Annotated in this window: 45 protein-coding genes, 5 tRNA genes and 8 pseudogenes (1 of these 58 cut by a window edge); 29 read left to right on the top strand and 29 right to left on the bottom strand. The window is 73.0% G+C overall.

Annotated elements, in window-relative coordinates:
- Both lysA and Q3Y56_RS18845 read right to left on the bottom strand, forming a co-directional pair.
- A protein-coding gene (lysA, locus tag Q3Y56_RS18850) for a diaminopimelate decarboxylase (RefSeq protein WP_304463070.1) crosses the window boundary here: on the bottom strand, positions 1–1,177 show its 5' portion. It extends 239 nt beyond the left edge of the window; 1,177 of the gene's 1,416 nt are visible here — the first part of the coding sequence; the start codon lies at positions 1,175–1,177; its stop codon lies beyond the left edge, outside the window.
- Positions 1,174–1,641 carry an SAV_915 family protein gene (locus Q3Y56_RS18845; RefSeq protein WP_304463069.1) on the bottom strand — a complete coding sequence of 156 codons (468 nt, stop codon included), beginning with the start codon at positions 1,639–1,641 and terminating at the stop codon, positions 1,174–1,176. Before Q3Y56_RS18845 ends, lysA begins: the two co-directional genes overlap by 4 nt.
- A gap of 644 nt (positions 1,642–2,285) precedes the next feature.
- Here Q3Y56_RS18845 and Q3Y56_RS18840 point away from each other — a divergent pair.
- Positions 2,286–3,107, top strand: coding sequence for an SDR family NAD(P)-dependent oxidoreductase (locus tag Q3Y56_RS18840; RefSeq protein ID WP_304463068.1), 822 nt, complete (start codon positions 2,286–2,288; stop codon positions 3,105–3,107).
- 226 nt (positions 3,108–3,333) lie between these two features.
- Here the strand turns inward: Q3Y56_RS18840 and Q3Y56_RS18835 are convergent, their stop codons facing one another.
- The 3 genes from Q3Y56_RS18835 to Q3Y56_RS18825 form a co-directional block, all read right to left on the bottom strand.
- Positions 3,334–4,656: a nucleotide disphospho-sugar-binding domain-containing protein gene (locus Q3Y56_RS18835; protein ID WP_304463067.1), complete on the bottom strand. Its 1,323-nt coding sequence runs from the start codon at positions 4,654–4,656 to the stop codon at positions 3,334–3,336.
- A gap of 35 nt (positions 4,657–4,691) precedes the next feature.
- A complete protein-coding gene (locus tag Q3Y56_RS18830) occupies positions 4,692–5,468 on the bottom strand; it encodes a MerR family transcriptional regulator (RefSeq protein WP_304463066.1) in 777 nt (258 codons plus the stop codon).
- Between the two features lie 85 nt (positions 5,469–5,553).
- Positions 5,554–5,961, bottom strand: a complete 408-nt coding sequence (locus Q3Y56_RS18825; protein WP_304463065.1) for a VOC family protein — start codon at positions 5,959–5,961, stop codon at positions 5,554–5,556.
- A gap of 116 nt (positions 5,962–6,077) precedes the next feature.
- Here Q3Y56_RS18825 and Q3Y56_RS18820 point away from each other — a divergent pair, with 116 nt between their 5' ends.
- From Q3Y56_RS18820 to Q3Y56_RS18810, 3 genes are all read left to right on the top strand, one after another.
- Positions 6,078–6,719: a TetR/AcrR family transcriptional regulator gene (locus tag Q3Y56_RS18820; RefSeq protein ID WP_304463064.1), complete on the top strand. Its 642-nt coding sequence runs from the start codon at positions 6,078–6,080 to the stop codon at positions 6,717–6,719.
- A 206-nt stretch (positions 6,720–6,925) separates the two neighbouring features.
- Positions 6,926–7,528: an HhH-GPD-type base excision DNA repair protein gene (locus Q3Y56_RS18815; protein ID WP_304463063.1), complete on the top strand. Its 603-nt coding sequence runs from the start codon at positions 6,926–6,928 to the stop codon at positions 7,526–7,528.
- Between the two features lie 104 nt (positions 7,529–7,632).
- Positions 7,633–9,225 (top strand): M28 family metallopeptidase, encoded by a 1,593-nt coding sequence (locus tag Q3Y56_RS18810; protein WP_304463062.1) that lies wholly within the window; start codon positions 7,633–7,635, stop codon positions 9,223–9,225.
- Positions 9,226–9,499: 274 nt separating this feature from the next.
- On the opposite strand, the pseudogene Q3Y56_RS18805 reads toward Q3Y56_RS18810, so the two are convergent.
- Positions 9,500–11,043 (bottom strand): annotated as a pseudogene (locus Q3Y56_RS18805) (helicase HerA-like domain-containing protein); the annotation flags it as partial.
- Between the two features lie 88 nt (positions 11,044–11,131).
- Between Q3Y56_RS18805 and Q3Y56_RS18800 the strand changes: the two are divergent.
- Together Q3Y56_RS18800 and Q3Y56_RS18795 are read left to right on the top strand one after the other, a co-directional pair.
- A complete protein-coding gene (locus tag Q3Y56_RS18800; RefSeq protein ID WP_003986294.1) occupies positions 11,132–11,428 on the top strand; it encodes a type II toxin-antitoxin system VapB family antitoxin in 297 nt (98 codons plus the stop codon).
- Positions 11,429–11,602: 174 nt separating this feature from the next.
- Complete coding sequence (locus Q3Y56_RS18795; RefSeq protein ID WP_304463061.1) at positions 11,603–12,319, top strand: LytR C-terminal domain-containing protein; 717 nt, start codon at positions 11,603–11,605, stop codon at positions 12,317–12,319.
- A 135-nt stretch (positions 12,320–12,454) separates the two neighbouring features.
- Here the strand turns inward: Q3Y56_RS18795 and upp are convergent, their stop codons facing one another.
- Positions 12,455–13,090: a uracil phosphoribosyltransferase gene (upp, locus tag Q3Y56_RS18790; protein WP_304463060.1), complete on the bottom strand. Its 636-nt coding sequence runs from the start codon at positions 13,088–13,090 to the stop codon at positions 12,455–12,457.
- Positions 13,091–13,305: 215 nt separating this feature from the next.
- Between upp and Q3Y56_RS18785 the strand changes: the two genes are divergently transcribed.
- The 4 genes from Q3Y56_RS18785 to Q3Y56_RS18770 all read left to right on the top strand — a co-directional run bounded on the left by Q3Y56_RS18785 (position 13,306) and on the right by Q3Y56_RS18770 (position 14,974).
- Entirely contained in the window at positions 13,306–13,488 is a 183-nt protein-coding gene (locus Q3Y56_RS18785) for a hypothetical protein (RefSeq protein ID WP_304463059.1), read from the top strand.
- Positions 13,489–13,654: 166 nt separating this feature from the next.
- Positions 13,655–14,194 (top strand): hypothetical protein, encoded by a 540-nt coding sequence (locus Q3Y56_RS18780; protein ID WP_304463058.1) that lies wholly within the window; start codon positions 13,655–13,657, stop codon positions 14,192–14,194.
- 53 nt (positions 14,195–14,247) lie between these two features.
- Positions 14,248–14,814 (top strand): tRNA adenosine(34) deaminase TadA, encoded by a 567-nt coding sequence (gene tadA, locus Q3Y56_RS18775; protein ID WP_304463057.1) that lies wholly within the window; start codon positions 14,248–14,250, stop codon positions 14,812–14,814.
- 70 nt (positions 14,815–14,884) lie between these two features.
- Positions 14,885–14,974, top strand: a tRNA-Ser gene (locus Q3Y56_RS18770).
- A 125-nt stretch (positions 14,975–15,099) separates the two neighbouring features.
- Here the strand turns inward: Q3Y56_RS18770 and Q3Y56_RS18765 are convergent.
- Positions 15,100–15,783 carry an alpha/beta fold hydrolase gene (locus Q3Y56_RS18765; protein ID WP_304465677.1) on the bottom strand — a complete coding sequence of 228 codons (684 nt, stop codon included), beginning with the start codon at positions 15,781–15,783 and terminating at the stop codon, positions 15,100–15,102.
- A gap of 263 nt (positions 15,784–16,046) precedes the next feature.
- Between Q3Y56_RS18765 and Q3Y56_RS18760 the strand changes: the two genes are divergently transcribed.
- The 5 genes and pseudogenes from Q3Y56_RS18760 (at position 16,047) to Q3Y56_RS18740 (ending at position 19,744) form a co-directional block, all read left to right on the top strand.
- Positions 16,047–16,211 carry a hypothetical protein gene (locus Q3Y56_RS18760; protein WP_304463056.1) on the top strand — a complete coding sequence of 55 codons (165 nt, stop codon included), beginning with the start codon at positions 16,047–16,049 and terminating at the stop codon, positions 16,209–16,211.
- Between the two features lie 34 nt (positions 16,212–16,245).
- On the top strand, positions 16,246–16,539 hold the full coding sequence (locus Q3Y56_RS18755; RefSeq protein WP_304463055.1) for a Dabb family protein: 294 nt from the start codon (positions 16,246–16,248) through the stop codon (positions 16,537–16,539).
- A 319-nt stretch (positions 16,540–16,858) separates the two neighbouring features.
- On the top strand, positions 16,859–17,710 hold the full coding sequence (locus Q3Y56_RS18750) for an RNA polymerase sigma factor SigF (protein ID WP_304465676.1): 852 nt from the start codon (positions 16,859–16,861) through the stop codon (positions 17,708–17,710).
- A 185-nt stretch (positions 17,711–17,895) separates the two neighbouring features.
- Positions 17,896–18,725, top strand: a pseudogene (locus Q3Y56_RS18745) (RNA polymerase sigma factor SigF).
- Between the two features lie 182 nt (positions 18,726–18,907).
- Positions 18,908–19,744: a hypothetical protein gene (locus tag Q3Y56_RS18740; protein WP_304463054.1), complete on the top strand. Its 837-nt coding sequence runs from the start codon at positions 18,908–18,910 to the stop codon at positions 19,742–19,744.
- A gap of 181 nt (positions 19,745–19,925) precedes the next feature.
- Here the strand turns inward: Q3Y56_RS18740 and Q3Y56_RS18735 are convergent.
- Positions 19,926–20,122: pseudogene (locus Q3Y56_RS18735) on the bottom strand (hypothetical protein).
- A 137-nt stretch (positions 20,123–20,259) separates the two neighbouring features.
- On the opposite strand from Q3Y56_RS18735, the gene Q3Y56_RS18730 reads away from it, so the two are divergent.
- The 3 genes from Q3Y56_RS18730 to Q3Y56_RS18720 all read left to right on the top strand — a co-directional run bounded on the left by Q3Y56_RS18730 (position 20,260) and on the right by Q3Y56_RS18720 (position 24,508).
- Positions 20,260–20,754, top strand: a complete 495-nt coding sequence (locus Q3Y56_RS18730; RefSeq protein WP_304463053.1) for a MarR family winged helix-turn-helix transcriptional regulator — start codon at positions 20,260–20,262, stop codon at positions 20,752–20,754.
- A 27-nt stretch (positions 20,755–20,781) separates the two neighbouring features.
- Positions 20,782–23,460: an MFS transporter gene (locus Q3Y56_RS18725; RefSeq protein WP_304463052.1), complete on the top strand. Its 2,679-nt coding sequence runs from the start codon at positions 20,782–20,784 to the stop codon at positions 23,458–23,460.
- A gap of 211 nt (positions 23,461–23,671) precedes the next feature.
- The gene (locus Q3Y56_RS18720) at positions 23,672–24,508 is read left to right on the top strand and encodes a YceI family protein (protein ID WP_304463051.1); all 837 of its coding nucleotides are present in this window, start codon (positions 23,672–23,674) and stop codon (positions 24,506–24,508) included.
- A gap of 88 nt (positions 24,509–24,596) precedes the next feature.
- Here Q3Y56_RS18720 and Q3Y56_RS18715 read toward each other — a convergent pair whose 3' ends face one another.
- Together Q3Y56_RS18715 and Q3Y56_RS18710 are read right to left on the bottom strand one after the other, a co-directional pair.
- Positions 24,597–25,382, bottom strand: coding sequence for a TetR/AcrR family transcriptional regulator (locus Q3Y56_RS18715; RefSeq protein ID WP_304463050.1), 786 nt, complete (start codon positions 25,380–25,382; stop codon positions 24,597–24,599).
- 41 nt (positions 25,383–25,423) lie between these two features.
- A complete protein-coding gene (locus Q3Y56_RS18710) occupies positions 25,424–26,959 on the bottom strand; it encodes an MFS transporter (RefSeq protein WP_304463049.1) in 1,536 nt (511 codons plus the stop codon).
- Between the two features lie 233 nt (positions 26,960–27,192).
- Between Q3Y56_RS18710 and Q3Y56_RS18705 the strand changes: the two are divergent.
- Positions 27,193–27,327: pseudogene (locus Q3Y56_RS18705) on the top strand (LLM class F420-dependent oxidoreductase); the annotation flags it as partial.
- A gap of 108 nt (positions 27,328–27,435) precedes the next feature.
- Here Q3Y56_RS18705 and Q3Y56_RS18700 read toward each other — a convergent pair.
- Positions 27,436–27,509: transfer RNA gene (locus tag Q3Y56_RS18700), tRNA-Met, on the bottom strand.
- Between the two features lie 263 nt (positions 27,510–27,772).
- Between Q3Y56_RS18700 and Q3Y56_RS18695 the strand changes: the two genes are divergently transcribed.
- Together Q3Y56_RS18695 and Q3Y56_RS18690 are read left to right on the top strand one after the other, a co-directional pair.
- Positions 27,773–28,372, top strand: coding sequence for a hypothetical protein (locus Q3Y56_RS18695; protein ID WP_304463048.1), 600 nt, complete (start codon positions 27,773–27,775; stop codon positions 28,370–28,372).
- A 104-nt stretch (positions 28,373–28,476) separates the two neighbouring features.
- A complete protein-coding gene (locus Q3Y56_RS18690; protein ID WP_304463047.1) occupies positions 28,477–28,863 on the top strand; it encodes a hypothetical protein in 387 nt (128 codons plus the stop codon).
- Between the two features lie 65 nt (positions 28,864–28,928).
- Here Q3Y56_RS18690 and Q3Y56_RS18685 read toward each other — a convergent pair whose 3' ends face one another.
- From Q3Y56_RS18685 to Q3Y56_RS18675, 3 genes are all read right to left on the bottom strand, one after another.
- Positions 28,929–30,488, bottom strand: a complete 1,560-nt coding sequence (locus Q3Y56_RS18685) for an MFS transporter (protein ID WP_304463046.1) — start codon at positions 30,486–30,488, stop codon at positions 28,929–28,931.
- Positions 30,489–30,629: 141 nt separating this feature from the next.
- Positions 30,630–30,702 (bottom strand) — tRNA-Arg (locus Q3Y56_RS18680).
- Between the two features lie 216 nt (positions 30,703–30,918).
- Positions 30,919–31,011 (bottom strand) — tRNA-Ser (locus Q3Y56_RS18675).
- Positions 31,012–31,223: 212 nt separating this feature from the next.
- On the opposite strand from Q3Y56_RS18675, the gene Q3Y56_RS18670 reads away from it, so the two are divergent.
- The 3 genes and pseudogenes from Q3Y56_RS18670 to Q3Y56_RS18660 all read left to right on the top strand — a co-directional run bounded on the left by Q3Y56_RS18670 (position 31,224) and on the right by Q3Y56_RS18660 (position 38,173).
- On the top strand, positions 31,224–31,871 hold the full coding sequence (locus Q3Y56_RS18670) for an SSI family serine proteinase inhibitor (protein ID WP_304463045.1): 648 nt from the start codon (positions 31,224–31,226) through the stop codon (positions 31,869–31,871).
- Between the two features lie 104 nt (positions 31,872–31,975).
- The gene (locus Q3Y56_RS18665) at positions 31,976–32,113 is read left to right on the top strand and encodes a hypothetical protein (protein WP_304463044.1); all 138 of its coding nucleotides are present in this window, start codon (positions 31,976–31,978) and stop codon (positions 32,111–32,113) included.
- Positions 32,114–32,132: 19 nt separating this feature from the next.
- Positions 32,133–38,173 (top strand): annotated as a pseudogene (locus Q3Y56_RS18660) (PAS domain-containing protein).
- A gap of 85 nt (positions 38,174–38,258) precedes the next feature.
- Here the strand turns inward: Q3Y56_RS18660 and Q3Y56_RS18650 are convergent.
- Positions 38,259–38,849 (bottom strand): TetR family transcriptional regulator, encoded by a 591-nt coding sequence (locus Q3Y56_RS18650; RefSeq protein WP_304463042.1) that lies wholly within the window; start codon positions 38,847–38,849, stop codon positions 38,259–38,261.
- 190 nt (positions 38,850–39,039) lie between these two features.
- Between Q3Y56_RS18650 and Q3Y56_RS18645 the strand changes: the two genes are divergently transcribed.
- Complete coding sequence (locus tag Q3Y56_RS18645; RefSeq protein WP_304463041.1) at positions 39,040–40,218, top strand: MFS transporter; 1,179 nt, start codon at positions 39,040–39,042, stop codon at positions 40,216–40,218.
- A 138-nt stretch (positions 40,219–40,356) separates the two neighbouring features.
- On the opposite strand, the gene Q3Y56_RS18640 is transcribed toward Q3Y56_RS18645, so the two are convergent.
- The 8 genes and pseudogenes from Q3Y56_RS18640 to Q3Y56_RS18605 all read right to left on the bottom strand — a co-directional run bounded on the left by Q3Y56_RS18640 (position 40,357) and on the right by Q3Y56_RS18605 (position 48,623).
- Complete coding sequence (locus tag Q3Y56_RS18640; protein WP_304463040.1) at positions 40,357–42,015, bottom strand: long-chain fatty acid--CoA ligase; 1,659 nt, start codon at positions 42,013–42,015, stop codon at positions 40,357–40,359.
- 118 nt (positions 42,016–42,133) lie between these two features.
- Complete coding sequence (locus Q3Y56_RS18635; RefSeq protein WP_304463039.1) at positions 42,134–42,664, bottom strand: SigE family RNA polymerase sigma factor; 531 nt, start codon at positions 42,662–42,664, stop codon at positions 42,134–42,136.
- A gap of 206 nt (positions 42,665–42,870) precedes the next feature.
- The gene (locus tag Q3Y56_RS18630; RefSeq protein WP_304463038.1) at positions 42,871–43,779 is read right to left on the bottom strand and encodes a glycoside hydrolase domain-containing protein; all 909 of its coding nucleotides are present in this window, start codon (positions 43,777–43,779) and stop codon (positions 42,871–42,873) included.
- A 164-nt stretch (positions 43,780–43,943) separates the two neighbouring features.
- Positions 43,944–45,110 (bottom strand): lipid-transfer protein, encoded by a 1,167-nt coding sequence (locus Q3Y56_RS18625; protein WP_304463037.1) that lies wholly within the window; start codon positions 45,108–45,110, stop codon positions 43,944–43,946.
- Positions 45,107–45,535, bottom strand: coding sequence for a MaoC family dehydratase (locus Q3Y56_RS18620; protein ID WP_304465675.1), 429 nt, complete (start codon positions 45,533–45,535; stop codon positions 45,107–45,109). The genes Q3Y56_RS18625 and Q3Y56_RS18620 overlap by 4 nt, the downstream gene beginning before the upstream one ends.
- 125 nt (positions 45,536–45,660) lie before the next feature.
- Positions 45,661–46,610: pseudogene (locus Q3Y56_RS18615) on the bottom strand (bifunctional MaoC family dehydratase N-terminal/OB-fold nucleic acid binding domain-containing protein).
- A gap of 521 nt (positions 46,611–47,131) precedes the next feature.
- The gene (locus Q3Y56_RS18610) at positions 47,132–47,398 is read right to left on the bottom strand and encodes a dsRBD fold-containing protein (RefSeq protein WP_304463036.1); all 267 of its coding nucleotides are present in this window, start codon (positions 47,396–47,398) and stop codon (positions 47,132–47,134) included.
- A 370-nt stretch (positions 47,399–47,768) separates the two neighbouring features.
- On the bottom strand, positions 47,769–48,623 hold the full coding sequence (locus Q3Y56_RS18605) for a hypothetical protein (RefSeq protein WP_304463035.1): 855 nt from the start codon (positions 48,621–48,623) through the stop codon (positions 47,769–47,771).
- Positions 48,624–48,724: 101 nt separating this feature from the next.
- Between Q3Y56_RS18605 and Q3Y56_RS18600 the strand changes: the two are divergent.
- A pseudogene (locus Q3Y56_RS18600) lies at positions 48,725–48,811 on the top strand (GntR family transcriptional regulator); the annotation flags it as partial.
- A 69-nt stretch (positions 48,812–48,880) separates the two neighbouring features.
- On the opposite strand, the gene Q3Y56_RS18595 reads toward Q3Y56_RS18600, so the two are convergent.
- From Q3Y56_RS18595 to Q3Y56_RS18580, 4 genes are all read right to left on the bottom strand, one after another.
- Positions 48,881–49,639 carry a glycosyltransferase family 2 protein gene (locus tag Q3Y56_RS18595; protein ID WP_304463034.1) on the bottom strand — a complete coding sequence of 253 codons (759 nt, stop codon included), beginning with the start codon at positions 49,637–49,639 and terminating at the stop codon, positions 48,881–48,883.
- Between the two features lie 2 nt (positions 49,640–49,641).
- Positions 49,642–50,430, bottom strand: a complete 789-nt coding sequence (locus Q3Y56_RS18590; protein ID WP_304463033.1) for a GntR family transcriptional regulator — start codon at positions 50,428–50,430, stop codon at positions 49,642–49,644.
- A 108-nt stretch (positions 50,431–50,538) separates the two neighbouring features.
- Positions 50,539–50,625, bottom strand: a tRNA-Ser gene (locus Q3Y56_RS18585).
- A gap of 43 nt (positions 50,626–50,668) precedes the next feature.
- On the bottom strand, positions 50,669–52,165 hold the full coding sequence (locus Q3Y56_RS18580) for a S1C family serine protease (RefSeq protein ID WP_304465674.1): 1,497 nt from the start codon (positions 52,163–52,165) through the stop codon (positions 50,669–50,671).
- Between the two features lie 452 nt (positions 52,166–52,617).
- Here Q3Y56_RS18580 and Q3Y56_RS18575 point away from each other — a divergent pair, with 452 nt between their 5' ends.
- The 3 genes and pseudogenes from Q3Y56_RS18575 (at position 52,618) to Q3Y56_RS18565 (ending at position 55,454) form a co-directional block, all read left to right on the top strand.
- Positions 52,618–53,448, top strand: coding sequence for a glycerophosphodiester phosphodiesterase (locus Q3Y56_RS18575; protein WP_304463032.1), 831 nt, complete (start codon positions 52,618–52,620; stop codon positions 53,446–53,448).
- A 67-nt stretch (positions 53,449–53,515) separates the two neighbouring features.
- Positions 53,516–54,028 (top strand): annotated as a pseudogene (locus Q3Y56_RS18570) (ATP-binding protein); the annotation flags it as partial.
- A gap of 445 nt (positions 54,029–54,473) precedes the next feature.
- Positions 54,474–55,454 (top strand): DUF5926 family protein, encoded by a 981-nt coding sequence (locus Q3Y56_RS18565; protein WP_304465673.1) that lies wholly within the window; start codon positions 54,474–54,476, stop codon positions 55,452–55,454.
- A gap of 252 nt (positions 55,455–55,706) precedes the next feature.
- On the opposite strand, the gene Q3Y56_RS18560 is transcribed toward Q3Y56_RS18565, so the two are convergent.
- Entirely contained in the window at positions 55,707–56,417 is a 711-nt protein-coding gene (locus tag Q3Y56_RS18560) for a hypothetical protein (protein ID WP_304463031.1), read from the bottom strand.
- Between the last annotated feature and the right edge of the window lie 58 nt (positions 56,418–56,475).

Here is a 56,475-nt window from a genome sequence, read left to right as displayed (position 1 = left end):
CGTCCGCCGTGACGGGAGGCGCCGTCGAGTGCCGCCCGACCAGCGCGGGCGCGTACCGGACCCCGTAGAGCGCGGGCCGCGGATTGTCGCTCATTCCGCCGTCCACGGCGACGAACGTGTGCCCGCCGGACGGTTTGACCGCGAGGACCCGGTACAGCACGACCCCGGCCGGGCCCGCGATGGCGCGGCCCGGCTCGATCAGCAGCCGGGGTACGGCCAGCCCCGCCGCCGCGCAGCTCTCGACCAGCGCGGCGCGCAGCCGCCGGGCCAGCGCGGTGATGTCCAGGGACGCCTCGCCCGGCCGGTAGGCGACGCCGTGGCCACCGCCGAGGTCCAGTTCGGGCAGCTCGACACCGTGCTGCTCGTGGATCCTGGCCATGAGGCCGACCATGCGGCGCACGGCCGACAGATAGGGCTTGGCCGAGGTGATCTGCGAGCCCAAGTGGCAGTGCAGGCCGGTCAGTTCCAGCCGCGGCTGGTCCAGGATCCGGGTGACGGCGTGCTGCGCCGAGCCGTCGGTGATCGACAAGCCGAACTTCTGCCCCTCCGTACCGGTCCGGATCTTGGCGTGGCCGCCCGCGGTGATCCCCGGCACCACACGGACCATGACCTTCTGGCGGCTGCCCGCGGGCACCGCGGCCGCCAGCCGGGCGATCTCCGACGGGCTGTCGAGCACGATGCGCCCGACGCCCAGCCGCAGCGCGGTGTCCAGGTCGTGGCGGCTCTTGGCGTTGCCGTGCAGCACGATCCGCTCGGCCGGGAACCCCGTGGTGACGGCGAGCTCCAACTCCCCGGCGGAGCACACGTCGAGGCCCAGGCCCTCCTCGCACACCCAGTGCGCCATGGCGCGGCTCAGGAACGCCTTGGCCGCGTAGAGGACTTCGGCCTCCGCCTCCGGAAAGGCGTGCCGGTAGGTGCGGCACCGGGTCCGCACCTCGTCCTCGTCCAGCAGGTACGTGGGCGTACCGAAGCGGTCGGCCAGTCCGGCGAGGGACACGCCGCCCACGGCCAGGTCGCCGTGCGGCAACCGGGCGGTCGTGGCGGGCCAGACGGCCAGGTCAGCGGTGGTGTGCCCGGGAGGCGCGGGGGGTGCGGGGGGCGCGGGAGTGGCCGCGGCGGGGGTGCCGGGGGCGCCCGGGGCGCCGGACGTGCCCGGCGCCATCGGCAGGGTGGTCATCGCGCCGCCCCCCTCATCCGCATCCCCGCCGGCCCGCTGAGGACCGGCGTCGGCGGCCCGGCAGCGGGCGAATCCCAGCCGTGCCAGGGGCGTTCGGGCTTTGGTGGCGCGGCCGAGCCGGCGGGCGGCGGAGCGGCGGCGCGCACCGGAGCGGGAGCGGGGACGAACGCGCGGGCGGCGGGGGGCGCGGCGAACTGCGGATCCACCGTGACCGCGCTGACCCCCAGCGGCTCGGCCAGCGCCCGAAGCGCGGACTCCGCCAGCCGGATCCAGGCCTGTCCCGGGCCGAGAACGGCGGTCAGCCGCCGCTCGGTCGTGAAGCCGACGGCTGTACGGCCGCCGAGTGGCGTGCGGAACAGGCGGGCCGCGCACCCCGTGGGTCCCGACCGGACAGGCACATACAGCGGTCCGGCCGGGAAACGATCAGAAGGCTCCGGATCGTCTCCGTAGAGCATTTCTGCCATGGGAATCCTCCTTGAGGATCCTTTCCTCGGGATCCTCGGAAAGTGATGGCCCGGCCCGGGGAGGAGGACCGGGGCCTGCCGGTGAGGCTACGCCCGCACCACCTTCGCGTCCGACCCCTCATGACACGACGCTGACGGCGCGCGGTCCACCGTTGACACGACGTTGACGGGCCGTTGACGCGCGGCGCGGGTGACGGCCTACGGCGGGAGCCGTCGCATCAGGGCGTCGTCAAGGACGGCCCGGTGCCCTTGAAGCCCGGATGCCCTCCGCCTTGGATGGACGACATGAACAGCGGTCTGCGCCACGACGACCGGCCACCTCATACGGTGCCGCCGGTGATGCGCACTGTTCGGCCGCCGACGCGCTGACGCGCCGACGACGACCTGACGAGGCCGCGGCGCGCTCCTCGCGCCCGTACGACGTCTGTACTCGCATATGTACGCGTCCCGTGGGCGTGCGCGTAGCCGCTGGTCGTCGCACTCGCCGCCCGTACGCGCACCGCGACGCCCGCCGTCCCCCGTACGGGTACCCGTACTCGGCCGCCGCTCCGCTCACCGCGGGGACGGCCTCCGTACCGTTTCGCACGCTCGGACTCCCCCGTGGCCGGGGGCCGTTCCGCCGTGCCCGTTTCCAGGAATCGACCATGTCTTCAGCTGTGCCCACCGACAGGACCGTGCTCGTCACCGGAGCCACCTCCGGCATCGGGTGGGAGACCGCCCGCCTCCTCAGCGAACAGGGCTGCACCGTCGTCCTGCACGCCCCGGACGCCGCGTCCGGCGGGGCCGCGGTGGAGCGGCTCGTCGCGGCGGGGGCCGACCCGAAGCGGCTGGATCTCGCCGTCGCGGACTTCTCACGGCTGGCGGAGGTACGGGCCATGGCCGCGGCCGTCGCGGCCGCGCACCCCGTACTCGACGTGCTCGTCAACAACGCGGCCGTCGCGGCCCCCGAGCGCCACACGATCACGGAGGACGGCGTCGAACTCTCCCTCCAGGTCAACTTCCTCGCGGCATACGTCCTCACCCGCGGCCTCACGGGGCCGCTCACCGCCCGCCCGGGAAGCCGCGTGGTCAACGTGTCGTCGTCGATGCACCGGACCGCCTCCATCGCCTGGTCCGACCCGAACCGCAGCCGCCGCTACTCGCGGCTCGCCGCCTACGCCCAGTCGCAGCTCGCCCTCACGGTCTTCGCCCGCGCGGCGCTCCCGGCCGACTCCGGCGGCACCGCGGTCAGCGTGCACCCGGGCGTCTGCGACACGGCGCTGCTCTCGCTGTACGGGCACGAGGGCGACTCCGCCGCGGAGGGCGCCGCCCGTGTGGCGCGGCTGTGCGACCCGGCCACCGAGCTCGAACCGGGCGCCTACTACGACCGCACGGCGCTCTCCCCGGCCGCGCCCGTCGCAGGCGAACCGCGCACCGTCCGCCGCCTCGTGAAGCTCGCCGAAGAGCTCGCCGGCCAGGCCGCCTGATCCCCCGTACCCCGACCCCGCCCCGCAGGCCCCGAGGAGTCCGCACCCATGTCGAAGCGTGCCCGTAAGAAGAAGGCCCGCCGTAAGAAGAAGGCCAACCACGGCAGCAAGGCCGGTCAGCGCTGACGGCATGGTCAGCGGCCTTTCCGCTGACCGGCGGGCCCCGGGCACGACCCCTGACCAGGGGCCCACGCCCGGGGCCCGCACCTCGCTCGGGCCGGGGCCGTCACCGCGCGCGCTCCAGCGTACGGATCACCTCGGCGACCCGTCCCGCGCCGTCCTCCGCGGCCATGCGCCGGGCCGCGGACGCCGCCCGTTCGCGGTACGCGCCGTCGTGGACCGCCTGCCGGAGCGCCTCCGCCAGCCGGTCGGCGGTCAGGGCCCGGTACGGGATCGGCTCGGTCCCCGCCCCCAGGGCGGCGACGCGCCGGGCCCAGAACGGCTGGTCCGCCGTCACCGGCACCGGCACGGACGGCACCCCTGCGCGCAGCGCGGCGGCGGTGGTGCCCGCGCCCGCGTGGTGGACGACGGCGGCCGCCCGCGGGAAGAGCAGCGCGTGCGGCACGTCCCCGACCGTCAGCACGTCGTCCCCGCAGGCCGCGAGCCCGGCCCAGCCGGCCTGGAGTATCCCGCGCAGCCCGGCCCGGCGCAGCGCCTCGGTGGCGATGCCGCTCAACCGCTCCCCCTCGCCGCCGCCCATGCTGCCGAAACCGATGAAGACGGGTGGCGGTCCGGCGCCGAGGAAGTCCTCCACCACCTCCGGGAGCCGGGCCTCCGGTCGAAGGTGCGGCCACCAGGTGCCGACCACGTCCAGCCCGGCGCCCCAGTCCGCGGGGCGCGGCACCAGGACCGGGCTGAACCCGTGCAGTATCGCGCCGAGCCCGTACGGCACCGGCGCCCCGGCCCCGGAGCGCGCCCGCCTGCGGCGAGCGGTGGAGGCCCCCGCGCCCCCGCCGGTCGCCGCGGGCAGGCCGAGCCGGGCCCGCAGGTCGCGCACCGCGTCGCGGTGCAGCCGGTCGACCACGCGCAGCGCGAACCGGCCGGCGGCCCGGTTGCCCCAGCGGCCCAGGGAGCGGGTCGGCCCGACCACGGGCGGGAACTCCCCGGTGGGCGCGGTGGGTTGCAGGGCCGCACCGAGGCAGTCGGCGCCGATCGCTTCGGCCACGTGGCGGCCGAGCGTGGCGGTGGTGTTGGAGAGCAGCAGCAGGTCCGTACCGGGGTCGGCGGCGTCGGCGATGCCCTCGCCGAGGAGCCGTATCGCGGTGGACGCCTGCCGGAGCAGCGCCCGGCCACGCGGCGCCCCACCGGCCCTCGTCGGCGCCCCCGTCCCCTCGCCACCCGGGCCGGGCGGCTCGGTCGGCGCGGCCGCGTCCGTCCGCGGGTCCCCGGGCAGCGGCCGGAAGCCCAGCCCGCACTCCGCCACCCGCGCCGCGAAGGACGGGTGCGTGGCGAGCACGACCTCGTGTCCGGCCTCCCGCAGACACACCCCGAGCCCGGTGTACGGAACGACGTCGCCGTGCGATCCGGCGGCCGTGATCAGAATCCTCATCCTGGCCAGAACTCCTTGGTCGATGCCGGGACGCGTCAGTCCGCAGCGCGGCGGTCGGCGTTGGCGTGGATCGCGGCGTGCAGGTACGCGGCCAGCCCCGGGCGCTGCTCGGAGGCGGGGACCACCAGGGCGAACCCCCGTGCGTCCGCCACGTACTCGTCGGCGATCCGGCGGTGCATCTCCGGCGGGCAGGGGGTGAACCAGCGGCTGACGTGCGCGCGATGCTCCTCGGCAAGGCCGGTGGCCAGGTCGCCGTCGGCCGCCTCGTCCGCGTCGAACGCGGCGATGAGCCGCTTCCGCCAGTCGGCGGCCTCCGCCATGATCTGCCGCCAGTCCTCTTTGGTGTGCGCGGCGGCACGGGCCATCGACCGCCGGTGTCCCTCGCTGTCCTGCCACTTCAGATGCGCTTCGGTGGCGTAGCTCAGGTCGAAGGTGATCTCGCCGAAGACCTCGAACCGTTCCTGCGGGGTCAGTTCGACGCCCGTCTGCTGGACCTCCATCGCGTGCTCGGCCACCTCCACGAGCCTGCGCAGCTTGTCGATCTGCTCGACGAGGAGCCGGTGCCGGGCCCGCAGGTGATCCAGCGCGTTCGCCTGCGGGTCCTGGAGGATGGCCCCGATCTCGTCGAGGGAGAAGCCCAGTTCGCGGTAGAAGAGGATCTGCTGGAGCCGCGCGAGGTCGGCGTCGCTGTAGAGCCGATAGCCGGCCGGGCTGCGCTCGCTGGGTGTCAGCAGCCCGGTCCTGTCGTAATGGTGCAGGGCGCGCACCGTGATCCCCGCGAACCCGGAGACCTGCCCCACCGAATAGCTCATGTCCCGCCTTTCGTGACGGGCCCAGGCTGAGGCCTGACGTGGGGTGAGGGTCAAGCGGGGGTGCCGGGCTCGGCGGGCACCGGCCTCAAGCGGGGCTGCCGGCCTCGTCGGACGCCGGCGTCACCCACTCGACGAGTTCGACTATCACGTCGTTCGGGCCGGTCACCATGAACAGCCGCTCGCCCCACGGCTCTTCCCGCAGCGGCATGGTGATGTCGACGCCTTCCGCGCGCAGCCGCGCCTCTTCGCCCGCGAGGTCGTCGACCGTGAACACCACGATGACGCCCTCGGCGCGCTGGTTCCGGATCTTCTCGGGGAGCACGTCGATGCCGCGCCGCATCAGCACGATGCTCGGCGCGGCGTCGTCCCGCCCCAGGGAGGCGAAGCCGTCCGCCTCCATCTCCGTACGGAAGCCGAAGTGCCGGGTGAAGAAGGCGACGGACGCGGCCACGTCGTCGACGGTGAGGCAGATGGCGGAGGAGGTGATGCGCAAGTCGGTCTCCTTCGGAAAATCTCTTAGGTCTGACCTAACATTAGAACCGACCCACCTCGTCGTCAACCTAAAATAAGGTCCGACCCAAAATTCTTGGGACCTTGAGGGAGGAAGGCATGAGCAGCGACATCCCAGGCCTGCGGGAGCAGAAGAAGCGCGAGACCCGGCGGGCCATCTCCGACCACGCCACCCGGCTGTTCCTCCAGCGCGGCTTCGACGCGACGACCATCGCCGACATCGCGGCGGCCTCGCGCGTCGCCAAGATGACCGTCACCAACTACTTCCCGCGCAAGGAGGACCTGGCCCTCGACCACTCCGAGGAGTTCGTCGCGGGCCCGGCGGCCGCGGTCGGCGAGCGGGCTCCCGGGGAGTCCGCTCTCGCCGCGCTGCGCCGGGCGTTCCTCGCCGGCGTGGAGCGCCACGACCCCGTCATCGGGTTCTCCGGGCCGGTCTTCGCCCGCATGGTCGCCGAGAGCCCCACCCTCACCGCCCGCCTGCGCGATCTGCACGAGCAGCGGGAGGGGGCGCTGGCCGAGGTGCTCGCCGCCGAGACGGGCGCGGGCCCGGACGACATCGTGCCGCGCGTGGCGGCCGCCCAGCTCGGCGGCGTCCACCGGCTGCTCTTCGCGGAGCTCCAGCGGCGCACGCTCGCGGGGCAGAGCGACGACGTGATAGCGGCCGCGGTGGCCGAACAGGGCCGTATCGCCTTCGCTCTGCTGGAGCCGTCGCTGGACGACTACGCGGTACGGGAGGCCTGACGGGTTCGGGAGGCGACGGGTACGGAGGCTGAGGGGTACGGGATGCCTGACACCCGCTCAGAGGGGAGGCCCGCCCGTTGCCGTTCCGGCGCCTCTGACTGGCGCGCGTCGCGCACCCTGCCCAGAATGACCGCAGTGGGGGAAGGGCACTGACGCAGGGAAAGGAGGGCGGGCCGCGGCCCTCGCGCACCGCGCCCCGACCGCCCATGAACACCACCGTTCGGCTCGCGCAGCAGCCGGAGGCCGACGCCCTGCTCGGCCGCAGCCCGCTGGCCCTCCTCACCGGGATGCTCCTCGACCAGCAGGTTCCCATGGAATGGGCTTTCTCCGGTCCGTACACCATCGCGCGACGTATGGGCCGGGACGATCTGGACGCCCATGAGATCGCCGTCCACGACCCCGAGCGCTTCGCGGCGCTGCTGTCGGACAAGCCCGCCGTGCACCGCTACCCGGGGGCCATGGCCAAGCGGGTGCAGCTCCTGTGCCAGTACCTGGTCGAGCACTACGACGGCGACGCGAGCGGGGTGTGGCGCGACGCGGGCAGCGGGGCGGAGTTGCTGGCCCGGCTGAACGCGCTTCCCGGCTTCGGCCGCCAGAAGGCGCAGATCTTCGTCGCGCTGCTGGGCAAGCAGTTCGGGGTGCGGCCCAGCGGGTGGCGGGAGGCCGCCGGCCCGTACGGCGAGGCGGGCTCCTACCGCTCGGTCGCCGACATCACCGGGCCCGCCTCGCTGGACAAGGTGCGGGCGTACAAGCAGCAGGCGAAGCGGTCGGCGAAAGAGGCGAAGGGGCGCGGGAGCAGGCCCGGTTGACCCCCGCCTGTGAACCCCGCGCGCGCTTCACCGGGCCGCCACCGGGGCAGGATCTGGCGACTCGGGACCCCGTCCCAGCCCTACGCCTGAGAGGACCGACCCCTGTGGATCCGCGTACCCTGCCGCCCGCGCGCCGGGCGATAGCCGCCCTGGCGGCCGCGGCGCTCGCCGCGCCGCTGCTGCTCTCCGCCGCCTCCCCCGCGACCGCGTCGCCGTCGTCGTCTGCGTCGTCATCGGCACCGGGTGGCAGTGGCCCGGCCAAGGCCGCGGCCCTCGCCCGCCAGTTGGTGAAGAGATCCTCGGCCCACGACGCCCGAGCCCATCTGGAGAGATTCCAGGCCATCGCGGACGCCTCGGGCGGCCATCGCGCCGCCGGCTCGCCCGGCCATGCCGCCTCCGCCGAGTACGTCAAGGGCGTGCTGCAGAAGGCGGGCTACCGGGTCTCGTACGAGCCGTTCCAGTTCACGTACATCGAGACCCTGGCCGAGAAGCTCGCGGTCGTCGCGCCGAGTCCGCGCCAGGTCGCGATCAAGGCCATGTCGTACACCAAGAGCACCCCGGTGGGCGGGATCACGGCCGCCGTCGCCGCCGTGCCGGTCGACGAGACCACCGGCTGCGAGGCGTCCGACTACGCGTCGGGGACCTTCACCGGGAAGATCGCCCTGATCAGGCGGGGTGGCTGCGCGTTCGCCACCAAGCAGGCCGCGGCGGCCGACGCGGGCGCGGTCGGCGCGATCGTCTACAACAACACCGACGGCGCGCTGTCCGGCACCCTCGGCGACGCGGCGGCCGCCCGGATCCCCACCGGGGGCGTCACGCGGGCGGACGGCGAGGCGCTGGCGGCGGAGGCGGCGCGCGGCGAGGTGACGGTCGGCTTCGAGATCCGCGAGCTCCAGCAGGTGCGGACGAGCAACAACGTCATCGCCGAGACTCCCGGCGGCGACGACCGCCGTACGGTGATGCTCGGCGCCCATCTGGACTCCGTCACCGCGGGCCCCGGCATCAACGACAACGGCTCGGGCTCGGCCGGCCTGCTGGAGGTCGCGCTGGAGCTGGCGAAGACCCGGAAGAAGCCCGACCACACGATCCGCTTCGCGTGGTGGTCGGCGGAGGAGCTGGGGCTGCTGGGCTCCAAGGCGTACGTCGCCGGGCTGAGCAAGGAGCAGCGCGAACGGATCGCCCTCTACCTCAACTTCGACATGATCGCGTCGCCGAACCACGGGCAGTTCGTGTACGACGGCGACAACTCCGACGGCGTGGGCGAGGGCCCCGGCCCCGAGGGCTCGGCGCAGATCGAGAAGGGCATCAACGACTTCCTGGACCGCCGGGGCGCGCCGCACGAGGGCACGGACTTCACCGGGCGGTCGGACTACGGGCCGTTCATCGCGGCGGGCATCCCGTCCGGTGGCACCTTCACCGGCGCGGAGGGCGTCAAGACGGCCGGGCAGGCCACGAAGTACGGCGGCACGGCGGGCGCGGCGTACGACGCCTGCTACCACGCCGCCTGCGACAACCTGTCCAATATCGACATGTCGGCCTTCGACACCAACATCGATGTGATCGCCAACGCGGTGGGGACGTACGCGTACGACCTGGGCTCGCTGACCGAGCCGGTGCAGAGCGTGCCGACCGAGGGCGACGCGGGCAGCGGCGGCGGTCTGCACGACGGGCATGACCACGACCGCGTGACCGAGTGAGGGAGAGGCGCGGCGACCGAGTGACGTGGTGACGGAGGAGTGACGCAGTGACGCAGTGACGCGGTGACGGAGTGACGCGGTGACGCGGCCGCGTGTCGCGGCCGTGCCGGATTCCGACGCGGCCGCCTCGGGGCGCCGGGCAGCGGTGCTGTTCGGCGCCCCGACGGCGTACCGCGGCAGGCCGTCCGCGGATCGGCGACCGGCCAGCGGCCGGTCAGCGGCCGCGGGGTGCCGTGCCGAGCGGGGATCGTGCGGCCTTCCGGTCGTGCCGGGCGGCCGTCCCGCGGTCCACAGCCTGTGCATAACGTTCGAACAGCTCCGAGCCGGTGACCGCGCGCTCCAGTTCGGCCGCCGCGACCGGTCCCATCAGCGACTGCGGCGCCCGGAGCCGAACCGCCGCGGCCGGGGTCGCGGCGGGGGCCGGGGCGCGCTGACCGCTCGGTGCCGTCACCACCGCCTCGCCCGTCCCGAGCCCGGCGAGCAGTTCCGCCGGGTCGTACGCCGACCGGGGGAAGGCCCGCGCGGCCGCGTCGAGCGCCGCGGCGTCGTCGGGCAGCGCGTGCTGCACCCGGGTGCCGAGCCGGCCGAGGACCTCGTCCGGGACCTCGTGCGGGCCGCGCGCCACGAAGAACACGCCCACGCCCTTCGATTCGAGCAGCCGCAGCGTGCGGACGACCGACTCCCGGAACGCCTCGGAGGCCCCCTCGAAGAGCGGACGCGCCCCGTCGAGGAAGAAGACGAGCCTGGGCTTGTCGAAGCCGCCGGCCTCCGGCAGCGCGTGGCAGAGATCGGCCAGCAGCCACATCAGGGCGGCGGAGTACAGCCGCGGCGCGTCCCGGACGGCGGGCAGCTCCAGTACGGAGATGACGCCGCGACCGTCCGGCGCGATCCGCAGCAGCGCGTTCGTGTCGAACTCCGGCGCGCCGAAGAACGCCCTCGCGGCGGCCGCCGGCAGCCCGCCGGCGGCCGCGAACCCGGCGGCCTCAGCGAACCCGCTGGCTTCGGCAAACCCGGTGAGCTCGGTGAGCTCGGTGAGTCCGGCGGCCGCGACGGGCCCGGCGGCCGCGGGGCCCTCCGTACGCCCAGCGGCCTCGGCGAGCTCGTCCCGCCCTCCGCGGAGGCGAGGAACGCGGCGAGGGCCCGCAGGTCGCCGAGGCCGACCGGCTCCAGGCCCCTGCTGTCCGCGTGCCGGAAGACCAGTTCCAGCGACCGCTCCTGGCCGCGGTCCAGGCCGAGCGCCCTCGCCAGCAGCACCGGCCCGAACGCGGTGGCCGTGGCGCGCAGCGGGATGCCGGTGCCGAGCCCGCCCAGCGCGTGGAACTCGGCCGGATAGCCGAGCGCGGTCCACTCCTCGCCGACCTCGGCCATGCGCCGTTCGATCTCCTCGCCGCCGGTGCCGGGTACCGACACGCCCGTCAGGCCGCCGTCCACGTCGGCGAGGAAGACCGGGACGCCGTGCGCCGAGATCCGCTCGGCCATGAGCTGGACCGTCCGGGTGACGCCGGTGCCGCCGGCCCCCGCGACGAGCCCGTGCCGGTGCAGAACCGACAGCGGGACCCGGACCGGGACATCGCACAGACAGGCCCCGCCCCACAGCAGCGCACCCAGATCCAGGGCGGGACCGGGGAAGGCGTAGGCCGCGGCGAGGTCGGCGGCGGCCCCACCGGGAGCGTCGGCGGCGGGCTCGCCATCACCATCGGACACACCATCGGCACCGGGAGCTTCGGCGGCCGCGGCGCCGCTCGCGGCACCCTCGGCGGCCGCGCCTTCGGCGGCGGGTCGCGCGGAGTCACGGCGGGCCGAGGGCCTCTCGTTCATGCGTCGCTCCCGATTTGCTGGTGTTTGCCACCTTCGCACTCCCGCGCCGTGGCTGCGCCGGAACCCACTTGACCGGTAGGCTTTCCGTGTGATCTTCAAGCGCATCGGAAACGGGCGGCCGTACCCCGACCACGGCCGGGAAAGCACCCGGCAGTGGGCGGATGTCGCCCCACGCCCGGTACGCCTTGACCAGCTCGTGACGACGAAGCAGCAACTCGACCTGGAGACGCTGCTCGCGGAGGACTCGACGTTCTACGGGGACCTGTTCGCCCACGTCGTGAAGTGGCAGGGCGACCTCTACCTGGAGGACGGGCTGCACCGTGCCGTACGGGCGGCCCTCCAGCAGCGCCAGGTGCTGCACGCGCGCGTGCTCGAACTGGGCTGAGCCCCCGCCGCCCGGGATCCCGCCGGGCACCGCCGGGAGGCCATTCGCGGCGCCGTTCGCGGCACCCTTCGCCACGCCGCTGGCCCATTCGGGGTTGGCCCTTTCGGGTTGGCCCGCGCGTGAACAATTGATCATTTAGTAGGCACGAAGCGCATGCGGCATTACGCTGCGCTCATGAGCATGCTCACGCCTCCTGGAATGGGCGGAAAGTACCGCATCACGGGCAATCGCTATCCGCGCATGCGCCGACCTCGGGGTCACCACAAGATCGCGCTGGCCGGCGTCGGCGCGACTCTCGCGCTCGGCCTGGTCGGCTGGGGGACATGGCAGCTCATCGACGTCTTCTCGGGCGACAGCGGCACGAAGTCGAGCGCGACCGGCCGGAACGCCTCGGGCGACTGCGCCCGCAAGCCCGGCGGTGACGGCGCGGACACCCCCTCGAAGGCGGCGAAGGCGTCGGCGTCCTCCCGGGCCGGGACCGTCCCCGGCAAGCCCGGCAAGCCCGGCGCGGCACTGCCGAAGCCCGGTGAGATCACCGTCAACGTCTACAACGCGACGAAGCGCACCGGGCTGGCGAAGGAGACCGCCGACGCGCTGAAGAAGCGCGGCTTCAAGATCGGGAAAGTGGGCAACGCCCCGGCGGAGTACGACAAGAAGGTCAAGGCGCCAGGGCTGCTGCTGGGCGCCCCCGCGGCGGCCGAGGGCGCCTTCGACGTCCTGGGCACGCAGCTCCCGGGCGCCCGGACCCGGCACGACGCGCGCGAGGGCGAGGACGTCGACCTGATCATCGGCGACGACTTCCGCGAGCTGGCGAGGAAGAAGGAGGCGGACCAGGCGCTGGTCGCGCTGTCCCGGCCCGCCCCGAAGGACTCGGCCGCCGACCACTGCTGAGGATCGGCCGCCGACCACTGCCGAGGACGGCGAGCCGTCGCCGGCCTCCCCAGCGTCGGCGGGGAGACCGACGGCCCTTGGCGTCGGCGGGGAGACCTACAGCCCTCGGCGTCGGCGGGGAGCCCTACGGCCGGGTCAGCCCGCCGCGCCGTACATCCGGTCCCCGGCGTCGCCGAGGCCGGGGACGATGTACCCGTTCTCGTTCAGCCGCTCGTCCACCGCCGCGGTCACCACCGTGACCGGCGCGCCCGCCAGCTCGCGCTCCATCACCTCGACGCCCTCCGGGGCCGCCAGCAGGCAGAGCGCGGTGACGTCGTCCGCGCCGCGCGAGATCAGCTCGTTGATCGCCGCGACGAGCGTGCCGCCGGTGGCCAGCATCGGGTCCAGCACGTACACCTGGCGGCCCGAGAGGTCGTCCGGCATCCGCGTCGCGTACGTCGACGCCTGCAGCGTCTCCTCGTCGCGGATCATGCCGAGGAAGCCGACCTCGGCGGTCGGCAGCAGCCGCACCATGCCGTCGAGCATGCCGAGACCGGCCCGCAGGATCGGCACCACCAGCGGCCGAGGGTGGGAGAGCCGGACGCCGGTCGTCGCCGTCACCGGGGTCTCGATGTCGACCTGATCGGTGCGCACATCGCGGGTCGCCTCGTACGCGAGCAGGGTGACCAGCTCGTCGGCGAGACGCCGGAAGGTGGGAGAGTCGGTGCGCTTGTCGCGCAGCGTGGTGAGTTTGTGCGCCACCAGCGGGTGGTCGACGACGTGGATCCGCATGGCATCGACATTAACCGAGCTTCCGGGCGCGAGTGCCCGCCCGTCACCCGCCGACCATTGGACGCCGCACTGGCATCAAACCACCGGTTCGGGGGAAAGTGGGCACATACGCCCGGACTGTCCGCGGACCATGGCCCGGACCACCGCGGGGAACCGCCGCGGGGCCGGACCGCCGCGGGCGGGCGGAAACCTCGGACCGAGGTGGTGTGTGACAGATGGCGGACCGGGACGAGTTCGGCGAGGAATCGCCCGAGATAGCCGCGGAACGGCGACGGCGGCGCGCCCAGTTCCTGCGCGAGCTGAACGAGGCCAAGGAGCTCCGCGACCGGGTCCAGCCGCGCCGCGCCCGCAGCGCGCGGATGCGCCAGGCCATGCGGATGCGGACCTTCCGGTGGTAGCGAACGGGTTACCGGCGAACGGGTAGGCCGGGCCGCAACCGGCGTCCCGTGAGCCACATCTCCTAGGACTGGTGCACGACGCAGCGCGGAAGACCTCTCGCAATGCCGAGGTTTCTGCCACGATTCCGAATGGACGGGGCATCGCCCTGTCCGCCCCGGCACGCCTATGACCAGTGGGAGAGTCACGGTGTACTTCGCCGCACTGCTCGCGCGCACCGAAGACGGGTGGCAAGCGAGCGACACAGAGCTCGACGATGTGGAGACCCTGGCAGACCTGACCGATCTGGCCCGTGAGGCCGCGGTCGACGACGACACGGTGCTGGCCCTCATCGAGCAGGAAGACGCGTGGTTCGGCATCGTCCGCCTGGAGGGCGAGGACGACCCGCGCATCTACGTCTCGGACGCGGCCGCGGCCGCCCGCAGCTCGTACGGCGCACTGCTCACCGACGAGCTGCTCGGCCGGGACGAGGACGGTACCGACGAGTTGGACAGCCTGGACCTCGACGGCACGGAGGACGGCGAGCCCGAGCCCGACGACGCCGACGCGGCCGCTGAGGAACCGGTTCCGCACGGGCCGCTGGGCGACCTCGCCCTGCTGGCCGACTTCGAGGTCGGCGAGAAGGACCTGCTGTCCCTGGACGGCGACGCGCTGACCGCCCTCGCGGACATGCTGGGCTGCACGGACGTCCTGGAGGCAGTGCGCTGACCGTCCCGGGGGCGGGGGACCGTCCGCCGCCCCCGGAAGGCGACACTGGTGCCATGACCGCTCCCCGGCCGACCCCGGCCCCCGACCCCGTACGCGATCCGGACTCCGTACGCGGCCCGGACCCGGCACGCGGCCCCGTGCCCGCCCCCGACCCCGTGCGCGATCCCTGGCACGGTCCGATGCGACTCGCCCTCGCGGAGGCCGTCCACGCGCCGGAGACGGGCGACGTGCCGGTGGGCGCCGTCGTGCTGGCTCCGGACGGCACGGTGCTCGGGCGGGGCCGCAACGAGCGCGAGGCCACCGGCGACCCCACGGCGCACGCCGAGGTCCTCGCGCTGCGCGCGGCGGCCCGGACCACCGGCGAGTGGCGGCTGACCGGCTGCACGCTGGTGGTGACGCTGGAGCCCTGCACCATGTGCGCGGGCGCCAGCGTGCTGGCCCGCGTGGACCGGGTGGTGTACGGGGCGGTCGACGAGAAGGCGGGGGCCGTGGGCTCGCTGTGGGACGTCGTACGGGACCGGCGGCTCAACCACCGCCCCGAGGTGATCCACGGGGTGCTGGCCGACGAGTGCGCCGGCCTGCTGACCGACTTCTTCCGCACCCTCTCCCGCAAGCCCTGAGGAACCCTGAGGAACCGGCCCCGAGGAACCGATTTCGGAGCACGGCCCCCCGTCCGCTAAGCTCTCTCTCGGTAGCGTGTCCGAGCGGCCGAAGGAGCACGCCTCGAAAGCGTGTGAGGGGGCAACTCCTCCGTGGGTTCAAATCCCACCGCTACCGCCAGCGAAGCGAAGGGCCCCACCCGGTCGGGTGGGGCCCTTCGCCTTTCCCGGCCCCGGTTCCGCACCGGGGTCCGGACCCCGGTGCCGGACCCCGGTGCGGTCCCCGTCGTCCTCCGCGTTCCGGTCTCAGCTCCGGACCTGGTTCCGGTCTCCCCGCGACAGGGCCGCGGCCACCACGCGCGGCAGCGGTCCCAGGCCCAGCAGGCCGGTGACCGTGCCCGTGGTGAGCGCGTGCCAGGCGGCGGCGCGGCGGAGCATCGCGTGGTCGCCGCCCGGCAGCAGCAGCGTGCACGCCGTGGCGCCGCTGCCCCTGGCCCGCAGCGCGAAGTCCACCGAGGCGCGGGGGTCGGTCGTACGGTCCCGGTCGCCGTGCAGGAGCACCAGGCGGCGGCCGCCCAGGTGGGTGACCGGCTCGCCGTCCGGGCACCACGGGGCGAGCGCCACCACGGCGCGTACGAGCGGGTGCGCGGCGGCGCGCAGCGCGGCGCGGCCGCCCATCGAGTGGCCGACCAGGACCACGGGGACCTCGTCGCCGAACCGCCGGCCGAGTTCGGCGAGGGCCTGGGTCGCGTCGCGGGCCGCGTCGTCGCGGGTGCCGTTCCAACCGCGGTGGCGGTAGCGGACCCGGCCTGTCGCCACGTCGTGGCCGGCGGTGGCGCGGACGACGGCCCGTTCGAACGGGCGCATCCGGGCGTCCGGGAGGTTCCACGGCCGGGGCCGCGCCAGGCCGTCCGCGCTGCCGCCGTGCAGGAAGAGGACGGCGGCACGGGGCGGGACGGCGGCACGGGGCGGGGCCGCGGGCGGGCGCATCACCAGGGCCGAGGGGGAGGTGTCGTCACGTACGGCCACGGTCGCCTCGCTGCTCTCGTTCGCGTTCTCGGTCCCGAGTTCGGTCTCAGGCAGAACGACCCGGTCCCGATGTCCGTTCCCGGCCTCGGTGCCGATCGCGAGGGGCCCGCGGGCCCTCGCCGCCACGCCGACCGGCAGAATGATCGCATCATCCGCCCGGATCGACCGTACGTGTGGATAGACTCACGCGATCGGGCAAGGACCGTAGGGGAGGCGGCACGAAGATGGCACAGGCGAAGAAGGTCGTCACTTACATGCTCATCGTCTTCGCGCTGTTCACCATCATCAAGTCCCCTAAGGAGGCCGCCGACCTGGTCCAGGTAGGCTTCGAGGGAATATCCGACGCCGCAGAGAGCTTCGGCGACTTCGTGACCGCGCTGTTCGACTGACCTGCGGCCCGATAGCCCGCCGGAGGTCTTCCCCGTGATTCGCCATCTGGTCCTTTTCAAGCTCAACGACGGCGTGGAGCGCGACGAGCCGCGCGTGGTCGCCGGCGTCGAGGCGTTCCGGAAGCTCGGCGGGATCATCCCGGAGCTCACGGCGTGGGAGTGCGCCTGGAACATCACCGACCGGCCGATCGCCTACGACTTCGCGATCAACTCCGCCGTCGAGGACACCGACGCGCTGAAGCGCTATATCGAACACCCGGCGCACCAGGAAGCCGCGGGGCAGTGGCGGGAATTCGCCACCTGGGTGATCGCCGACTACGAATTCTGAGCCGCGCCGAAAGGGCCGACCCCTCGTCCTGGAACGGGGGGTCGGCCCTTTTTACCCCACCAACACGGCATTATGCGGTGCTTGCACACAGTGCACATGTCTTGTGATGCTATGACCGCTTTTGCCGGGTGTATGGACCGAGAAGGCGAGAAGGGGTGGCGTGACCGTGTCGGCCCGTACTGCTCACAGAACCCCTTTCCCCAGCGAGAGCAGCGAGAACGGGCCAGAAGCCGCGAGCGGTGCGCCCGAGGACGGGAGGGTCGAGAACGGGAGGACCGAGGACGGCAGAGTCGAGAGCGGGAGCATCGAGAACGGGAGCATCGAGAACGGGAGGGCCGAGAACGGCGAGGACAGGCACGGCGAGGAGGGACACGGCGACGGGCCGGCGGAGCCCAGTACGCCCCGGAGCCGGGGCGCCGACGCCCGCGCCCTCACCCAGGTGCTCTTCACCGAGCTGTCCGCCCTCGAACCCGGCACGCCCGAGCACATGCGCGTCCGAGACGCCCTCATCGAGGCCAACCTGCCGCTCGTCCGCTACGCCGCCGCCCGCTTCCGCAGCCGCAACGAGCCGATGGAGGACGTCATCCAGGTCGGCACCATCGGCCTGATCAACGCCATCGACCGGTTCGACCCGGACCGGGGCGTGCAGTTCCCGACCTTCGCGATGCCGACCGTCGTCGGCGAGATCAAGCGCTACTTCCGCGACAACGTGCGCACCGTGCACGTACCGCGCCGACTGCACGAGCTGTGGGTGCAAGTGAACAGCGCCACCGAGGACCTGACGGTGCTGCACGGCCGCTCCCCCACCACCGCCGAGATCGCCGAGCGGCTCAAGCTCACCGAGGACGACGTGCTCGCCTGTATCGAGGCCGGGCGCTCGTACCACGCCACGTCACTGGAGGCGGCCCAGGAGGGCGACGGGCTGCCGGGGCTGCTGGACCGGCTCGGCTACGAGGACCCGGCGCTGGCCGGGGTCGAGCACCGCGACCTCGTACGGCACCTGCTGGTGCAGCTGCCCGAGCGCGAGCAGCGCATCCTGTTGCTCCGTTACTACAGCAATCTGACGCAGTCCCAGATCAGCGCGGAGCTCGGCGTGTCGCAGATGCACGTCTCCCGGCTGCTGTCCCGGAGCTTCGCCCGGCTCCGGTCCGCAAATCGGATCGAGACCTAACCGGATCGGGGGACCCGGAGTCCGCAGCTTCCGGGTAAGAATGTCGATATGGCGCTACAGCGTGTTGCCGACATGTGACATTCTGCAGAAACCGCGTTTGCCGCGGCCCGTCCTCCGGTATTCAGGGGGAGGCTGCGCACGCACAGAGCGCTGCTGGGATCCGTCCGCGACCTCAAGGGGGTGGCATGTCCGCAGAACTGGGCAGCTCGAAGGTGCTCACCAACGACGCACCGCACGTGCTTGACGACTGCGACGCCATCGACACCCGCACCCTCTCCCGCACCCTGTTCCTGCGGCTTGCCGCCCTCGACCGGGACAGCGCGGAGCGTACGTACGTACGCGACACCCTCATCGAACTCAACCTCCCCTCGTGCGGTACGCGGCTGCCCGCTTCCGCAGCCGGAACGAGCCGATGGAGGACATCGTCCAAGTCGGCACCATCGGCCTGATCAAGGCGATCGACCGGTTCGACTGCGAACGGGGCGTGGAGTTCCCGACGTTCGCGATGCCGACCGTCGTCGGCGAGATCAAGCGCTTCTTCCGCGACACCAGTTGGTCGGTGCGGGTGCCCCGCCGGCTCCAGGAGCTGCGGCTGGCGCTCACCAAGGCGAGCGACGAGCTCTCCCAGCGGCTCGACCGCTCCCCGACCGTCACCGAACTCGCGGCAGCCCTGGGGGTGTCGGAGGAGGACGTGGTCGACGGCCTCGCCGTGGGCAACGCCTACACCGCCAGCTCGCTGGACTCGCCCTCCCCCGAGGACGACGGCGGCGAGGGCTCGCTGGCCGACCGTCTGGGGTACGAGGACAGCGCGCTGGAGGGCGTGGAGTACCGCGAGTCGCTCAAGCCGCTGCTCGCCAAACTCCCCCCGCGCGAGCGGCAGATCATCATGCTGCGGTTCTTCGCGAACATGACGCAGTCGCAAATCGGTGAAGAGGTCGGGATCTCCCAGATGCATGTCTCGCGGCTGCTGACGCGGACGCTGGCGCAGCTGCGCGAGGGGCTCATCTCCGACTGACGCGGGCGCTGCCGGCTGCCCGCCCTGCCGTGCGGATCCTCACGTGCCGTACGGGCTCACCGTGTCGATATGCGGCTCCGCCGCGCGGCACGAGCCCGTACGGCACGTGTGATTGAGCCGCGCGGAGAGCCGCTTCGACGCCGACCCTGTACACCTGATGGCCCGTCAGCAACACTGTGCCGATGCGACAGCTGACACGCTGGACGAGAGGTCGCCCCGACGCTCGTCGCTCCTCCCCGGCGGCGGCGTTGTGCGCGGCCTGCCTGGGCGCCGCGCTGCTGGGCGGCTGCGCGGGTGGCGGCGACGGCACGCTGGCGGCGGGAGCCGCCGGACCGGCGGACGGCCGCGCCCCGACGGGACCGGTACCACCGGGCGGCGGGATCGACTTCGTCCCGCTGGACGGCGACCGGGCTCCTTCCGAAGGCCCGTCGCCGAGCCGCACGCCCCGCCCATCGGCCGGCGGCACCGATCCGCGTACGGATGCCGGTGCGGGTACGGACGCTGATGCGCGCGGGGGCCCGGAATCCCCCGCCGGCACCGGATCCGGCGCGCCGACGCCCCGCCCCTCCGGCGCCGGGGACCAGCCCCCGGGAGGCGACGCCCCCGGCGGGGACCACCCCACGCGGCCCGGCCCGACCCCGCCGGGCACGCCACCGTCGGACCCGGAGCACCCGACCACCCCGCCCTCGAGCCCGCCCTCGACTCCCGGCGGCCCGGCCTACCTCACCCTCGGCGAACCCGAGCGCACGGCCGCCGACGAACGCTGGTGCGAGAAGGTGGCGGTCACCGTCCACAACACCGGCGGCAAGCCGGTAAAGGCCGGCACGATCACCTTCGCCACGCACATCATCGGCTGGCTCGGCACGGACTGGGGCACGGTCGAGACGACGCAGGAGCTGCCGGTCCCGATCGCCGCCGGGGAGAAGAAGGAGAAGACCTGGACGGTGTGCGTCGACGCCTGGCGCGTGCCACTGGGGATGCACGTCGAAACGCGCGATGTCTCCGCTCGGTGGGACTGACGCCGGAACCGGGGAGACTCCACAACCGGGGCACGCCGGAACCGGGAATCACGTCGCCGCACCCCCTCCTCACGGCCGAGTGATCACGCGGCGGTCGATCGGGGCAGAGGGCGGGTGTGCACATCGTCGGCACCGTCACGGGGCGGCGCCCCATGACGGTGCACGACCCGCTGGAGGCGGACTAGCCCAGCGCCAGCCAGGCGACCCCGGCCACCGCCGCGATCGCGACGATGACACCGACGATCAAGCCGATGCGGGGCCGCCGCCGGAGGCGGCTGTCGTCTGCTGGGGACCGGCCTCGTCCACGAAGGCGCGGAACATCTGGGTGCTGCCCGCCGGGTCGTAGTTGCCGTCGGAGCCGTGGGGGTTGTTCGCCATGGGCCACGACCCTAGCGAACACCCGGAATCCCGCACACCCCTGGCTTGATCCCACCCCTCACCCTCCTTTCATTTGCCTTCAGCAACCAACTGTTTTACGGTTGCCCGAAGCAACTGATCGCCGTTCGGAGGTGTCCGTGGCCGCACAGAGCAAGTACGAGGAGCTGGCCCGGCAACTGAGCGCGATCGGCGCCGTCAAGCGCGAACTCAGCCGCGCCCTGCCGCAGGACTGTCCGCCCGCCTCGGCCGTGGTCCTCATGTTGCTCGACCGCTACGGCCAGATGCGCATGAGCAAACTGGCCGAGTTGATGACCATCGACGTGTCCGTCACCAGCCGCCATGTCGCGCACGTCGAGGCGCGGGGCTGGATCGACCGGCGGCCGGACCCGCTGGACGGGCGGTCGCGGCTGCTGCGCCTGAGCGCCGGCGGCGAAGAGCTCCTGTCCCAGGTCACGGCGCGCTATACGGAAGCGCTCGCCAGCCACCTGAGCGACTGGTCCGACGACGACGTCGGCCGGCTCAACGAGCTGCTGGCCAGACTCCGGGCGGGCTTCGGCGAGCCGCGGCCCCGCACCCCCACCCCGACGCACGCACACGCGCACGCGCACGCGCACGCGCACACGAACGCGTAAGACACGTAGCACTCGCAAAGGAACTTCATGGCAACGACCACACCGGACGGCGGTGTGCGGGGACCCGCGGGACACCCCGCACACGCCAGGCGACACAGCCACGCCCCGAGTCCTGGCGAGCCGATGACCCACCGGCAGATCATGGAGGCGCTCTCCGGGCTGCTGCTGGGCATGTTCGTGGCGATCCTGTCCTCCACGATCGTGTCGAACGCCCTCCCGGAGATCATCGCCGACCTGCACGGCAGCCAGTCCTCGTACACCTGGGTGGTCACCGCCGCTCTGCTGTCGATGACGGCCGCCACCCCCCTGTGGGGCAAGCTCTCCGACCTGTTCAGCAAGAAGCTGCTGGTCCAGGCCGCGCTCGTGATCTACGTCGCGGGCTCGGTGGTCGCCGGTCTGTCGCAGAGCACCGGCATGCTCATCGCCTGCCGCGTCGTCCAGGGCATAGGCGTGGGCGGCCTGTCCGCCCTGGCCCAGATCGTGATGGCCGCGATGATCTCCCCGCGGGAGCGCGGGCGCTACAGCGGCTACCTCGGCGCGACCTTCGCCGTGGCGACCGTCGGCGGTCCGCTGCTGGGCGGCGTCATCACCGACACCGACTGGCTCGGCTGGCGTTGGTGCTTCTACGTCGGCGTGCCGTTCGCCGTCATCGCTCTGTTCGTACTGCAGAAGACTCTCAAGCTCCCGGTGGTGAAGAGGGAGGTCAAGGTCGACTGGGCGGGCGCGTTCTTCATCAGCGCCGCCGTCTCGCTGCTGCTGATCTGGGTCACGCTCGCGGGCGACGACTACGACTGGATCTCCTGGCAGACCTACGCCATGGTCGGCGGGGCGCTGCTGCTCGGCGCGGTCTTCGTCCTCGTCGAGTCCAGGGCGAGCGACCCGATCATCCCGCTGCGGCTGTTCCGCAACAAGACGATCACCCTGGCGTCGCTGGCGTCGCTGTTCGTCGGTGTCGCGATGTTCGCGGGCACGGTCTTCTTCAGCCAGTACTTCCAGTTGGCGCGCGGCGAGTCTCCGACCATGTCCGGCGTCATGACCATCCCGATGATCGGCGGGCTGTTCGTCTCCTCGACCGTCTCCGGCCAGGTCATCACCAAGACCGGCCGCTGGAAGGCGTGGCTGGTCGCCGGCGGCGCGCTGCTGACCGCGGGCCTCGGGCTGCTCGGCACGATGCGGTACGACACCCCGTACTGGCGCCTGTCGATCTTCATGGCGCTGCTGGGACTCGGCATCGGCATGATGATGCAGAACCTGGTGCTGGCCACCCAGAACCAGGTGGCGCCCCAGGACCTCGGCGCCGCCAGCTCCGTCGTCACCTTCTTCCGCTCCCTCGGTGGTGCGGTGGGCGTCTCCGCGCTGGGCGCGGTGCTCGCCGACCGGGTCACGCACTACACCCGGGACGGGCTGGCCGAGCTCGGGCCGAAGGCCGCGGGCGCGGCGGGGCACGGCGGCACGGGCGGCGGTGCCATCCCGGACCTGGACAAGCTGCCGCTGCCGCTGCGCGAAGTGATCGAGAGCGCGTACGGGCACGGCGTCGCGGACGTCTTCCTGTACGCCGCGCCCGCCGCGCTGCTGGCCTTCCTCTTCTCCCTGCTCATCAAGGAGGTCCCACTGAGGAGCAGCGCCGGAGCTCACGCGGGCGGCACCGCCGGAACGGCGACCAACGGCACGACCGATGACACGACCGACGGCACGGCGGCGGGCACGACGGAGGACACGCCGACCGCGGCCACCGCACCCGCAGCGTTCGCCATGGCCACCGCACCCGCCGCGACCGCGGTGACCGCCGCATCCGCAGCGGCTGCCGCGCCGACCGCAACCGCCGTGGCCGCGCCCGCCGCGACCGCCGTAGAGGACCAGCACCTCGCCGCGACCGCCGTACAGGACCAGCACCTCGCCGCTACCGCCTCCACCGGTGGCGACGCCGGGGAGCAGCACCCGCGCCAAGGTGTGTACGGCTTCGTACGGAACGCCGAGGGCGCCGCCGTGTCGCGGGCCGCCGTCACCCTGATCTCGCTCTCCGGGCGGCAGCTCGGCCGGTCCGTGGCGCACGCCGACGGCTCGTACGCGCTGGACGCGCCCGGCCCCGGCTCGTACGTCCTCGTCGCGGCCGCCGACGGCCACCAGCCGCAGGCGTCCACCGTCGTGGTCGGCGGGGAGCCGCTCGCCTACGACCTCGCGCTGACCGGCACCAGCGGGCTGGCGGGCACCGTACGCGCCGACGCCGACGGGCAGCCGGTCGCGGCGGCCGTGGTCATCGTCACCGACGTGCGCGGTGAGGTGCTCGCCACCGGGACGACCGGCGAGGGCGGCGAGTTCGCGTTCGACGAGCTGGTCGCGGGCTCCTACACGGTCGCCGTCAACGCGCCCGGCTTCCGGCCCGCGGCGCTGCCGGTCGAGGTCGCCGCCCAGGGCGTCACCCGGATCGGGGTCGCGCTGCGGCCCGGCGCGCGGGTCCGGGGCACGATACGCGCCGGGGCGGAGCGGCGGCCCCTGGCCGACGCGCGGGTCACGCTGGTCGACGCGACGGGGAACGTGGTGGCGACCGCCACCACCGGTGAGGACGGCGCGTACGCCTTCACCGACCTGGACGCGGGCGACTACACGGTCGTCGCGAGCGGCTACCCGCCGGTCGCGGACACGCTCGCGGTCACCGGGGACGGGGTCGACGGACACGACGTCGACCTCGCCCACCCCGGCGACTGACGCATCACCGACTCCGGGCCCCGGCGCGCGTCGAGCGGAGAGGCGCCGGGACCCGGTCCGGGACCGGATCCGGCCACGGACGGTCCACGGAGAGGGTCCTGGTGGCGGCGGGGCACACGGGCAGGGGACAGCCCGCCCGCCGCCACCGGGACCGGCACGGCGTGCGCCACGCGCACCATGCACCACCACGAAACGGGAGCGGGAAGCGGAGATGACGACGACCACGGGCGCGGGGCTGCGGGCACGCATCCGTACACGCGATGGCTGGGCGGTGCGGCACGCGGTGCTGACCGTCACCGACATGACGGGCGCACAGGTGCTGCGGGCGTACGCCGACGAGGAGGGTGCCGTACGGACCGGGGAGCCGCTGGCTCCGGGCCCGTACACGGTGATCGCGACCGCCGTCGGCTACGCGCCGGCCGCCTCGACCGCCCTGGTCACCGCGGCCGGCCGGGCCGAGATCGGCACCGTGGTGCTGGCGCGGCAGGGCGGTGCGGAGCTGCCGCCGCCGGGCCCGTGGACGCTGGATCCGGCGCACTCGACGGTGGCGGCGGTCGCACAGCACCTGGGGATCTCCAGCGTGCGCGGCCGGTTCACGGAGTTCGGCGGCCGGATCGAGATCGCCGAGGACGTGGCGCGGTCGACCGTCGAGGCGGAGATCCGGGCGGCGAGCATCGACACCGGCAACGGGATGCGGGACGGCCACCTGAGGTCGGCGGACTTCCTGGACGTCGAGCGCCATCCGCTCCTGGATTACCGGGGTACGCGGCTGTCCCCGGCAGGCCCCGACCGCTGGACGGTGCACGGCGAGCTGTCGATGCACGGCGTCCGGCGGCCGGTGGACCTGGACCTGGCCTATCTGGGTACGGGTCCGGACCCGTGGGGCGGGGTACGGGCCGCCTTCCGCGCCACCACCGAACTGCGGCGGGAGGACTTCGCGATGCACTACAACCAGGTGGTCGCGGCGGGCATCGCGGCGATCGGCACGACGCTGCGGGTGGAGCTGGACATCCAGGCGGTCCAGGGCACGCGGCTGCCCGCGGCGTAGTCGGCACCGCACGCCGGCGCCGTAGTCGGCACCGTACGCCGGCGCCCCGGCTGACCGGCGCGGTGGCCGACGCCGTGGCCGGCGCCCGTCAGCCGTTCCGCAGGGCCTCGATCCCCGCGATGGCGCAGTCCAGCGCGACGGCGAAGTCCCGCGCGCGCATTTCGGCGACCGTGTCGCCGCCCCGGGCCTCCGCGATCGCCCGGCTCTCGTCGAACTCCGGTCGGCCCGCGATCGTGTCCATCACCTGCCGGTAGAAGACGTCCTCGCTGACCCCCGCCGCCCGGCAGCGGGCGCCGAACCGGCCCTCGATCGTGCTGTAGCCGTAGACGAACTGGTAGACGAGCGACAGCGCGCCGGGCACCTTGTCGTCCGGCAGCCCGCTGTTCCGCATCACCCGCATGGCGGCGTGCGCGAAGGCCATCGCGTTCGGGCCGATGTTGAGGTACTCCCCCGTCAGCGGCGACAGCCACGGGTGGCGGACGATGAGCTTGCGGTACTCCCCGGCCAGTTGGCGCAGCTGCTCGCGCCAGTCGCGCTGCCCGGCCGGAAACGGATGCGCGAGCGCCGCCGCGGGCTCGACCGCCTCCGGCGGCAGGGCGATCTCCCCCATGACCGTGTCCAGGGCGAGTTCCAGCAGGTCGTCCTTGGTGTCCACGTACCAGTAGACGGACATGGCGGTGACGCCGAGTTCGGCGGCGAGCCGCCGCATCGAGAACTTCGCCAGCCCCTCGGCGTCCAGCAGCCGGACCGAGGCCGCCACGATCTTCACGCGGTCGAGCCCGTCCGGCTGCTGGTCCGTCTTGCGCCGCGGGGCCGGGCGCTCGGAGAGCCAGACACTGGTACGCGGACTGCTGACACGGCTGCCGGTTGCCATGGCGCTCTCCTTCTCCGAGGCCCGGTGGTGCGTAGGCGATGCTATTGCGATCCGGCGCCCTGATCCGCTGTGACCTGCTGAGCGGACCGTTCGGCACGGCGCAGCAGGAAGGCGGCGAGCAGGCCGCCGGCCAGCACCGCCACGGCGCCCACCAGCTGGCTGGTTTCGACGCCCGAGGCGAACGCGTCCGCGATCCGGGACCGTTCGGCGTCGTTGTCCGCGCCGGCCATGACAGCGGGCAGCGAGACGGCACCGGCGGCGGCGGGTATGAGGGCGGCGAACCGGGAGTTGAGGACGGCGCCGAGGACGGCCACGCCCAGGCCGTTGCCGAACTCGGCGAGGGTGCCGTTGACCCCGGCGCCCACGCCCGCCTTCTCGGGCGGTATCGCGCTCATGATGGCGTTGGCCATGGCCGGCATGGAGAACGCGATGCCCGCGCCCATCACGACCAGCCCGAGCAGCATCCCGCCGTAGCCGTCACCGCCGAGGAGTGCTATCGCGGCGAGCCCGGCGGAGACCATGGCCATTCCGGACGCGATGGTGCCGGGGGTGCCCAGCTTGGGCAGCAGCTTCGCCCCGACGCCGGTGAGGTTGAGGGCGACGACGGTGAGCGCCAGCGGCGCCGTGCGGAGCCCGGCCTCCAGCGGCTCGTATCCCAGCACGAACTGGAGGTGCTGGGTGAGCAGGTACAGCGAGCCGCCCATCCCGAACGCGACGAGGATCGCGCCCGCGACGGCCCCGATGAACCGCTGGTTGCGGAAGAAGTGCATGTCCAGCATCGGGTTCGGGATCCGCAGCTCCCAGACCGCGAAGGCGGCCAGGACGACGGTCCCGACGGCGGCAGCGCCCAGCACCTGCCCCGACGTCCAGCCGTGCACGGGCCCGGTGATGATCGCGTAGACCACACCGGTCATCCCTATGGTGGACAGGACGGCGCCGAGGACGTCGGGACGCTCGCCGGTGCCGCTGCGGGACTCCGGCACCATGGCGATGACGGCGACCAGGCCGAGCACCGCGACCGGGATGTTGACCAGGAATATCGCGCCCCACCAGAAGTGGTCGAGCATGACCCCGCCGATGAGCGGACCGGCCGCGAAGCCCAGCGAGTTGACGGTGGACCACAGGCCGATGGCCTTCACCCGCTCCGTGTCGTCGAAGATCTGGACGACGACGGCGAGCGTGGTGGTCATCAGCAGCGCGCCGCCGACGCCCATCCCGGCGCGGGCGGCGATCAACTGGCCGGAGGACTGCGCGAGGCCCGCGGCCAGCGACCCGAGCCCGAACAGGGCGAGGCCCGCGACCAACAGCTTCTTGCGGCCGTAGCGGTCGGCGGCGTTGCCCGCGGTGAGCAGCAGGCCCGACTGGACGAGCGAGTAGGCGTTGATCATCCACTGCACGTCGGCGGAGGACGCGTCCAGTTCCTCGGTGAGGGACGGGATCGCGACGTTGAGGACGGTGTTGTCGAGCAGAACGGTGAGCTGCGCGAGGCAGATGACGCCGAGAATCAGCCAGCGCTGCGGGTGTCTCTGCGGGGTTCCTTCTGGTGACGAGGTGGTTTCGGCTGTCGTCGCCGTCACGCGCGCTCCTTATACGCTGTACAGGTGAGTCAGTTATACACCGTACAGGAGCGGAGGGATTCGGGACACCGTTTTTCCCGCCATCTCCTTTTCCCGCCATCTCCCACCCTGGGAATAACCGGACAGACCCTCCGGTTATCGGGGCCATGGCAACTGACCTGAACCTCGGCAGCATTGGCGTCTGGACCCCGGCCCTGCGTGCGGTCTCCGCCTCCGACCGGCGCGGCGAGATCGTGGACGCCTTCCTGGCAGCGGGCGCGGACCATCTCGCGATCCAGGTGGTGACCTCGGACCCGCGCAACGGCATCCCCCTGCGGGAGTGGCGCGCGCTGGCCGAGGCGCTGCCGCTGACCGCCGCGGCGCGCTGACGAACCGGCCCCGGCGGCATCGCACCCGTCACTGACCATCGCGCCGGGGCGAGGGGCGCGCAGAACGACCGAGGGCCCGGCACTCAGGTGCCGGGCCCTCGGGACGAGTAGCGGGGACAGGATTTGAACCTGCGACCTCTGGGTTATGAGCCCAGCGAGCTACCGAGCTGCTCCACCCCGCGTCGGTAATCGCAACCTTACGTCAATGCACCGCCGATGGGAAATCCATTCCGCAGCCGCGCCCCGCGGCCCCGCTTCCAGGCGGCCGCACCCCCTCTGACCAGTTACTTTGCAACAGCCCGGTCTCAGGCACGGCGCGGCCGCAACAGCGCCGTCTCAGCCTCGCTGCGGACGGATCTTCATGCATGCCCATGCCATCCGACCCCGGCCATGCTGATCGCGCACACCACTTTCGGACACCACACCGGGGGACCATTCCATGCGTATGCGACGTTCAGCCGCGGCACTCGTCTTCACGACCGGCTTCGCCCTGCTCGGCACCGCCTGCAACGAGGACACCGCCACCGGCGGAGGCGGCGGGGAGACGCCGAGCAACAAGCCGAAGCCCTCGGCGAGCCGCAAGGTCGACGGAGACGCCGGCAAGACGCTGGCACTGGGCGAGACGACCGCCCTGACCTACAAGCGCGGCTCGGACCGGAGCATCACGATGGAGGTCACGGCCAAGAGCGTGAAGAAGGGCTCGCAGAGCGATCTGGACGCCGTGAAACTGGACGCCGCCGAGAGGTCGATGCAGCCGTACTACGTCACGTTCGACTTCAAGAACATCGGCGAAAGCCACCTCGAATACCCCGGGTTGACCGTTCCCGCGAGGCTGCGCGACAGCCGCGGCCAGGAGGGCAAGCAGGCCATCACCCTCAACGACGACGTGAAGCCCTGCCCGGCCGACGACCCCGAGGACTTCGCCCCGAAGGCCACTGCCACGCAGTGCGCCGTGTTCCTGCTGCCCAAGGACGAGAAGCCGTCGGTGGTGATCTACGCGGGCGACTACGACAAGGAGCCGGTGTTCTGGAAGGCGAACGACTGACGGCGCACACCCGGGAACCAGTGATCACGAAACATCAGTCCCTCTCCGTGTCCATTGATCGAAGAAACGGAGAACTCATGCGTAAGACAACGGGGTTGGTCTCGATGCTGGTACTGGCCGGCGCCTTGACCCTGCCTGTCGCCTCGGCCCACGCCGCGAACACCTCCACCGAATGCCGCGCGAGGATCAAGGCTGCTTCCGGCCTCAACGACAAGGCCCTGGAGGCCACCGGCAACCGGAAATACCTGAGGGCCGCCGACTACAACCAGTCGACCGGCAGGAAAATCCGCGAAGCGAAAGCGGTCTGCCGCAACGGAAACGGCGCGGAGTACGTCATGCCTCTCCTGACGGCCGCCGACCACGGCGCCCAGAAGGCCAGGGAGCACAACGTGAAGGCGTACCGCGAGCACAGCCGGGCTGAGGCGAACCGTGCCATGGATGCGGAGCAGGACGCGAGGCACCGCCTCAACAAGGCATACCAGCACGCCTGATCCAGATGCACGGCACACACCACAGGCCCCTTCCGGCGATCGGAAGGGGCCTGTGGCCTGACACCTCACTTCTGCGACGGAACGCGAGAAGCGATGCCGAGCGGCTCCGACGTGGCGTGCTCCCCGTCACGCTCCGAACTCACCGAACTCGCAGAACTCGCCGAACCCGCCGACGTCATCGACGCCTTTCCGCGCGGCATCAGGAACACCGCGAGGAGCAAGGCCGCGAAGCCGAGGCAGGCGGCGGACAGAAAGGCGTCGTGGTTGGCCGACTCCTGGGCCTTGCGCACCAGGCCCACGTCCCCGCCCGCGGCGGCCAGATCGGCGTCGATCCCGTGGTACGCGATGGTGGCCGTGACGGCGATACCGAGCGCTCCGCCCGTCTCCTGGCTGGTGTTGATGAGCCCGGCGCCCAGTCCCGCCTCCTCCTCGCTGATCCCCACGAACGCCGCGATCTGCAGCGTGACGAAGCACATGCCGCAGCCCAGTCCCAGGGCCAGGAAGGCGGGCAGCAGGTCCACGGCGTAGCTGCCGCCGACCGGGGCCCGCCACATCAGCAGCAGCCCGGTGACCGTCAGCGCCAGCCCCGCGATCAGCACCGGCCGCGCCGCCACCTTGGCGATCAGGCCCGAGGCGACCCCCGCGCCGACCGCGACGGAGACCGCGAGCGGCACGTAGGCGAAACCGGCCTTCATCGGCGAGTATCCGTAGACGTCCTGCATGAAGAGGCTGGCGAAGTAGAACAGCGCGCCGAAGGTGCCGAAGACCAGCACCGCGGAGAGGTTCGCGGTGCGCATCGTCCGCAGCCGGAAGACCCGCAGCGGCATCAGCGGGGAGGCGACCCGCGACTCGATCACCAGGAAGACCGCCAGCAGCACGGCCACCCCGGCCAGGCTGCCGAGGGTGCGGAAGGTCCCCCACCCCACATTGGTGCTCTCGCCCAGGGTGAAGATCAGCAACAGCAGCGCGCCGGTGAGGGTCACCGCCCCTGCCGTGTCGAAGGGACCGCGCCGCTCCTCGGCCTTGCTCTCCGGCAGGATGCGCGGCGCCAGCACCGCGACTCCCAGGCCGATCGGCACGTTGATCCAGAAGATCCATTCCCAGCCGGGCCCGTCGGCGAGCACCCCGCCCAGAATGACCCCGGCGATCGAGGCGATCCCGGCCAACGAGCCCCAGACGCCCAGGGCCTTGTTGCGCTCGGGCCCCTCGGCGAAGGTGTTCGTCAGGATCGACAGGGCGGCCGGGGCGATGAGCGAGGAGCCCAGCCCCTGGAAGCCCCGCGACGCGATCAGCATGGCGCCGCTGGAGGCGAGGCCCGAGGTCAGCGACGCCAGAGCGAACAGCACAAATCCGGCCTGCAGCATCCTGCGCCGCCCGAACGAGTCCGCGATCCGCCCGCTGAGCAGCAGGAATCCGCCCAGCACGGTCGAGTAGGCCGTGACGATGTAGTTCAGATCGACGTCCGACATGTCGAGGCCGTCCTGGATGGACGGCAGGGCGAGGTTCACGATCGACACGTCGAGGAAGACCATGAACTGGCCCAGGCACAGAAAGGCCAGGACGGCCCCGGGCCGAGAACCCGCCCCGGGCCCTGGCCGGCTCATGGTGGAGTCGCGGGCAGTCATCGAACAGCTCCTTGGAAGGGAGCCGGCAGCGTCCGGCTCGTCAACGCTCTGACGAACCGCGACGAAGAAGTGTGACGCGCGGGCAAGAGGGCATACGCAAGAGGCCCCTTCCGGTGATCGGAAGGGGCCTCTCAGCTGCTGTGCGCTCGGCAGGATTCGAACCTGCAACCTCTTGATCCGTAGTCAAGTGCTCTATCCGTTAAGCTACGAGCGCTTGGCTTCCCGGCGGTTTTTCTTGCCGGTCGGCGTTGCGGGAACAACATTACATGACCTGCGGCGTGAGGCGAAATCCGTTAGGCAAACCCGCCCTGAACTGGGCAAACGCCGCCATTCCAAGATCGCCTACGGTCTCCGGTCCACCCTGTGTCGGTCGGCCAACGCGTCGGGCAAACGCAAAGGAGCCCCGGTCGAATCGACCGGGGCTCCTTGGTGGCGGAGGCGGAGGGATTTGAACCCTCGATGGGGGTAAACCCCAAACCGCATTAGCAGTGCGGCGCCATAGACCGGACTAGGCGACGCCTCCAGGTACACCGGCCACCCCGCGCGGGCGCGGTGTGGCGTGTGCAGATGATGACACAGCCGTACGGCTGGTCACCAATCGCGTCCTACGGTACTAGGCCGCCGGGCACCAGGGCAAAGCCCTGAAACACCTGTCCCGGCGCAACGCGCGCGGCGGAGGCGCGTTAGAGAGGCAGGGGCAGCGCATGCCCCGCATCGCACCCCGGGAGTACGCCCATGAGACAGCCCCTCGGCATGCCCGCCATCCCCGCGTCGCTGCGCCGCCTCGCCACCGGCTCCGCCGTCGCCTCGGTCGGATCGCTGACCACCACGGTCGCGGTCGCGGCCGCGACCCTCCTCACCGCCACCGCCCCTGCCACCGCCGGCCCTGCCGCCACCACCGCCTCGGCCGCCGCTCCGGCACCGGCGGCCACGCCCGTCCCCGTACCGCTGCCCGAGCGGTACGGGGAGCGGTACGGAGAGCAGTACGCCCTCCGGTACGACGAGCTCGCCGACCTGCCGTCCGCGCGGCTGCGCCCGCACTCGGTCTCCACCCCCCACCGCCTCGTCCTCACCTACTCCCACACCGGCGAGGACGCCGACCGGCGGAAGTACCGGCTCCACTGCCACCCCACCGGCGGCACGCACCCGGACGCCCGGGCCGCATGCGCCCGGCTGGACGAGATCGCGCAGTGGAACAAGGACCCCTTTGCGCCGATTCCGCAGGAGCGGGTGTGCACGATGCAGTACGGCGGTCCGGCCACCGCGCGCATCACCGGGACGTGGGCCGGTCGGCGGGTGAACGCGAAGTTCACCAGGGTCGACGGCTGCGAGGTGACCCGCTGGAACCGGCTCGCACCGCTGCTCCCACCCGCGGGTGAGTGACGGAGGCCACATGTCCGGGGTGCGGCGAGTCGCACAAGGCCGTGGCAGAACCTCCCTCTCGTCCCCCGCCGCTCCCGCACCCCCTGCCCTTAGACTCCCTCCCAGTGACACTCCGCGGACCGGTGGCACCCGGCGTACCGGACGGCAGGCCGATCCAGCCGGACGGCAAGCCGGCCCAGCCGGGCGGCAGGCCGATCCGTTCGGTCGGCAACACCGCCGCGGGTGTCGGCAAGGTGCGGTAACCAGGGAGGAAGCGTCGTCGTGAGCAGCAGGCCATCCCGAGGCGCTGCTCGCCTCGCAGCCATACTCGACGCCCTCCCCGACGCGCTGCTGCTGGTCAACTGCAACGGCACGGTGGTCAACGCCAACCACATCGCCCTGGAGACGTTCGAGACGCCGGGCACCGCGCTCGTCGGCCGCGGCCTGCTGGATCTGCTCCCCGACTTCGACTCCAAGCGCATCCCCGGCTCGATGCGCCGCCCCGACAACAGCGACGACGGGCGTACCCGGCCGACCCGGATGATCGCGCGGCGTACGGACGGTGTGCAGTTCCCGGTCGAGGTCACCAGCGCGAACCTGGAGGACGGCCGCACCCCGTACGCGGACCACCACAGCTACACCGGCGACGAACTGCTGATGCTCGTCGTCCGCGACCTGACCGGCACGCTCGACACCGAGGCCGAACTCGCCCGCAGCCAGCGCCAGACCGAGATGATCCTGCGCGCCGCGGCCGAGGGTGTGGTGGGCGTGGACACCGAGGGCAAGGTCGTCCTGGTCAACCCGGCGGCCGCGCAGATCCTCGGCTTCCGCGCCAGCGACCTCGGCGGCAAGGAGCTGCACCCGCTGATCCACCACTCGCGGCCGGACGGCACCCCGTTCCCGTACGAGGAGTCCCCGCTGGCCGACACGCTCCGCTCCGGGCGCAAGCACCGGGTGCGCGGGCAGGCGCTGTGGGCCAAGGACGGCAGCCAGGTGCCGGTCGATCTGACCACCGCCCCGGTGCGGGACGGCGACCAGCTCGTGGGCGCGGTGATGACGTTCACCGACCGGCGCGCGTACGACGAGATGGTGGCGGAGCAGACCAAGCGCTACGACACGATGCTGGCGGAGCAGACGGAACGCTACGACGGCATGGTGGCGGAGCAGACGGAACGCTACGACGGCATGGTGGCGGAGCAGACCGAGCGCTACGACAGCATGCTCGCCGAACAGACCGAGCGCTACGACGCCATGCTCGCCGAGCAGACGGAACGGTACGACGCGCTGGTGGCGGAGCACGCCGAGCGGTACGACGCGCTGGCGGGCCGGAACAGCCAGCTGCTGGCGGTGCTCGGCCAGTCGCTGCGCGGGCCGCTGCTGCAACTGCGCGCCGAGCTGGGCACGCTGGCGTCCGACCCGGCGGGCCAGCTGTGGCCGGAGGCCAACCAGATCCTGCACCACCTGGCCGCCGGGTACACCCGGATGACCACCCTCGTGGACAACGTGCTGAGCTACCAGCAGCTCGACGCGGGCGGCGCGGAGCTGGTCCGCCGGAAGGTCTCGCTGGACGGCGTGGTGACGGCCGGTGTGGAGGGCGCGGTCGAACTGATCGGCCCGGGCCGGGCGCAGTTCGCCGTCCACGCGCCGCCGATCGAGGCCGAGGTGGACCCGGAGCGGCTGGCCCAGGCACTCGCACATCTGATCGCCGATGTGGCCGGGGTCGATGCGACCGGCGCGGCGGCGGTCGGCGGCGCCACGGGCGACTCGACGATCGTGGTGGCGGCGGCGCAGCGCGGTGCGGTGGTACGGATCGAGGTGCGCGGCCCGTACCCGGGGGGCGACCCGGTGCACGAGCCGGTCGTCCGCGGGATCGTGCGGCGGCACGGCGGTGTGCTGCAGACGCACGAGGTGCCGGGGATGGGCGGCAGCGCGTACGTCCTGGAGGTGCCGGTCACGGTGGCGGACGCGGCTGCCGACGGGGCGGCCACCGGGGCCGCCACCGGACCCGCTATCGGAACGGCCGATGGGCCGGGGACCGTGGCGGCCGGTACGGCGAACGACGGTACGGCGAACGGCGGGCCGGGGAACGGCCGGACGGCGGGCGCGGGTGCCGCCGGTGGCGGTGTCGCTGCCGGTGCGGGTACGGGTGCCGGTGCCGGTGCGAATGCCGGTGCCGCTGCGGGTGCGGGTGCGGGTGCCCCTGCAGGTGGTACGGACGGAGCGGCGGGCGCCGGGCTGCCCGGTGCCGGGGCCGACGGGACGGGTGAGGTGGTCGTCGGGGCCGCGGCGCCGGCGGCGGATCCGGAGACGAGTACGGGCACGGGTGCGGCCACCGGTACGGGTACTTCTGGCACCCCTTACGGACCGGGCCAGGACGTGGCCGCCGGTGCGCGCGGCATGGCGGGCCCCGGGGCCGGACCGGACGGCGCCGGACCGGACCCCAGGCGCGGCGGCGCGCCGACCGGACGGCGCGCGCGCCGCGCGGTGGTCGGTGGCGCGACCGTCGGTGGCCCGGCCATTGGTGGCGCGACCGTCGGTAGCCCGACCATCGGTGGCGCGACCGTCGGTGGCCCGACCATCGGTGGCGCGACCGTCGGTGGCCCGACCATCGGTGGCGCGACCGTCGGTGGCCCGACCATCGGTGGCGCGGCCGTCGATGGCGGTACGGCGGAGGGCGGGCCTTCCGGCGCGGCCTCCACCGCAGGGACTTCCGGGCCGCAGGCTGCCGTGCCGTCGGACGCGGGGGTACGGGCGCCGGGAGCGGATGACGCGGGACGGACACAGGGCGCGGCGGAGGGCGCCGGGCCCCTGGACGAGGCGGCGCTGCCCAAGCCGACCGGTCGGCGCCGGGCACGCCGCGCCGCATCCGAGGAGCAGCCCCCCGCCCCTGAGGCGGCTGATCCGCACCGGGCGGTGGCCAACCAGGGCCCGCAGGGCGGCGGTTCCGTAGCCGGCTCGGGCGGCGGAGCGGCCGCCGGGCACGGGCTCGTCCCCGCGCAGGGAATGGCTCCGGGCGGGCCGGTTCCGGCCCCCACCGGGCGGCGCGCGCGACGCGCCGCGGCCGAGCAGGACGGCGGACCGCAGGGTGCGCGGGGTGCGTCCGGCGGCGCCCCCGCCGCCGGACGGGCCGCGTTCGCCCTCCCCCGGCCGCCGCCGACGCCACGTCGGGCCCCGAAGGCTGGCCGACCCCTGCGGCGGGGCAGGGCACGGACGGGCGCGGCTCGGAGGGGCGCGACGCCTACGGCCCCAGCGCGGAGGGCATGCCGGGCCCCGGCAGAGACGGGCGCGGCGGGCGCGGCTCGGGTCCGGCCGAGCACGGTGCATACGGACTCGACCCGGCCGGGCACGGCACGACGCACGGCGGCGGTGTGCCCGGAGCCGGTACCGACGGACGCGGCGGCGTCGGCCCCGGCACGGACGGGCGCGGCGGCGTCGGTCCCGGCACGGACGGGCGCGGCCTGCCCGGGCCGCGGACGGACGGACGTGGCGGGCGCGATCGCGACGCGTACGGGCCTGGTGCGAACAGCTCTCTCGCGCCGGGACTCGCCCCGCACGCGTCCGGCCCGCAGGCGTCCTCCTCTCACACAACCAGCCCGCAGCCGTCCGGCCCGCAGGAGCCCGGCACGGGCAGGCGTGGTCTGCACCGCTCCGGCCCGCAGGGGCCCGGTACGGACGGTCGCGGCGTCCACGGTGCCGGGCCGCAGGGGCCCGGTACGGACGGTCATGGCATGCACGGTGCCAACCCGCAGGTCTCCGGCGGAAACGGTTCGGGTGCCGACGCCGATGGCGGGGACGTGGTCGACGCCGGGGGCTCCGGCGTGCCCGCGTTGCCCGCCGCGGCCGCCCCCGGCCCCGGTACGGGACGTCGTCGTGCGCGCCGGGCGCTCGCCGAGGCCCCGGAGCGGATGCCGGCCGACCAGCCGCAGGACGCGCGAGAGCGGCAGGAAGCCCGGCAGCAGGGCCCGTCCCAGCCGCGGCCCACGGCCGAGGCGCCAGGCGGCCGGGCGGCGTTCGCGCTGCCCCCCGCGGCCGCTGATCGCGGGCCGCGGCCGTCGCCCGCGCTGCCCCCCGAGCTCGGCCCCGCGGGCCTGCTGCCCGCGCAGAGCAGCCTGGACACCGGACCCTACGACGACATGGAGCCCGGCGACGCCGAGCCCTCGGGGCACGTCCCCGGTGACCGCCGCGTACCCGGCGCGGCTCCGGCCGCGGTGCCCGTTCCGGCCGCCGGTGGCGCGCCGGGTGGTCCCCACGACCCGTACGCCATGCCTCCCGGCGGTCGTCGCCGCGCCCCCGTGCCGGGCCCGGCGACGCCCCACGGACCGGACGGTGCCGGCGGTGCGCACGAGTGGTCCGACGAGGTGCCGAGCGGACGTCGCGCCGTGGGACGCGGGCGGGCGGCTGCCGGGCCCGGGTTCGACGACGGGTTCGACGACAGCGTGCCGCCGCAGGGCGACGCGGCGCAGCCGGGCGGCTGGGGGCCGCAGGGCGTACCGCTGCCCGCGCAGCCGGGGCCGCGGGACGCGGGTGCGATGCCCGCGCTGCCCGCCGTTCGTGGCACCGGTGCCGAGGGCGCCGACGGCGCGTACGCGCCCGACTCGTCCCCCGAGGTCCGCGAACAGCCGACGGGGCGGCGCCGGGCGCGGCGGGCGCTCGCGGACGACGCGGCCCGGCAGCCCCTGCCCGAGGCCGTGGGCTCCGGCACGGGCATGACCGGCTCCTCCGATGGCGGGGAGGCCACCGAGGCCGCTGGGGGCCCCGGGCGCCCGGCCGGAACCGCCGCCCGGGGCGGCCTGCCCCGGCAGATGCCGCCGCGCGCGGCTGTGCAGGACGCGGATGCCTCGCACGGTCGGGCGATCAGTGTGCGGACGCTGGGACAGGGCGTACCGTTCACGCACCAGGCCGGTGAGCAGCAGCGGCCGGGCACGCAGACCTCGCCGAGCGGCATGGCCGCCCCGGGGCGCGGCGCCCCTGCCGGGCCTGGCGCCGCGGCCGGTCCTGGTGCCACAGCTGGTCCTGGAGTCGCTGCCGGGCCTGACTCCGCAGCCGGTCCTGGAGTCGCAGCCGGTCCTGGAGCCGCTGCCGGTCCTGCCGCAACGGGAGCCGGAGCTGGAGCCCCCGCCGGATCCGGAGCCCACACCGGGGCTGGAGCCCCCGCCGGAACCGCAGCCCACGCCGGAACCGAAGCACACACCGGAACCGGAACCCCCGCCGGAACGCCGTCGGCCACGGGCGCCACCCCGGGTCCGGCGACGCCGAGTGCACCCGTCGGCCCGCCCGCCGGCGCGGCCGCCGCAGCGGCCGGTCCCGGTTCCGGGCGGCGCCGCAAGCTGGCCGCCCGGCCCGAGCCGGTGGCGGAGCCCGCCCCGTCCGCCGAGGTGGAACCGGCCGGACACCGCCGCCCCAAGCCGCAGCCCCTGCCGCAAGGACAGCCCCCGCAGCCGCACCTGCCGAGGCCGTCCGCCGCCTCCGCTCCCGGCCGAGCGTTCGCGATCGGCGCGCCGGACGAGGGCGCGGAGGGCCCGGAGCCGCTGGACGGCCCGAACGGCGCCATAGAGATCGTCGACGACCGTACGGCCACGCCGCCGCCGGACGACGAGCTGCCCCCGGAGCCGCTGGACAACCCGCGCCGACTGCTGGTCTGGCCCGCACCGGACGTACCCACGCAGCAGGCGCTGAGCGACCGCGGCTACCGCCCCGTGATCGTCAACTCCCGCGAGGAGGTCGACGCGCAGATCGCGGCGTACCCGGCCGCGCTGTTCGTCGACCCGCTGACCGGGCCGATCACCCGCACGGCGCTCCAGTCGCTCCGTGCGGCGGCCGTCGCCGCCGAGGTTCCGGTGCTGGTGACGGCGGGTCTGGGGCACGCGACGCGGGACGCGGCGTACGGCGCCGACCCGGCCGTCCTGCTCAAGGCGCTCGCGCCGCGCGACGGCGAGCAGCACCCGCCGCGGGTCCTGCTGATCGAGGAGCACGAGGCGATCGCGGACGCGCTGACGGCGACGCTGGAGCGGCGCGGGATGCAGGTCGCGCGGGCCGGTGCGGACGCCGACGCGGTGACGCTCGCCACGCAGATGCGCCCGAACCTGGTGGTCATGGACCTGATGCAGGTACGCCGTCGGCGGGCCGGGATCGTCGACTGGCTGCGCGGCAACGGACTGCTCAACCGCACACCGCTGGTCGTCTACACCTCCGCGGACATCGACCCCGCGCAGTTGTCGCGGCTGAGCTCGGGCGAGACGGTGCTGTTCCTCGCGGAGCGCTCGACGAGCGCAGAGGTGCAGACCCGGATCGTGGACCTGCTGGCGAAGATCGGCACGAACTGACGGTCACGCGCGCGTACACGGATGACGGTCACGCAGGCCCCGCGGGCGCACCCCAGAGGCTCACGCGCGTACACGCGGATGACCGTCAGGAACCGTCCGAGCCGGTGAGCCGGCGTGCGGCCGTACGGACCGACTCCCGCAGCCGTGCCGCGTCCGCCTCCGTCTCGCCGACGAGCATCCTGCGCAGCTGCGGCGCGGCCGAGGGCCAGCCCGCCAGCGCGCTGATCATGAAGACGAGGTCCTGCGCCGGGATGTACGAGCGGATGGCGCCGCGCTCCTGGGCAGCGGCGAAGCTCTCGGCCTTGGCCGCGTAGTGGACGCGGCGCCGCTCCTCCAGCGGGATGCCGTCGGCGGCGCCGTACTCCAGCCCTTCCCACAGCAGCAGACGCAGCAGCTCCGGGTGCGCGGCGTGGTAGTCCATCAGCCGGTCGACGTAGCCGTCCGGGTCGTCGGCGTCGACGGGGACGGCCGCGGCGAGGTCCAGCAACCCCCTCTGGAGCACCTGGGCGAAGAGCTCGCCCTTGTCGCCGAAGTAGGCGTAGATGAGCTGCTTGTTGGCCTTGGCCTCGCGGGCGATGCGGTCGATGCGCGCGCCCGCGATGCCGTACGCGGCGAACTCGGCGGTCGCCGCCGCGAAGATGCGGGCCTTGGTCGCCTCGGGGTCCCTTGCTGCCATGGGGCCAAGGGTAGCGGGAGGACAGCCACAACCAACTAGTTGGTTGACACCGGGTCAGACTCTCGGCCACACTTCCAACCAACCAGTTAGTTGCACTACACGCCTCCCCACCACAGGAGCAGCCACAGCCATGCCACCCACCACGGCCCACACCGCCGCATCCGCACCCGGGCCCGTAACCAGCGCAGCCATGGGCGGAAGCGGAACCCGCCCCGGACCGCCCCCCGGCCTCCTCCTCACCGTCGTCGCGCTCTGCACCGCCGTGACGGCCGCCAACATCTACCTCGCCGCGCCGCTCCTCGACCTGATCGCGCGCGACTTCGGCGTCGGCCCGTCCGCCGCCGGGTGGATCGCCTCGATCGCACAGGTGGGGTACGCCGCCGGGCTGCTGCTGTTCGCCCCGCTCGGCGACACGGCCGACCGGCGGCGCCTGGTCGGTGTGCTGTCGGTCGTCGCGGGCGTGGGCCTGGTCGGTGCGGGGCTGGCGCCCGGACTGCCCGCGCTCGCCGCCGCCGTACTCGTCGCCTGCGCCGCCACGGTCGTGCCGCAGTTGCTGGTCCCGCTGGTCGCCGAGCGCGCCCCGGCGGACCGCCGCGGGCGCCACGTCGGCGCGATCGTGGCCGGCCTGTTCACCGGCATCGTCGCGGCCCGCGTGCTGGGCGGTCTCGCCGGTCAGGCATACGGCTGGCGCGCGGTCTTCCTCGGCGCGGCCGGGCTCACCGCCCTCGTCGGGGTGCTGACCGCCGTCCTGCTGCCCGGCGAGAACCGCCCGCGCGGCGCGGCGAGCCCGCTGCGCGGCATCGCGCGCGTGCCGCGGGTGCTCGCCGACTCGCCCGAACTGCGGCGCGCGTGCCTGCGCCAGGGCGGCATGTACGGGGCGTGGAGCGCGCTGTGGACGGCGCTGGTCCTGCTGCTGACGGGCCCCGAGTACGGATTCTCGACGGGTACGGCCGGGCTGTTCGGTCTCTTCGGGCTCACCGCGAGCCTCGTCGCCCCGCTCTCCGGCAGCCTGGTGGACCGCTTCGGCGCGGCACGGGTCGTGGGCTCGGCCTATACGGCGGCGGCCGTGGCCGTACCGCTGTTCTGGCTCGGCGAACGGCAGTTGTGGGCGCTGTGCGCCGCGGCCGTCCTCATCCACGCGGGCCTGGTGGCCGGCCAGGTCGCCAACCAGACCCGGGCCCTGACCGCCACGAACCGGCCCGCGACCGCCAACACCGCTTACGTCGTGGCGGCGTTCCTGTTCGGCGCGGCGGCCTCGGCCCTGGCCGCTCCGGCGTACGAGCACATGGGCTGGGGCGGGGTGTGCGCGGTCGCGGCGGCCTGGCTGCTGGTGGGCTGGGCGGCCGCGGCCCACCGTCCGGCCGCGTAGAGACTCGGCCGCGGCCCGCCGACCCGCGTGGAGACCCGGCCGCGGCCCACCGTCCCACGCGGAGACTCCGCCGCGGCCCGCCGTCCAGCCACGTAGAGACTCGGCCGCGGCCCGCCGTCCGGCCCGTACGCCGTGGCCTCAGTCGACCCGCGTCACCTCCAGCTCACCGTCCGCGTACTGCCTCCGGATCACCTTCTTGTCGAACTTCCCCACGCTCGTCTTCGGCACGGACGGGATCAGCGCCCACCGCTCCGGCAGCTGCCAGCGCGCCACCCGCTCCGCGAGGAACGCCTTCAGCTCCTCGTACCCCGCGGTCGCGCCCTCCCTGAGCACCACCGTGGCCAGCGGCCGCTCGCCCCACTTCTCGTCCGGTACGGCCACCACCGCCGCCTCCGCCACGTCCGGGTGCGCCATCAGCTGGTTCTCCAACTCGACCGACGAGATCCACTCACCGCCCGACTTGATGACGTCCTTCGCCCGGTCGGTCAGGGTCAGATAGCCGTCCGGGCTGATCGTGCCGACGTCTCCCGTACGCAGCCAGCCGTCCTCGCTGAACTTGTCCTCGGGGCGGAACGGCTCGCCGTCGGCCCCGCCGTAGTACGCGCCCGCGATCCACGGCCCGCGTACCTCCAGCTCACCGGCCGACGCCCCGTCCCAGGGCAGGAAGCCGCCATCGGGGGAGGCCAGCCGCGCCTCCACGGAGGCCGGGAAGCGGCCCTGGGTGAAGCGGTACGACCACGCCTCCTCCTCGTCGGCCCCGGCGGGCGGATGCGAGACGCAGCCCAGCGGCGAGGTCTCGGTCATGCCCCACGCGTGGACGACCCGCAGCCCGTGCCGCTCCTCGAACGCCTTCATCAGGGTGGGCGGGCAGGCGGCGCCGCCGATGATCACGCAGCGCACGGACGACACGTCACGCCGCTTGGCGTCGAGTTCGCCGAGCAGCCCCTGGAAGATGGTGGGGACGGCGGCGGCGATGGTGGGCCGTTCGCTCTCGATCATCTCGGCGAGCGGCGCGGGCTGCAGGAACCGGTCCGGCATCAGCAGCGACGCGCCCACCATGAACGCGGCGTACGGGGTGCCCCACGCGTTGACGTGGAACATCGGCACGACCGGCAGGACGGTGTCGCGGGAGCCGATCCCGAACGCCTCGACGCTGTTGACCTGCAGGGAGTGCAGGTAGACGGAGCGGTGGCTGTAGGCCACGCCCTTGGGATCGCCGGTGGTCCCGGAGGTGTAGCAGAGGGCGGCGGCGTCCCGCTCGTCGACCTCCGGCCAGTCGAACGTGGTCGGCCGTCCGGCGATCAGGTCCTCGTAGTCGTGCACGCGGACACGGCCGCCCTCCAGCGGCGTACGGTCGCCCGGCCCCGCGACGACGACGTGCTCGACGGAGCCGAGCTTCGGCAGCAGCGGGGCGAGCAGCGGCACCAGCGAGCCGTTGACGATGACGACCCGGTCCGCCGCGTGGTTGACGATCCAGGCGAGCTGCTCGGCGGGCAGCCGCAGGTTGAGGGTGTGCAGGACGGCTCCCATGGAGGGGATCGCCAGGTAGGCCTCCATGTGCTCCGAGTTGTTCCACATCAGGGTGGCCACCCGCTGATCGCCGACCACGCCCAGCTCGTCGCGGAGCGCGTGCGCCAGCTGCGCGGACCGGGCCCCGACCTCGCCGAAGGTGCGCTTGGCCGGCGCCTGGCCCGCCGCTCCGGTCCAGGTCGTGACGTACGCGCCGCGGTGCACGGTCGAGCCGTGCCGGAGGATGCGGCTGACGGTCAGAGGTACGTCCTGCATCGTGCTGAGCACCGGGGCCTCCTGGGGTACCGGTTACGCGCTGGTAAAGGTGCCGCCGATTCTCCATCCGACCAGGCGGTATGTCACTACCGCGATGTGTGGTCAATGCCGCGGGCCGGTCCGGTCCCGCTCAGGCCGCCCGGGTCAGCTCAGGGTCCTCCCGCAGCTTGCCGAGGGCGCGGGACACCGCGCTCTTGACCGTGCCTATGGACACCCCGAGCACCTCGGCCGTCTGCGCCTCGCTCAGGTCCTCGTAATACCTGAGGACGACCATCGCCCGCTGACGGGCGGGCAGCCGGAGCACCGCCCGCCACATCGCGTCGCGCAGCACCTGCTGCTCGGCCGGGTCGGGCCCGGGGACCTGATCCGGCTCCGGCAGCTCGTCGCAGACGTACTCGTCGACCTTGCGCTTGCGCCACTGCGAGGTGCGGGTGTTCACCAGCGCCCGGCGGACGTACCCGTCCAGCGCCTTGTGGTCCTCTATCCGCTCCCAGGCCAGGTAGGTCTTGGTGAGCGCGGTCTGGAGCAGATCCTCCGCGTCACAGGCGTTGGCGGTGAGGGAACGGGCGGTGCGCAGCAGCACCGGCCCCCGCGCCCGGACGTAGGAGGCGAACGACGGGAACACGGCGGCGGATGCGCTGGGGCACACGGGCGTGGTCATGTCCTCCACGCTATGAGCGCAAGCCCCCGCCGAGGATCGGCCGGAGGTGCCGAAGCTGTGTCCGCCTCAGGTTGGATGGGTGGGGCTGGCACCACCTCCCACGGTTGGAGGAGCGGCCGCCCGCCGATCAGGGTCGGACCCCGAGGACGCCGACCTCGGCGGGCCCGAGGACGCCGGACCTCAGCGGACCCCGAGGACGCCGGACCTCAGCGGAGGATCGCCACGGGCGCGTCCACCATGTTCCGGTCGATGCGCATCCGCTTGCCCCCGTGCTTCTCGCTGACGTTCCCCGAGTACTGATGGATCCGGCGGTGCGCGAACCAGCCCGAAGCGCGCAGAGTCGGCTCCCCGTACAGCGCGGGGCTTCTCGTCCAGCGCGCGAACCACATCACCGACGGCAGATCCCGCACGCCGGATCGACGGGCCTTCTCCAGGTGCCGTACGCCGGAGTCGGCGCTGCTGTAGAAGCCGGGGAAGTAGCCGCGCGAGCGCACCTCGCGGTTCCAGCCGCGGACGAAGGCGAGGGTGGTGCGGGCGCAGCGGGTACGGGCCGTGTTGTACGCCTCGATGTCGAGGTAGAGCGCGCTGCGCTTGCGCAGGCCGAGCCTCTTCGCGCGCTTCACGGCGATCCGGCCCTCCGCGCGGCCCTGCTCCCACGGCTCATCGCCGATCTTGGGGTGCCGCTTGGCCTTGCCGCGGACGCACGGGGCCTGGGAGCCGACGTAGATCGGCAGCAGCCGCCAGCCGAGGGACTGCGCGCCGTACGCCCACGCGCGCGTGAGCCGCGGCTGCTCGCGGCAGGCGCGGCCGTGGCCGGCGTAATAGACGCCGACGGCGCGGTAGCGGGAGCTGCGCCACGCGCGCAGGGTGGCGAGGCTCGGAGTGTGGCAGGTGTCGAGGGCCCAGCCGTGGAAGATGTCGGCCCCGTAGATCCGAGGGTCGGGCAGGGCGGGCCCGACGGCGGCGGGCTCGGCGGCGGTGGGCTCGGCGACTCCGGCGGCTCCGGCGGCTCCGGCGGCCGCGGCCGATTCGGGCGGTACGCCGCCTGCCGCCAGACAGGACAGTGCCGCTACCAGGCCGACCGCATATCGGATGATCCTTTTTTGTCGGTCCATACAGGCGAGTGAAGGCGGCGAAGGGCGGCCGGGAGGGGCGGACACGCAGGACACGCGGCCGGTTCAGCCGTCTGCGCCAGCGGTCCGCGCGAGCGCCCGCCCAGCCGTTTTCCGCCGTCTCAGCCGTCTCAGCCGTCTCAGCCGTCTCAGCCGTCTCAGCCGTCTCAGCCGTCGGCGCCGAGGATCAGCCCGGAGGTCGGTACGCCGGTGCCGGCGGTGACCAGGGCGCGCCGGGCGCCCGGCACCTGGTTGACCGCCGTACCGCGGATCTGCCGCACGGCTTCGGCGATGCCGTTCATCCCGTGCAGGTACGCCTCTCCCAGCTGCCCGCCATGCGTGTTGAGCGGCAGCGCGTCGGCGGCGACGAACCCGGCGCCCTCGCCCGGCCCGCAGAACCCGAACTCCTCCAGTTGCATCAGCACGAACGGCGTGAAGTGGTCGTAGACGATGCCGACGTCGATGTCGGCGGGCGCCAGCCCGCTGTTCCGCCACAGCTGCCGGGCGACGACGCCCATCTCGGGCAGGCCGGTCAGGTCGTCGCGGTAGTAGCTGGTCATCTGCTCCTGGGCGCGGCCCGCGCCCTGGGCGGCCGCGGTGATGACGGCGGGCGGGCGCCGGAGCGTACGGGCCCGTTCGACGCCGGTGACGACGACCGCCTGTCCGCCGTCGGTCTCCTGGCAGCAGTCCAGCAGCCGCAGCGGCTCGGCGATCCAGCGCGAGGCGGCATGGTCGGCGAGGCTGATCGGCCTGCCGTGGAAGTACGCGGCGGGGTTGGTGGCGGCGTGCCGGCGGGCGGTGACCGCGACGTGCCCGAACGCCTCGGGCGTCAGCCCGTACGTGTGCAGGTAGCGCTGGGCGGCCATGGCGACCCAGGAGGCGGGGGTGAGCAGCCCGAAGGGGAGCGCCCAGCCCAGCGCGACGCCTTCGGCGGACGGTTCGCGGTGCCGCACGCCCGCGCCGAAGCGGCGGCCGGAGCGCTCGTTGAAGGCGCGGTAGCAGACGACGACGTCCGCGACGCCGGCGGCGACGGCGAGCGCGGCCTGCTGCACGGTGGCACAGGCCGCGCCACCGCCGTAGTGCACGCGCGAGAAGAACGACAGCTCCCCGATGCCGCATGCCTGGGCGACGGTGATCTCCGGGCTCGTGTCCATGGTGAAGGTGACGAGGCCGTCGACGTCGGCGGGGGCGAGCCCGGCGTCGTCGAGGGCGGCGCGAACGGCCTCGACCGCGAGTTTCAGCTCGCTGCGGCCGGAGTCCTTGGAGAACTCGGTCGCACCGATGCCGACGATGGCGGCCCGCCCACCGAGGGCGTCCGCGCGCCGGAGGCTCATGAGGGCGCCTCGGTCCTGTACGACGCGGGCGGCTCGGTCCCATAAGGCGCGGGCGGCTCGGACGCCGGAAGCTGGATGGTGGCCGTCCCGGTGACGTGGTCGCCGAGCCGGTTGGTCCCGGTCACGGCGACCTCGGCGGTCCGGCCCGCGAGGGCGGTGACCCGCCCGGTGAGGGTCATGGTGTCGCCGGGGTGGTTGGGCGCGCCGAGCCGGATGGCCAGCTTCTGCAGCTCGGCGCCGGGCCCGGCCCAGTCGGTGACGTACCGGCCGACCAGTCCGCCCGTGGTGAGGATGTTCATGAAGATGTCGGGCGAACCCTTCTCCCGGGCGGCCTCGGCATCGTGATGGACGTCCTGGTAGTCGCGGGAGGCGAGGGCACCGGCGACGATGAGGGTGCGGGTGACGGGGACGACGAGCGGCACCAGCTCGCACCCGACCGATACGGCGCCCGGGACCGCGACCGAGCGGGCACCCGAACCGGCGCCCGAACCGATATCCGAACCGATATCCGAACCGGCACCCGGGCCGGCACCCGGACCGGACCGCGCGGTCATGCGACCTCCCTGAAGACGGGCAGCTCCAGCCCCTCCTCCACACTCCGGAACTCCAATTCCACCTTCATCCCTATCTGCACCTCCGCGCAGAGCACGCCGACGATGCCGCTGATCATCCGTACGCCTTCGGCGAGCTCGATCAGGCCCACGGCGTAGGGCGGGTCGAACGCCGGGAACGGCGGGTGGTGCATGACGACGTAGCTGAACACCGTGCCGCGCCCGGACGCCGCCACCGTGTCCCAGCACGGCGACCCGCAGGAGGCGCAGCCGGGGAGCCAGGGGAACCGAAGCGTCCCGCAGCCGGTGCAGCGCTGGATGAGCAGTCGGTGGTCGGCGACGCCGTCCCAGAATCCGGCGTTGTCGCGGTTGACGACCGGGCGCGGCCGGCGGGGAACGGCGACACCCGCACGCGCCGCACCCGCGCCCGCCCCGACTCCGCCCCTGCTGAGCGTGCGGGCCCGGGTAGGGCGGCCGCGGGCGCGTACTTGAGGATGCGGAACCGATGGGTTCCGGCGAGTTCCCCGGCCGCCCGCACCTCCATCCGCGTGGTGACGAAGTGCCCGACGCCCAGCTTGGTGATCTTGCGCGGCGACACGGACTCGATGACGGCGTCGAAGGTGATCCGGTCGCCGGGTCGCAGCGGGCGCAGGTACTCCTGCTCGCAGTCGGTCGCGACGACGGCGGTGAACCCGGCACCGTCGAGCAGCGCCAACAGCTCGTCGTACGCGGCCGAGCGGGCGTCGCCATGGCCCGAGAGGCCGCCCATCGTCCACACCTGGAGCATGGTGGGCGGCGCGACGGCGGGATAGCCGGGGTGGGTGTCCCCCATCGCCTCGCACCAGTGCCTGATCATCGGCTCGTTGACCGGGTCCTTGCCCTGGCCGCCGAGGGCGGCGGCACGGCCTTCGTAGGCGCGCAGCCGTTCGTAGAAGTCGTCGTACGCCACCGAGGCACCCCGATCGCCGCTCGCTCGCTCCCGACCGCAACTTTTCTGACTATCCGTCAGATGCTCGGCGCCCGTCAAGGGAAGAGAGAAGAGGCCGACGCCCCAAGGGAAGGGGGAGGAGGCCGCGGCACGCACGACTGCGCGGCGGTACCGGGGCACCACCGCGCAGTCGCATCTGACCTCACCCGTCCCATTCGATCAACGCATCACCACAGCTTTCGCGTCCTGTCGTCCCATGTCCGCATCCCGAGTTCTCGTTGGCCGCACCGGCGCCGTGGTGCTGGGGTGGCGCCTCGGTGCTGCGACGTCGCGAGAGCAGACTGCCCGCGGTGCCCCGGGCGAACCTCCGGCGCGCCCCAATTACCCCGCACGTATGAGCAACTGATTTCAAACCACCAGCACAACCGCGCCCCGCCCCCCGCGCCTCACGCCGCCCTCCGGGTGCCGGGACCACTCCCACGAGCAGAAAAGGAGGGGTGCCCGCAACCTCACGGGCACCCCTTCCGGCTCGAAAGCCGACATCAGACCTGCTTCTTCAACTCCTTGACCTCGGCATTGGCCTTGACCGTCAGTTGCTCGGCGAGATCCGACAGCGCCCGAGCACCCGCGAGCTCCTCACCGATGCGGGCCTCCGCGGCGTCCCGCGTATCGCGTGTGGCGCGGCCGTGCGCCCGCAGTTCCGTGCCGTCCCGAAGCCGCAACAGGGCCGCCGCCTTGGTATGCGTCTCGTCTTCGTAGAACTCGATCTCGACGTGCCATCCCGCGACCTCCACGACCTGCACCTCCACGACGAAGCTCACTGAACGGGTCGGCTGCTCGCCACCCTCACGCCCGTCGGGGCCGGCCGCGATGCTGCCTGGGCCCGCCCAACGTAATCGCTCCCGCCCGACCCCCACCCGGCCACACGCGCACGCCCGCGGAAGACCACCCATCCGGGCTGCCCGACCCGCCGGCGCGACACGAGCAGCAGGGCGCGTACCCCCAGGGCGGCTGCTTCCGAGTGAACGTTCCCAGCGGCCCGGCGCGCCGACGATGCGGCCAAGGGGCCCGAGGCGTGACGATTCAGTTCGTACGTACGTGCCGCTCCGGCGACGCGAAACGAACACGCAGGGGCGGCCGACGGGGCTGGTCCGGGGCTCCTTGGGAGCACCGAACTGCCTACTCGGCGGATTCGGTACGGTCCGCGGAGAGCACTGAGCACTTGATCGTTCCAGTGATCTGTGTGGGGTTGCTTTCCGTATCCTCCTCACCATCGCCGTTACCGGTGTCCACGGTTTGGCCAGAGGCCACCTTGTACGCGCTGGCGAACATCGTGGCCTTGCGGTCTCCGGTCTTCGCGTCGGTGACTTCGATCTCCACCGAATAGTCCGAGACCTTGGATGAGCTGTTCTTGATCGACAGGTCGGCTATCGCGTACGAGTCGCCGAGACCGTAGGGGTCACCGATCCGGCAGGACTTGAGCGTCACGTCGTCGCGCCCATCCCCCGAAGTCGAGTCCATTGACTCCTCTGTCGGTAGCGGAAACTCCTCAGCGGCACCGGAGCCGTCATTGCCCTGCACGCTGAGATCGAATTCGTCACGTAGGTTCAAACCTGGGAATCTCTTGTCGACCTTGTCAGCGAAGGCGCCGAACTGTTCCACTGCATCACCTAGCTTCGCAAACGCATCCGAGGCATCGGCAACGTCACCGGAGTCCAGGGCACACGCGCCCTTGATCGCGTCCCGCAGACTACGGAATGCCTTCTCGAGTTCGGCATTGGCATACGGTGCATCCGGAGCATCGTCAATGACGTCCTGGATCGCCTCGGCCCCGCCCTCGGCGCACACCTGACTGGTGTCGCCCTCGAGCATCTCCTCCGCCGCCACAACCGCCGGGTCCTCGACAAAGTCCTCTTGCCAGGCCCTCATATCGGCTTCCGTGACGCCCGAACCACTATCTCCCGATTCCCCTCCTCCACCACAGGCGACGATGGTCCCGCCGCCCGCCAGGATGGCCGCCGCCATGGCAGCCACCACACGGGTCCTCATGCTGATCATCTTCTTCCGTGCCGAGCAGTTTCCATCGACACATATTCCGGTTCAAGTTATACGCCCCGAATCACGCGCCCGGAACGAAGATCAGGCTGGTGGTCGCTCACGCGGTCGAACAGCCGGAGCCGCGGCAAGCTACGGCCGAGGAGGCCAACCTTCTGGGTGTGCAGACCTGGTTGCTTGGAAGAATTGCGAATGCCCGCGCCGGTGTCTCCACCGGCGCATCCCAACCCGTGCGGTCAGCGCCCTTCGTAGCGCCAGTTCTCCAGCGCGGCCAAGGCCCGGGCCCTGGCCTCCGCGACCGCGAACCGGGCCTCCCGCTCGCCTTCCTGGGCGTGTGCGGCCTGGCTGGTGACCTGGCCGGGCCACTTTCGGTAGAGCAGGCCCGTCTCCGCGTTGAACCAGCCGCGGCTGACCGCGCTCAGGGCCAGGAGCAGGCCCGTGTCCTCCGATGCGGGAAGCGCCATCCAGCCGCCGAGGGCCAGGAGCAGGTCGCGGCGCACGAAGAGGGTCGCCGGGTGGACCTGAGCTCGGAAGTTGTGCGCCTTCCAGTGCTCCAGCACGGCGCCGCGCGCGATGACTCCGTGCGACGGGTCCTGGTCGAAGCCGACCGTCGAGCCGTCCGGCAGGAGGTCCAGCACGCGTGAGGTCGACCATCCGATGCCCGGGTTCTCCTCCAGCGCGTGGAGGTCGCGGGCCAGTACGCCCGCGGTGAGCATGTCGTCGGCGTCCAGCACCTTCACGTACTGGCCTTCGGCCCGGGACAGTGCCATGGTGCGGGCCATCGCCGCGCGGCCCGCTCGGCCCTGGCCGAAGCTGACGCGCGCGTCATCGGGCACGTACGGCGCGACCGCGTCGGTCTCGCCGTCCTCCTGGATGACCCACTGCCAGTCCCAGCCGTCGGGCAGTTCCTGGTCCAGCAGCGACGTGTACGCGGAGGGCAGATGCTCGGCGGCGGGCGCGTGCACCGCAGTGATGACGGAGATCAGGTTGGTCATCGTCACCACCTGGCCAGGGGCGTCGTGAAGACGAGTTCGGTGCGGTCGCCGGGCAATGCCACGTCGGCGACCTCGACCACCCGGCCTCCGCTGTCGATCGACGTCTTGCGGAGGACGATCACCGAAACGCCCCTCGGGATGCCGAGCTCCTCGGCCTCCTCGGACGTCGGGGGACGGGCCGTGAGCCGCTCGACGACGCGGTCCAGCTCGATGCCGACCGTGAAGAGCTGGCTCTGCGTGCCGCCCGGCCACGGCTCCTTCGTCGCGTCCAGGAGGTCGGGGTTGGCCGCGACCAGGTCGTGGAGCAGGTACGAGTGCGCGACGTCGAAGGGGGCGTCCTCCTCGCGGGAGTGCGTGCGGTACGTCCGCTGAAGGAGCTTCGTGCCCACCGGCACGTCGAAGGCCGCGGCGAGGTCCTCATCGGCCGTCGCCTCGCGGTACTCGGCGTGGAAGACCAGGTCAGAGGCGGTCAGGCCGGTGTCGTGTTCCGTGGCTCCGGTCTCCAGCCGCGTCGTCTCGGGCTCACGCGCCCGGTCCTTCTCCCACTGGTGCCGCGAGTTGTCGCGCAGCACGCGCCGCCGCGGCTCGCGGACGAAGTTCCCCACACCGTGCCGCTTGTCGATCAACCCTTCGATCTCCAGCTCGGCGAGCGCCCTTTGGACCGTCGGCACACTCGTCCTGAACCGCTCGGAGAGCTTCACCTCCGAAGGCAGCTTCTGGCCGGGTGCCGGCCGCCCGCCGCGGATGTCCTGGCGCAAAGCGTCGCGAATGCGCTCATATGCCGTGGCCATATCGGGGTCACCGTCCCTCTTCGCCGGACGACCGCAGCCCAAATCCGTGCAAGGGGTGCCCCTGGAACCGGGACACCCCTTTCTGGCCGGCAGGTTCGCCGACCTGGGCGGAGGGTGTGGGATTTGAACCCACGGTGACATCGCTGCCACGACGGTTTTCAAGACCGTTCCCTTAGGCCGCTCGGGCAACCCTCCCCGCGACCGCCCCGCGGGGCATCGCGGGGATCAGCCTAGCGCGTCAGCTGTCGCCCTCGCGCTGGCCCAAGGTCAGCTGGACCGTGTGCTGCTTGCCGTCGCGCTCGTAGGTGAGGGTGACCTTGTCGCCCGGGCGGTGGGTCCAGATTTCACTGATCAGGGTCGGGCCGCTGTCGATCACCGTGTCGTCCAGCTTGGTGATCACGTCACCGGGCTTGAGGCCCGCCTTGGCGGCGGGGCCGTCGGGGATGACGGCCGGGGTGCCGTCGGTGGCGGTCTGGGCGATCTTGGCGCCCCCGCCGCCGTCCTTCATCGTCACGGTCGCCGATATGACGGGGTAGACGGGCGTACCGGTCTTGATCAGCTGCTCGGCGACGTTCTTCGCCTGGTTGACCGGGATCGCGAAGCCCAGGCCGATGCTGCCGGACTGCTGCGCCCCGCCGCCGAAGCCGCCGCCGGGGCCCGCCGACTGGATCGCCGAGTTGATGCCGATGACGGCGCCGTTGGCGTTGAGCAGCGGGCCGCCGGAGTTGCCGGGGTTGATGGAGGCGTCGGTCTGCAGGGCGCTCATGTACGAGGAATTGCCGGCGCCGCCGTCGTTGGAGGCCACCGGGCGGTTCTTGGCGCTGACGATGCCGGTGGTGACGGTGCCGGAGAGGCCGAAGGGCGCGCCGATCGCCACCGTCGCGTCACCGACCGAGACCGTGTCGGAGTCCCCGAGGGGGAGCGGGTTCAGCGTGGCTCCGGACGCGTTCTTGAGCTTGATCACCGCGACGTCGTACCCCTCGGCGCGGCCGACGACCTCCGCGTCGTACCGCTTGCCGTCGGAGAACGTCGCCGTGAGCCTGCCGGTGTCGGCGGCCGAGGCCACCACGTGGTTGTTGGTGAGGATGTGGCCCTGCTTGTCGTACACGAAGCCGGTGCCGGTGCCGCCCTCGCCGCTGCTGCCCTGCGCCTCGATCGTCACGACGCTGGGCAGCGCCCTGCGCGCGATGTCGGACACCGAACCCGGCGCCCTGCTCTCCGCCTTGGGGTCGGCTGGGGCGGAGACGGTGGTGGAGTCGGTGGCGTCGTCCCGGTCCGCGGCCCAGTAGCCGATACCGCCGCCGATGCCGCCCGCGACGAGCACGGCGGCCAGTACGGCGGCCACGACTCCACCCGAGCGCTTACGGGGCGCGGGGGGCGCGTCGGGGAGAAGGGGGACGGGCGCGGCCGGGGCGCCCCATATGCCGCCGGTACCGCTGGTCGCTCCCGCACCGCCGGTACCGCTGGTCGCTCCCGTGCCACCGGTACCGCTGGTGGCTCCCGTGCCGCCAGGAGTTCCTGCACCTCCGGCGCCGCCGGTACCGCCCGCGCCGCCCGTGCCGCCAGCGCCCGCTGCTTCCCCGCTGCCGCCCGTGCCGCCTGCCTCCGTCCACCATGCGCCGCCCGAGGCCCCCACAGCCTCGGGCGGCGCGGCGGGCGGAGCGCCTGCGGCCGCGGCCGCGGCCGGGGCCGGGGCCGGGGCCGGGGCCGGGGCCTGGGCCTGGGCCGCCGGCACGGGTGCCGGCCGGGCCTCGACGGTCGGCTGCTCCGCGGTCGGCGCCTCCCCCGCACCCGTCGTGCGGGCCTCCGCACCGGGTGCAGAGGCCTCCGCGCCCGTCGCGGAGGCCGTCTCGGGCTGGAGGTCCGGCGCCTGAGTCGCCGCGTCCGGTCCGGGCGTGGACGGGACGGCGGGGCCCTGGTTCTCGGTGCTCACAGCTTTCTCCTCAGGTGCACGACAGATTCTGGACAGCGGCCCACGACACGTACGAGCAGCATCACCCGCAAGCCTTTCCCACGGCACGTCAGACCACCGTAAGGAGGGGCGGCTCCCCGGCCCGCCGACCCTTATCCCGGACGAAGCGGCATGTTCCCGATGTATGCGGGATAAACCACCCAATCATGCCGGGCAAACCGGGCAACTTACCCCCCTCTCCGCGGGCCCGGGCCGGGCGGTGGCACCATGACGCGGTGACTTATGCGCGCCCGGACCAGGACCGGCTCCCCGGCCCGTCCCCCGTCTCCGTCGTCGCCCACCGCGGCGCCTCCGAGGACGCGCCCGAACACACCCTCGCCGCCTACCGCAAGGCGATCGAGGACGGCGCCGACGCCCTCGAATGCGATGTACGGCTGACCGCCGACGGGCATCTGGTCTGCGTCCACGACCGGCGCGTCAACCGCACCTCCAACGGCCGCGGCGCCGTCTCCTCGCTCGAGCTCTCCGACCTCGCCGCTCTCGACTTCGGCTCCTGGAAGGGGCAGTCCACCGATCGCGAGGCACCGGACCGGGACCACCGCGACAGCACCTCGGTCCTCACCCTGGAGCGCCTGCTGGAGCTCGTCGCCGACGCGGGCCGCCGCGTCGAGCTGGCCATCGAGACCAAGCATCCGACCCGTTGGGCGGGCCGCGTCGAAGAGCGGCTGCTGGCCCTGCTGCGCCGTTTCGACCTGGACGCTCCGGCCGCGGGCGAGCCGTCCGCGGTGCGCGTGATGAGCTTCTCCGCGCGCTCACTGCACCGCGTGCAGGCCGCCGCCCCGGCCATCCCGACCGTCTATCTGATGCAGTTCGTCCTGCCGCGGCACCGCGACGGGGCGCTGCCGCCGGGCGTGCGCATCGCGGGGCCGAGCATCCGGATCGCGCGGAACCACCCCGAGTACGTCGCTCGCTGGCAGCGCGCGGGGCACGGCGTGCACATCTGGACCGTCGACGAGCCCGAGGATGTCGAGCTCTGCACCCGCCTCGGCGCCACGGCAATCATCACCAACCGCCCCAAACAGGTCCTGTCCCAACTCGGCCGCTGATAGCGCCCTCATACGGCCCATTACAAGGAGTGCACCGGCGCGTTCGGTACGTATTCGATTGCGACGAGTGCGTCACCGGATGCCATGTGGCCGGTTTCCGCTCCAGTACGGCGGGGCATTCAACCCGTGGCGTGGGGCAAAGGAGGTCTCGGGGGTGGCGTTGGTGGTGGCACAGGAAGTGCCGACGTCGTCGAGCATGGCCGTTCCCCACGGTCCTGCCGGCGTGGGTCAGGCAAGGCGCCGGATGCGCGACGATCTGCGGAGAACCGGGGTACCCGATGCGGTCACAGACGATGCCGTACTGATCCTTTCCGAACTGCTGAGCAACGCGTGCCGGCACGGCCGCCCGCTCCCCGCCGAGAGCAACGGCCACGGGGCCGTCCGGGCCGCCTGGCGGGTCGACGACCGCGCGCGTCTCACCGTCGAGGTCACGGACGGCGGCGGCCCGACAAGACCGGTTCCGGCCACTCCTTCCGTCACGGCCCGAGGCGGACGGGGGCTCAACATCATCACCGCGCTCTCCCTGGACTGGGGGGTCCGGGACAGCGCCGACGAAGTGACGGTGTGGGCTGTCCTGTCCACGCGCGACGCGTTCGCTACGCGCGTCACGCTCTCAGCGGGCCCACGGTCCGGGGCGCATTCCAGGGGGCATTCCGGGGCGAATCCCGCAGCGGGTTCCGCGGCGAAGCTCGGCGGCGACTTCGGCGGCGCCGCGCTCGACGCCGAACTCGACTGCGGTCTGGAGGATGCGGGGCTCGACGGCGGACTCGACAGTGGACACGGCGGACTCGACAGCGGACTCGGCTCCCGTCGCGCACCCGGCCACGGGCCTGATCCGACACCCGGCCTCGGGCCCGATCCGGCACCCGGCCACGGACCCGATCTCGGTTTCGCGGATCTCGACGGGCTGACCTGACCGACGAGGTTCGGCCAAAGGGCTAGGCTCCCGTCCCGTACCTGCCGTACGGGATCTGATGGACCGTACGAGCCGCCACGAGCCGTACCGACCGGGAGACAGCCACACCATGGCCAAGAAGCGCCGCCCCCAGACGAAGGCCGCAGGAGCACGGGTCAGCGCCGGAGCCGCCGACGCCGCCTATCCGGTCGTGGGCGCCCGCGAGCCCTGCCCGTGCGGTTCCGGCCGCCGCTACAAGGCCTGCCACGGCCGGGCCGCCGCACACGCCGTGACGGAACTGGTCCACCGCCCCTTCGAGGGGCTGGCCGGCGAGTGCGACTGGGTGGCGCTGCGCGAGCTGGTGCCCGCCGCGACCGCCGAACTGCACCTGAAGGGCGGCCTGCCGGAGGGCGTCCCGTCCGTCACGCTCGCGACCGTCCTGCCGATGGCCTGGCCCGCGCTGCGCCGCGACAACGGGGCCGTGCTGCTCGGCCTGCAGAACGACACCGCTTCCGGCGACCTCAGCCGCGACCTGGCGGACACGCTCCAGCGCGCGCTGGCCGCCGAGCCCGGCACGCCGGTCGCCGCGGCCCGCGCGGGCACGGACGGGCCGCGGCTGCAGGATCTGCTGGACCCGGAGGCGCCGTTCACCCCGACCGTCCACGAGGGCTTCGAGTTCTGGCTGGAGGACGCGGACGCCGCCACCGGCGAGGTCGCCGCCTCGCTGGAGCGGGCGAACGCCGCCGCGACCCCCACCGCCCGCCTCACCGGCGTCGAGGCCGCGTACTGGTGCGAGGCCCCGGAGAAGAACCACCTGCGCTGGGTCATGGCGCACCCGGAGGAGAAGCTCCTGGACGCGCTCGCCCGGCTGCACGCCGCCGGTACGTCCGCGCTGGGCGAGGGCACCCGCCTCGTCGGCTCCTTCCGCGCGCACGGCCTCACGGTGCCGGTGTGGGACCTGCCGACCGCGATGCGCGCGGAGGACGTGGAGAAGCCGGCCGCCGAGTTCGCGGAGCGGCTCGCGGAGGCGCTCGCCGTGGAGTCGCCGCTGACGCCGGAGGAGCGCCGGTCGCGCGGCGGCCTCACCAACCGCCAGATCACGCTGAGCTGATCGCGGCCGCTGGACCCCGGGCCGTACCCGTGGCGAGCCGCACCGGTCCGGTGCCGTGCCCGTCGCGAGTCGCACCGGTTCCGAAGTCGCAGCCGCAGCCGGCCGTCGCGAGCCGGACGCCTTGGAGGCGGTGTCGCGCCCGCGCATGCCGCGCGTGGGCGTGACACTGCTCACAACCCCACCGATCCGAGGGAATTGAGCGTCCGGAATTCCGCGATCGAATTTGCTAACCGCCAATCTCTTGTTACGGTTCTAGAAGCCCGGTCGCTGGTGCATCCCCCGTCGCCAGCGACCGGGCGTTTCCATGCCCGGCGGCGGGTTGCTCCCCGAGCGAAGCAGCAACCGCCCCTGGGGCGAGGTCACTTCCGCCACCGCCCCGGCGCCCACCACTGCGGACGCCACGCGGCCGATCCCCGGTTCCCAGGGCGTGTCGCACGCCCCCGGAGCATCGTCGGGCGCCACCGCGCAGTGCACCTGCCGGGTCAGGCCGTCGGGGCGCATAAAAGTGAGAACGAGCGCCAAGGGCGCGTCTGTCGCGTTGCGGTAGTACGTACGCGCCCATGTGTCGCCGCCCCGGCGCATCACACAGGTCTGCGCCTCCACCCCTTCGGGTGAAGCGAGTTCGGGGCCGCAGGCGGCCGAGGTGAAGCCCGCGCGGCGATGAAAGTCCGGACCAGCCGAAAGGTCTCGGCCAATGTCCGGGGCTACATGGGGACCGCCTTTGTCAAGATCCTTTCGGTCGCGGGGACGCTCTTCGCGATCGCGACGACGGTTCTCCCGATCCGCCGACCCCGCGGCCGCACCCACCAGGGGCAAGGAGGCGGCGAGCAGCACCACACCCAGCAGGACGCACATCCGCACCCGCGACGGCAACCGCGAAGACGTCCAGAGCGGCGCCTCGGACGACGCCTCGGACGAGATGCGGGGCGGCGCCTGGGACCGGAACCGGGACGTACGGTGCATGAGCCCCTCCACGACTCGCCGGAGCGGAACGCTGTCCGGTGAGCCGCAACATAGCGGG

Source organism: Streptomyces sp. XD-27 (genome assembly GCF_030553055.1).
Taxonomy (GTDB): Bacteria; Actinomycetota; Actinomycetes; order Streptomycetales; family Streptomycetaceae; genus Streptomyces.
Note: the sequence above shows the minus strand (reverse complement) of the source record. Positions and strands in the feature narration are given on the sequence as shown.

Excerpts from the sequence above, each read along its gene's own strand:
- Q3Y56_RS18560 (WP_304463031.1), bottom strand. The coding sequence starts at position 56,417 with ATGCACCGTACGTCCCGGTTCCGGTCCCAGGCGCCGCCCCGCATCTCG.
- Q3Y56_RS18820 (WP_304463064.1), top strand. The coding sequence starts at position 6,078 with ATGAGCAGCGACATCCCAGGCCTGCGGGAGCAGAAGAAGCGCGAGACC.
- Q3Y56_RS18625 (WP_304463037.1), bottom strand. The coding sequence starts at position 45,110 with ATGAGCCTCCGGCGCGCGGACGCCCTCGGTGGGCGGGCCGCCATCGTC.
- Q3Y56_RS18725 (WP_304463052.1), top strand. The coding sequence starts at position 20,782 with ATGGCAACGACCACACCGGACGGCGGTGTGCGGGGACCCGCGGGACAC.
- Q3Y56_RS18830 (WP_304463066.1), bottom strand. The coding sequence starts at position 5,468 with ATGAGCTATTCGGTGGGGCAGGTCTCCGGGTTCGCGGGGATCACGGTG.
- Q3Y56_RS18565 (WP_304465673.1), top strand. The coding sequence starts at position 54,474 with ATGGCCAAGAAGCGCCGCCCCCAGACGAAGGCCGCAGGAGCACGGGTC.
- Q3Y56_RS18645 (WP_304463041.1), top strand. The coding sequence starts at position 39,040 with ATGGGCGGAAGCGGAACCCGCCCCGGACCGCCCCCCGGCCTCCTCCTC.
- Q3Y56_RS18650 (WP_304463042.1), bottom strand. The coding sequence starts at position 38,849 with ATGGCAGCAAGGGACCCCGAGGCGACCAAGGCCCGCATCTTCGCGGCG.
- Q3Y56_RS18815 (WP_304463063.1), top strand. The coding sequence starts at position 6,926 with ATGAACACCACCGTTCGGCTCGCGCAGCAGCCGGAGGCCGACGCCCTG.
- Q3Y56_RS18740 (WP_304463054.1), top strand. The coding sequence starts at position 18,908 with ATGCGACAGCTGACACGCTGGACGAGAGGTCGCCCCGACGCTCGTCGC.
- Q3Y56_RS18715 (WP_304463050.1), bottom strand. The coding sequence starts at position 25,382 with ATGGCAACCGGCAGCCGTGTCAGCAGTCCGCGTACCAGTGTCTGGCTC.
- Q3Y56_RS18690 (WP_304463047.1), top strand. The coding sequence starts at position 28,477 with ATGCTGGTACTGGCCGGCGCCTTGACCCTGCCTGTCGCCTCGGCCCAC.
- Q3Y56_RS18685 (WP_304463046.1), bottom strand. The coding sequence starts at position 30,488 with ATGACTGCCCGCGACTCCACCATGAGCCGGCCAGGGCCCGGGGCGGGT.
- Q3Y56_RS18795 (WP_304463061.1), top strand. The coding sequence starts at position 11,603 with ATGAGCATGCTCACGCCTCCTGGAATGGGCGGAAAGTACCGCATCACG.
- Q3Y56_RS18720 (WP_304463051.1), top strand. The coding sequence starts at position 23,672 with ATGACGACGACCACGGGCGCGGGGCTGCGGGCACGCATCCGTACACGC.
- Q3Y56_RS18840 (WP_304463068.1), top strand. The coding sequence starts at position 2,286 with ATGTCTTCAGCTGTGCCCACCGACAGGACCGTGCTCGTCACCGGAGCC.
- Q3Y56_RS18590 (WP_304463033.1), bottom strand. The coding sequence starts at position 50,430 with ATGGCCACGGCATATGAGCGCATTCGCGACGCTTTGCGCCAGGACATC.
- Q3Y56_RS18835 (WP_304463067.1), bottom strand. The coding sequence starts at position 4,656 with ATGAGGATTCTGATCACGGCCGCCGGATCGCACGGCGACGTCGTTCCG.
- tadA (WP_304463057.1), top strand. The coding sequence starts at position 14,248 with ATGACCGCTCCCCGGCCGACCCCGGCCCCCGACCCCGTACGCGATCCG.
- upp (WP_304463060.1), bottom strand. The coding sequence starts at position 13,090 with ATGCGGATCCACGTCGTCGACCACCCGCTGGTGGCGCACAAACTCACC.
- Q3Y56_RS18785 (WP_304463059.1), top strand. The coding sequence starts at position 13,306 with ATGGCGGACCGGGACGAGTTCGGCGAGGAATCGCCCGAGATAGCCGCG.
- Q3Y56_RS18695 (WP_304463048.1), top strand. The coding sequence starts at position 27,773 with ATGCGACGTTCAGCCGCGGCACTCGTCTTCACGACCGGCTTCGCCCTG.
- Q3Y56_RS18760 (WP_304463056.1), top strand. The coding sequence starts at position 16,047 with ATGGCACAGGCGAAGAAGGTCGTCACTTACATGCTCATCGTCTTCGCG.
- Q3Y56_RS18635 (WP_304463039.1), bottom strand. The coding sequence starts at position 42,664 with ATGACCACGCCCGTGTGCCCCAGCGCATCCGCCGCCGTGTTCCCGTCG.
- Q3Y56_RS18845 (WP_304463069.1), bottom strand. The coding sequence starts at position 1,641 with ATGGCAGAAATGCTCTACGGAGACGATCCGGAGCCTTCTGATCGTTTC.
- Q3Y56_RS18595 (WP_304463034.1), bottom strand. The coding sequence starts at position 49,639 with ATGACCAACCTGATCTCCGTCATCACTGCGGTGCACGCGCCCGCCGCC.
- Q3Y56_RS18630 (WP_304463038.1), bottom strand. The coding sequence starts at position 43,779 with ATGGACCGACAAAAAAGGATCATCCGATATGCGGTCGGCCTGGTAGCG.
- Q3Y56_RS18765 (WP_304465677.1), bottom strand. The coding sequence starts at position 15,783 with ATGCGCCCGCCCGCGGCCCCGCCCCGTGCCGCCGTCCCGCCCCGTGCC.
- Q3Y56_RS18670 (WP_304463045.1), top strand. The coding sequence starts at position 31,224 with ATGAGACAGCCCCTCGGCATGCCCGCCATCCCCGCGTCGCTGCGCCGC.
- Q3Y56_RS18780 (WP_304463058.1), top strand. The coding sequence starts at position 13,655 with ATGACCAGTGGGAGAGTCACGGTGTACTTCGCCGCACTGCTCGCGCGC.